Source organism: Phenylobacterium sp. (assembly GCF_035539035.1).
Classification (GTDB): Bacteria; Pseudomonadota; Alphaproteobacteria; order Caulobacterales; family Caulobacteraceae; genus Phenylobacterium.
In genome coordinates this window covers 328,776-386,446 of sequence record NZ_DATLJI010000014.1, presented here as the reverse complement: position 1 = coordinate 386,446, position 57,671 = coordinate 328,776, and the positions used below count along the sequence as shown (strand labels likewise).

Annotated in this window: 41 protein-coding genes and 1 tRNA gene (2 of these 42 cut by a window edge); 16 read left to right on the top strand and 26 right to left on the bottom strand. The window is 72.0% G+C overall.

All coding sequences use genetic code 11. From position 1 onward, the window contains the following. Positions 1–1,190 carry the 5' portion of a dicarboxylate/amino acid:cation symporter gene (locus VM685_RS11460; RefSeq protein ID WP_325460382.1) on the bottom strand. It extends 97 nt beyond the left edge of the window, so 1,190 of the gene's 1,287 nt are visible here — the first part of the coding sequence; the start codon lies at positions 1,188–1,190; its stop codon lies off the left edge, out of view. A gap of 81 nt (positions 1,191–1,271) precedes the next feature. Between VM685_RS11460 and VM685_RS11455 the strand changes: the two genes are divergently transcribed. After that, positions 1,272–1,348: transfer RNA gene (locus VM685_RS11455), tRNA-Arg, on the top strand. 100 nt (positions 1,349–1,448) lie between these two features. Here VM685_RS11455 and VM685_RS11450 read toward each other — a convergent pair. The 5 genes from VM685_RS11450 to VM685_RS11430 form a co-directional block, all read right to left on the bottom strand. Next, positions 1,449–2,891 carry a tannase/feruloyl esterase family alpha/beta hydrolase gene (locus VM685_RS11450; RefSeq protein WP_325460280.1) on the bottom strand — a complete coding sequence of 481 codons (1,443 nt, stop codon included), beginning with the start codon at positions 2,889–2,891 and terminating at the stop codon, positions 1,449–1,451. A gap of 277 nt (positions 2,892–3,168) precedes the next feature. Further along, positions 3,169–5,193 carry an acetoacetate--CoA ligase gene (locus VM685_RS11445; protein WP_325460279.1) on the bottom strand — a complete coding sequence of 675 codons (2,025 nt, stop codon included), beginning with the start codon at positions 5,191–5,193 and terminating at the stop codon, positions 3,169–3,171. A gap of 129 nt (positions 5,194–5,322) precedes the next feature. Next, a complete protein-coding gene (locus tag VM685_RS11440) occupies positions 5,323–7,572 on the bottom strand; it encodes a TonB-dependent receptor (protein ID WP_325460278.1) in 2,250 nt (749 codons plus the stop codon). Positions 7,573–7,714: 142 nt separating this feature from the next. Further along, positions 7,715–8,806, bottom strand: a complete 1,092-nt coding sequence (locus tag VM685_RS11435; RefSeq protein ID WP_325460277.1) for an AraC family transcriptional regulator — start codon at positions 8,804–8,806, stop codon at positions 7,715–7,717. Positions 8,807–8,834: 28 nt separating this feature from the next. Beyond that, positions 8,835–10,172, bottom strand: a complete 1,338-nt coding sequence (locus VM685_RS11430) for an MFS transporter (protein ID WP_325460276.1) — start codon at positions 10,170–10,172, stop codon at positions 8,835–8,837. 223 nt (positions 10,173–10,395) lie between these two features. Between VM685_RS11430 and VM685_RS11425 the strand changes: the two genes are divergently transcribed. Beyond that, positions 10,396–11,391 (top strand): AraC family transcriptional regulator, encoded by a 996-nt coding sequence (locus tag VM685_RS11425; RefSeq protein ID WP_325460275.1) that lies wholly within the window; start codon positions 10,396–10,398, stop codon positions 11,389–11,391. 84 nt (positions 11,392–11,475) lie between these two features. Here the strand turns inward: VM685_RS11425 and VM685_RS11420 are convergent, their stop codons facing one another. From VM685_RS11420 to VM685_RS11370, 11 genes are all read right to left on the bottom strand, one after another. Continuing rightward, the gene (locus VM685_RS11420; RefSeq protein ID WP_325460274.1) at positions 11,476–11,805 is read right to left on the bottom strand and encodes a hypothetical protein; all 330 of its coding nucleotides are present in this window, start codon (positions 11,803–11,805) and stop codon (positions 11,476–11,478) included. 110 nt (positions 11,806–11,915) lie between these two features. Continuing rightward, positions 11,916–13,001: a ribosome small subunit-dependent GTPase A gene (rsgA, locus tag VM685_RS11415; RefSeq protein WP_325460273.1), complete on the bottom strand. Its 1,086-nt coding sequence runs from the start codon at positions 12,999–13,001 to the stop codon at positions 11,916–11,918. A 130-nt stretch (positions 13,002–13,131) separates the two neighbouring features. Continuing rightward, on the bottom strand, positions 13,132–14,085 hold the full coding sequence (locus VM685_RS11410; RefSeq protein ID WP_325460272.1) for an alpha/beta hydrolase: 954 nt from the start codon (positions 14,083–14,085) through the stop codon (positions 13,132–13,134). Between the two features lie 123 nt (positions 14,086–14,208). Then, a complete protein-coding gene (locus VM685_RS11405) occupies positions 14,209–15,102 on the bottom strand; it encodes an SDR family NAD(P)-dependent oxidoreductase (RefSeq protein ID WP_325460271.1) in 894 nt (297 codons plus the stop codon). Positions 15,103–15,174: 72 nt separating this feature from the next. Then, the gene (locus VM685_RS11400; RefSeq protein WP_325460270.1) at positions 15,175–15,870 is read right to left on the bottom strand and encodes a TetR/AcrR family transcriptional regulator; all 696 of its coding nucleotides are present in this window, start codon (positions 15,868–15,870) and stop codon (positions 15,175–15,177) included. 33 nt (positions 15,871–15,903) lie between these two features. Next, entirely contained in the window at positions 15,904–17,505 is a 1,602-nt protein-coding gene (locus VM685_RS11395; protein ID WP_325460269.1) for a long-chain-fatty-acid--CoA ligase, read from the bottom strand. After that, entirely contained in the window at positions 17,502–19,133 is a 1,632-nt protein-coding gene (locus tag VM685_RS11390) for a carboxylesterase/lipase family protein (RefSeq protein WP_325460268.1), read from the bottom strand. The genes VM685_RS11395 and VM685_RS11390 overlap by 4 nt, the downstream gene beginning before the upstream one ends. Continuing rightward, positions 19,130–20,437 carry an MFS transporter gene (locus VM685_RS11385; protein ID WP_325460267.1) on the bottom strand — a complete coding sequence of 436 codons (1,308 nt, stop codon included), beginning with the start codon at positions 20,435–20,437 and terminating at the stop codon, positions 19,130–19,132. Before VM685_RS11385 ends, VM685_RS11390 begins: the two co-directional genes overlap by 4 nt. Positions 20,438–20,440: 3 nt before the next feature. Then, complete coding sequence (locus tag VM685_RS11380; protein WP_325460266.1) at positions 20,441–22,696, bottom strand: TonB-dependent receptor; 2,256 nt, start codon at positions 22,694–22,696, stop codon at positions 20,441–20,443. 152 nt (positions 22,697–22,848) lie between these two features. Beyond that, positions 22,849–24,051 carry a DUF1343 domain-containing protein gene (locus VM685_RS11375; protein WP_325460265.1) on the bottom strand — a complete coding sequence of 401 codons (1,203 nt, stop codon included), beginning with the start codon at positions 24,049–24,051 and terminating at the stop codon, positions 22,849–22,851. Further along, the gene (locus tag VM685_RS11370) at positions 24,048–24,599 is read right to left on the bottom strand and encodes a DOMON-like domain-containing protein (RefSeq protein WP_325460264.1); all 552 of its coding nucleotides are present in this window, start codon (positions 24,597–24,599) and stop codon (positions 24,048–24,050) included. The genes VM685_RS11375 and VM685_RS11370 overlap by 4 nt, the downstream gene beginning before the upstream one ends. A gap of 103 nt (positions 24,600–24,702) precedes the next feature. Between VM685_RS11370 and VM685_RS11365 the strand changes: the two genes are divergently transcribed. Continuing rightward, positions 24,703–25,932, top strand: a complete 1,230-nt coding sequence (locus VM685_RS11365; protein WP_325460263.1) for an MgtC/SapB family protein — start codon at positions 24,703–24,705, stop codon at positions 25,930–25,932. A gap of 10 nt (positions 25,933–25,942) precedes the next feature. Here the strand turns inward: VM685_RS11365 and VM685_RS11360 are convergent, their stop codons facing one another. Together VM685_RS11360 and VM685_RS11355 are read right to left on the bottom strand one after the other, a co-directional pair. After that, positions 25,943–26,194 (bottom strand): hypothetical protein, encoded by a 252-nt coding sequence (locus VM685_RS11360; RefSeq protein WP_325460262.1) that lies wholly within the window; start codon positions 26,192–26,194, stop codon positions 25,943–25,945. Between the two features lie 74 nt (positions 26,195–26,268). Further along, positions 26,269–27,363 (bottom strand): lysozyme inhibitor LprI family protein, encoded by a 1,095-nt coding sequence (locus VM685_RS11355; protein WP_325460261.1) that lies wholly within the window; start codon positions 27,361–27,363, stop codon positions 26,269–26,271. A 205-nt stretch (positions 27,364–27,568) separates the two neighbouring features. Between VM685_RS11355 and VM685_RS11350 the strand changes: the two genes are divergently transcribed. Next, positions 27,569–27,961: a helix-turn-helix transcriptional regulator gene (locus VM685_RS11350; protein ID WP_325460260.1), complete on the top strand. Its 393-nt coding sequence runs from the start codon at positions 27,569–27,571 to the stop codon at positions 27,959–27,961. A gap of 17 nt (positions 27,962–27,978) precedes the next feature. Here the strand turns inward: VM685_RS11350 and VM685_RS11345 are convergent, their stop codons facing one another. Next, positions 27,979–28,614, bottom strand: a complete 636-nt coding sequence (locus VM685_RS11345) for a TlpA disulfide reductase family protein (protein WP_325460259.1) — start codon at positions 28,612–28,614, stop codon at positions 27,979–27,981. Here VM685_RS11345 and argH point away from each other — a divergent pair, their 5' ends adjacent. From argH to VM685_RS11325, 4 genes are read left to right on the top strand one after another with little or no spacing between them, the layout of a single operon-like run. Further along, positions 28,615–30,045 (top strand): argininosuccinate lyase, encoded by a 1,431-nt coding sequence (gene argH, locus VM685_RS11340; RefSeq protein WP_325460258.1) that lies wholly within the window; start codon positions 28,615–28,617, stop codon positions 30,043–30,045. Then, the gene (locus VM685_RS11335) at positions 30,042–30,356 is read left to right on the top strand and encodes a hypothetical protein (RefSeq protein ID WP_325460257.1); all 315 of its coding nucleotides are present in this window, start codon (positions 30,042–30,044) and stop codon (positions 30,354–30,356) included. The genes argH and VM685_RS11335 overlap by 4 nt, the downstream gene beginning before the upstream one ends. Beyond that, positions 30,353–31,627, top strand: a complete 1,275-nt coding sequence (gene lysA / locus VM685_RS11330) for a diaminopimelate decarboxylase (protein WP_325460256.1) — start codon at positions 30,353–30,355, stop codon at positions 31,625–31,627. The genes VM685_RS11335 and lysA overlap by 4 nt, the downstream gene beginning before the upstream one ends. Before the next feature lie 53 nt (positions 31,628–31,680). Further along, positions 31,681–33,117, top strand: coding sequence for a serine hydrolase domain-containing protein (locus VM685_RS11325; protein WP_325460255.1), 1,437 nt, complete (start codon positions 31,681–31,683; stop codon positions 33,115–33,117). Positions 33,118–33,120: 3 nt separating this feature from the next. On the opposite strand, the gene VM685_RS11320 is transcribed toward VM685_RS11325, so the two are convergent. Genes VM685_RS11320 through VM685_RS11310 form a run of 3 tightly spaced genes read right to left on the bottom strand, consistent with a single transcriptional unit; the run spans position 33,121 to position 35,480 of the window. Beyond that, positions 33,121–34,065 carry an alpha/beta hydrolase gene (locus tag VM685_RS11320; protein WP_325460254.1) on the bottom strand — a complete coding sequence of 315 codons (945 nt, stop codon included), beginning with the start codon at positions 34,063–34,065 and terminating at the stop codon, positions 33,121–33,123. A gap of 34 nt (positions 34,066–34,099) precedes the next feature. Then, positions 34,100–34,627, bottom strand: coding sequence for a phosphoribosyltransferase (locus VM685_RS11315; RefSeq protein WP_325460253.1), 528 nt, complete (start codon positions 34,625–34,627; stop codon positions 34,100–34,102). Continuing rightward, on the bottom strand, positions 34,620–35,480 hold the full coding sequence (locus VM685_RS11310) for a DUF3426 domain-containing protein (RefSeq protein WP_325460252.1): 861 nt from the start codon (positions 35,478–35,480) through the stop codon (positions 34,620–34,622). Before VM685_RS11310 ends, VM685_RS11315 begins: the two co-directional genes overlap by 8 nt. A 57-nt stretch (positions 35,481–35,537) precedes the next feature. Here VM685_RS11310 and ftsE point away from each other — a divergent pair, with 57 nt between their 5' ends. From ftsE to VM685_RS11290, 4 genes are read left to right on the top strand one after another with little or no spacing between them, the layout of a single operon-like run. Then, positions 35,538–36,269 (top strand): cell division ATP-binding protein FtsE, encoded by a 732-nt coding sequence (ftsE, locus tag VM685_RS11305; RefSeq protein WP_325460251.1) that lies wholly within the window; start codon positions 35,538–35,540, stop codon positions 36,267–36,269. Then, on the top strand, positions 36,266–37,159 hold the full coding sequence (locus VM685_RS11300; protein ID WP_325460250.1) for an FtsX-like permease family protein: 894 nt from the start codon (positions 36,266–36,268) through the stop codon (positions 37,157–37,159). The genes ftsE and VM685_RS11300 overlap by 4 nt, the downstream gene beginning before the upstream one ends. After that, positions 37,156–37,779, top strand: a complete 624-nt coding sequence (locus VM685_RS11295) for a YdcF family protein (protein WP_325460249.1) — start codon at positions 37,156–37,158, stop codon at positions 37,777–37,779. Before VM685_RS11300 ends, VM685_RS11295 begins: the two co-directional genes overlap by 4 nt. Positions 37,780–37,781: 2 nt before the next feature. Further along, positions 37,782–38,486 carry a lysophospholipid acyltransferase family protein gene (locus VM685_RS11290; protein WP_325460248.1) on the top strand — a complete coding sequence of 235 codons (705 nt, stop codon included), beginning with the start codon at positions 37,782–37,784 and terminating at the stop codon, positions 38,484–38,486. Here VM685_RS11290 and VM685_RS11285 read toward each other — a convergent pair. Further along, positions 38,483–39,022 (bottom strand): gamma-glutamylcyclotransferase, encoded by a 540-nt coding sequence (locus VM685_RS11285; protein WP_325460247.1) that lies wholly within the window; start codon positions 39,020–39,022, stop codon positions 38,483–38,485. The genes VM685_RS11290 and VM685_RS11285 overlap by 4 nt on opposite strands. A gap of 25 nt (positions 39,023–39,047) precedes the next feature. On the opposite strand from VM685_RS11285, the gene VM685_RS11280 reads away from it, so the two are divergent. Together VM685_RS11280 and VM685_RS11275 are read left to right on the top strand one after the other, a co-directional pair. After that, positions 39,048–40,091 carry a DUF2125 domain-containing protein gene (locus VM685_RS11280; RefSeq protein WP_325460246.1) on the top strand — a complete coding sequence of 348 codons (1,044 nt, stop codon included), beginning with the start codon at positions 39,048–39,050 and terminating at the stop codon, positions 40,089–40,091. A 67-nt stretch (positions 40,092–40,158) separates the two neighbouring features. Continuing rightward, positions 40,159–40,782: a class I SAM-dependent methyltransferase gene (locus VM685_RS11275; protein WP_325460245.1), complete on the top strand. Its 624-nt coding sequence runs from the start codon at positions 40,159–40,161 to the stop codon at positions 40,780–40,782. Between the two features lie 6 nt (positions 40,783–40,788). Here VM685_RS11275 and VM685_RS11270 read toward each other — a convergent pair whose 3' ends face one another. Next, a complete protein-coding gene (locus VM685_RS11270) occupies positions 40,789–41,442 on the bottom strand; it encodes a 2-hydroxychromene-2-carboxylate isomerase (RefSeq protein WP_325460244.1) in 654 nt (217 codons plus the stop codon). Between the two features lie 78 nt (positions 41,443–41,520). Here VM685_RS11270 and VM685_RS11265 point away from each other — a divergent pair, with 78 nt between their 5' ends. Together VM685_RS11265 and VM685_RS11260 are read left to right on the top strand one after the other, a co-directional pair. Continuing rightward, positions 41,521–42,153 carry a helix-turn-helix domain-containing protein gene (locus VM685_RS11265; protein ID WP_325460243.1) on the top strand — a complete coding sequence of 211 codons (633 nt, stop codon included), beginning with the start codon at positions 41,521–41,523 and terminating at the stop codon, positions 42,151–42,153. Positions 42,154–42,166: 13 nt separating this feature from the next. Next, the gene (locus VM685_RS11260) at positions 42,167–43,642 is read left to right on the top strand and encodes an MBL fold metallo-hydrolase (protein WP_325460242.1); all 1,476 of its coding nucleotides are present in this window, start codon (positions 42,167–42,169) and stop codon (positions 43,640–43,642) included. Positions 43,643–43,719: 77 nt separating this feature from the next. Here VM685_RS11260 and VM685_RS11255 read toward each other — a convergent pair whose 3' ends face one another. Then, positions 43,720–57,671, bottom strand: the 3' portion of a protein-coding gene (locus tag VM685_RS11255) for a type I secretion C-terminal target domain-containing protein (RefSeq protein WP_325460241.1). The gene runs 1,315 nt beyond the window's last position; the window shows 13,952 of its 15,267 coding nt (coding positions 1,316–15,267); the start codon falls outside the window, past its right edge; it ends in the stop codon at positions 43,720–43,722.

Genomic DNA, 57,671 nt, shown 5'->3' with positions numbered 1-57,671 from the left:
CAGCGGGCGATGACCAGGGTGGCCACCCCGTTGCCCACCAGGTTGGTCAGAGCCCGGCACTCGCTCATGAACCGGTCCACGCCCACCAGCAGGGCGAGCGCGGCGATCGGCAGGTCGGGGATCACCGCGAGCGTGGCGGCCAGCGTGATGAAGCCCGCCCCGGTGACCCCGCTCGCGCCCTTCGACGTCAGCATGGCCACGCCCAGCAGGGTCAGCTCCTGGGTGAGCGTCAGCGGCGTGTTCGTGGCCTGGGCCAGGAACAGCGTGGCCAGCGTCATGTAGATGTTGGTGCCGTCGAGGTTGAAGCTGTAGCCGGTGGGGATGACGAGGCCCACGGTGCCCTTCCCCGCCCCCAGCCGCTGGAGCTTCAGCATCATCTGCGGCAGCACCGACTCCGAGGAGGAGGTGCCGAGCACTATCAGCAGCTCCTCGCGGATGTAGCGGATGAACTTCAGGATCGAGAAGCCGGCCAGGGCGGCGATGGCGCCCAGCACCACCAGCACGAAGATCAGGCTGGTGGCGTAGAAGGTGGCGATCAGGGCGCCGAGGTTCACCAGCGCGTCCAGGCCGTAGCGGCCGATGGTGAAGGCCATGGCCCCGAAGGCTCCGATCGGCGCCAGGCGGACCACCACCCCGATGATGCCGAAGAAGACCTTGGAGATGTCCTCCAGGACGTTGGCGACCTTGTCGCCGAACTCCCCCATACGGTTGCAGGCGAAGCCGGTGAGGATGGCGATGACCAGAACCTGCAGCAGGTTGCCGCTGGCGAAGGCGCCCACGAAGGCGTCGGGGATCAGGTGCAGCAGATAGTCGACGAGCCCCTCGCCCTCGGCGGCCTTCTGGGCGTAGCCGGCGGCCACGCTCGGGTCGAGGGTGGCGGGGTCGACGTTGAAGCCGCGCCCGGGCTGCAGCGCCCGGCCGACCACCAGGCCCACCACGAGCGCGAAGGTGGAGACGACCTCGAAATAGATCAGGGTCCGGGCGCCCAGCCGGCCGAAGGCCTTCATGTCGCCCATGCGGGTGATCCCGGCCGCCACGGTGCAGAAGATCACCGGCGCCACGGCCATCTTGATCAGCTTGATGAAGGCGTCGCCCAGGGGCTTGAGCGAGGCGCCGAAGGTGGGCCACAGCGCGCCGACGGCCATGCCGAGGACGACGGCGATCAGCACCTGGACGTAGAGCACGCGCAGGTGACGCAGGAACCCCAAAGCGCCGCTCCCCCTTCTCGGCGTTTGCACGCCCGCAGGCTTAGGCTATCACGCCCCTCGCGTGGCCCGGTAGCTCAGCCGGATAGAGCAGGGCTTTCCTAAAGCCAAGGTCGGGGGTTCGAGTCCCTCCCGGGCCGCCACGCGGATGGTCTCGCGCCCGACGAAGGGCCGATCAGAGCCATCCAAACCGTCGGCGGGTTGTGGTCACAGGAAGCTGTGGCGTCGGACGGGCAGGTCGACCTACTGCGGCGGCCGCGAAACCGAGCAGACGAAATTGGCCGCCTTGTTCGGATCGCCGGCGCCGCGCTTCCAGGCCTTCGCCGGATAGGCGCACAGCGGACGCTGCATCGCCACGCCGCGCGCCGGCGATCCTCCGACGTAGCGGGTGGCGATCACCTGACGCGGCGCCTCACCCCCTTCGACCCATTCGGTGAGCGCGGCGAAGAGGTCGTGCTGCGGGGTGAGCGAGGGCGGCGGGATGGCCGCGCCCGTCGCCGAGTTGAAGACGTCCGGTCCGGGCCCGCCGGCGCAATGAGAGAAGCCCGGCGCCATGAAGAGCCGCGCGAACTCCTGGGCCCGGTCCTGCCCGCCCGCCTCACGCGCGGCCCGATCGTAGAAGGCGACGCTCTGGTCGGGCGGCACCAGGCTGTCGGCCCAGCCGTGGTAGATGATCAGCTTGCCGCCCCGGGCGCGGAAGTCGCGCAGGCTGCCGCGGGTGGCGTCATTGACGATGGGGCCGAGCGCCCGGTCGACCCTGGCCATGTCCCGTTCCACCCGGAACCGTGACCAGTCCCAGTTGGGACCGAAGACCCACTTGAAGAGGCTGACGAACGGCGGCTGCCCGTTCGGCCGGGACTGCAGGAACTTCCAGTCGAAGAAGCCGGTCGCCTCGCTCCCCGGCAGCCAGCCGTAGAAGAGCGGCCGCCCGCGTCCGTCGGTGGGGCCCGAATAGAAGGCCCGGGCGGTCCGGACCTCGGCGGCGGTCAGGCAGTCGGCGCGGTCGCCGTCGCGGCAGGCCAGGACCGCGGGGTCGAACCGGCAGGCCTTCGGGTCGCCGATGAACGGGTCGCCGGCCAGGCCGCTTCCCGCGGCGCCGCAGCGCTGGACGGCGGTGTCGCTGAGGAGGCGGAGCTTGGCGTCGGAGAGCCGGTGGCCCGGCTTCAGGTTCGCGGCGAGATCGTTCCAGAGCACCGCGGCGTGGCCCCAGGTGCGGTTGATGACCGGCGCGCCCACGAGGATGCCGTCGTAGTCCTCCGGATAGTAGAGCGCCTCGATCAGGCCTTCCTGGCCCCCCGTCGAACAGCCGGTGTAGTAGGCGCGCCGCGCGGGCGCGCCGTAGAACGCCTGGGCGACGGCCTTGCCGGTGACGGTCATGGCGTGGGTCGAGCGCCGGCCCCAGTCCCGCCACTTCACCGGCTGGCCGATCAGGGCGTCGCCGTCCAGGGGCGTCGCCGGCGCCGTGCCGGTGTCGGTGACCGCCGTGGCGTAGCCGCGCCGCAGTCCCGCGGTCATGGGCCCGTAGCCGCCCGCCAGGACGCCGCCGAAGCCGCCGTTGCCGTTGCCGTGGAAGACGCCCTGCCATCCCGCCGCCGGCAGCCAGATCTCGACGCCGACATCGGAGCCGGGCTCCGTCCGGACCGACGCCACCACCCGGCAGAACGGCGGCAGGTCCGGCGACCTCATGGCCCCCATGGCGGCGAACCCGCCGGCCGGAATCGACTCGGCGCTCCTGATCACCGTGTCCGGCAGCCTCAGGTCGCGGAGCGACTCGCAGGACGCCGCCGCGCTCGGACCGGCGCACCCAAGCGCAAGCAGACCTGCCGCCGAAGCGAGACGGCGACGGATCGAAACCCGGCCACGGGTCCCTGGACGGTGCGGCCAGATCATCGGCTTGCCCCTCTGCTTGATGCTGCACCACGCCCGCGGCCATCGCGCCAGCTTCCCGGGTCCTTGCGTCGCATCATGCGGGGCTCGCGCTCCGGGACCTGGCCAGCCACGCCTCCGCCTGCGCCTGGTACCAGGCGACGACGCCAGGGTTCTCGATGCCGTCGAGGTTGATCACCTTGGCCACCGGCCAGCCCTGGAACAGGCGCTTCACGGGAAGCTCCTGCTTCTTGCCGGACAGGGTGCGGGGGATTCCCGGCGCCTCGATGAAGGCGTCGGGCACGAACCTGGGCGAAAGCGCGTCGCGGATCGCCGCCGCCATCTTCGCCTCCAGCTCGGCGTCGAGTCCGCGCCCGGCGGCGGGCGCGACGAACATCAGGAGGCGACTGCCGCCCTCGCCGTCCTCGAGGTCGATCACCAGGCTGTCGGCCACGTCGGGGAGGCGCTCGACCGCGGCGTAGAGCTCTGCCGTGCCCATGCGAAGACCGTTGCGGTTGATGGTGGCGTCGCTGCGGCCGCTGATCGCGCAGCTGCCGTCCGGCTCGATCTGCAGCCAGTCCCCGTGGCGCCAGACGCCGGGCCATTCGCTGAAGTAGGAGTTGCGGTAGCGCTCACCGTCCGTGTCGCCCCAGAAGAACAGCGGCATGCTCGGGAAGGGCCGCGTGCACACGAGTTCGCCGACGCGGCCGATCACCGGCTTCCCCTCCTCGTCCCAGGCTTCGACGGCTGCGCCGAGGTGCCGGCACTGCAGCCGGCCCGGCGTCGGCGGCAGCTCGCGGTTGCCCGAGAGGAAGGCGGCGGCGATGTCGGTGCCGCCGGAGATGTTGCACCACCAGATGCCGGGCCGGCCCATCGCCGCGAACGCGGCGGAGCCCCAGGCCTCCACCTCCGCCGGCAGCGGCGAGCCGGTGCTGCCGAGCGCGCGGACGGCGCCGAGGTCGCCCATCTCGCCGAGGACGAGGCCGGCCTTGCGGCAGCTTGCGAAGAAGGCCGCGCCCGCGCCGAACCAGGTCACGCGGTGGCGGGCCGAGAACCGCCAGAGCCGGCCCCAGTCGGCCCGGTCGCGGGAGCCTCCCGGCGCGCCGTCGAACAGGCAGATGGTGGTCCCGCTGAGCAGGCCGCCGACCTGGACGTTCCACATCACCCAGCCCGTGGCGCTGTACCAGTGGAAGCGCTCGGCGAAGGTGTTCGGCGCATAGCTCGGCCCGATGTCCAGGTGCATGTTGCCGACAAGGCTGGCGAGCACCACCCCGCCGTGTCCGTGGACGATGGCCTTCGGCAGGCCCGTGGTGCCGCTGGAGTAGAGGATCCACAGCGGATGGCTGAACGGCAGCCATTCCGGCTCGAACGCCGCCACCGCCTCGTCGTCCCGCGCCTGGGCCGCCGCGAAGTCGTCCGCGCCCTGGATCTCCGCCTCGGCATGGCCGGTGCGGTTGACGAAGACGGCCTGCAGGCTGGGAAGCCCGCGGCGGATCTCCTCCACCACGGCGCTGCGGTCGCGCGCCCGCCCGGCGTAGCGGACGCCGTCGACGGCAATCAGGGCCTTCGGGGTCACCTGCCGGAAGCGGTCGAGGACGGCAGGCGTGCCCATGTCGGGCGAACAGAGGGTCCAGACCGCGCCCAGGCTGGCGCAGGCCAGCATGGCGACGACCGCCTCGGGCGCATTCGGCAGGTAGGCCGCCACCCGGTCGCCGCGCCCGACGCCCGCACGCCGGAGCTCGAGGGCGAGCGACGCGGTCCGCCGCCGCAGCTCGGCCCAGCCCACCTCGACGACGCGGCCGGTCTCGTCCTCGGCGATGATCGCCGGCTGGCCGGCGGCCTCGGCGGCGTCCGCGTGGCGGAACACCTGCCGGACGTAGTTGACCTCGGCGCCCTCGAACCAGATGGCTTCCGGCATCTCGCCGCGGAGCACCGCCCGCCAGGGCGTCGGCGACTCCAGCTCGCCGTAGACCCAGACGCTCTCCCAGAAGGCGGCGAGTTCGGTGGTCGACCACGTCCACATCGCCTCGTAGTCGCGGAACTGCAGGCCGTTGGTGCGATGAAGCCACGCCCGGTAGAGCGCGAGCTGCGGCGTTGGATCGGCCCGGTCGGGGCGTGGCATGGCAAGGTCCCGTGGAAGCGGACGGATCACGGCGTACGACGAGCTGCGGGTGCGGGCCGCCGCCCGCACCAGGCAGGACCGATCCTGCGAGGGTCGGCCAGAGCCCGGCGGGGAGGCGCCCGGGCTGTCCTAGAACTGATGGGTGACCGTGACCCCGTACATCCGGGGAAGCCCCATCGAGCCGGTGACCGCAGGCGTCGCCCCCGACCCCGCCGAGCCCTGGCTGATGTAGCGCTCGTCGGCGGCGTTGCGGATCCACGCCAGCAGCGCCCAGGCCCGGTCCCGGGAGGCCAGCTCAAGCGACCCATTCAGGAGGCCGTAGGCGGCCTGGGAGTTCTGCGGGTTGTTGTAGATGTCGAAGTAGGTCCGGCTCTGCCACTTGTAGTCCGCCCGGGCTGTGAGGTTCAGGTTGTCGGACACCGGGAAGGTGTACTGGGCCGAGACGTTGTACTGCCAGCGCGGCGCCTGGGTGAGCGTATTGCCCTCAAGCTGAACCGCGCCGGGAGGCAGCGGCTGCCCGTCCCGCGTCGCGCCGACGCACGACGGCGAGGTCGGCGCGGTCGGGTACAGCGGGTCGTTGTTGCAGAAGAAGCCGAACTCGGCGTCCAGGTAGGTCACCGCCCCGGTGAACCGCAGCCCGTTGATCGGGTTGGCCTCACCCTCGAACTCCACCCCCTTGATGGTCGCCGAGGTGGAGTTCTCGACGCGGGGGAAGCGCACCTGGGTCGCGTCGTTCAGGCGGAACACGGTCTGCTGCAGGTTGGTGTAGTCGGCGTAGAAGCCGGTGAGGCCCAGCCGCACCCTGCGGTCGAACAGCATGGCCTTGAGGCCCGCCTCGTAGTTCCAGACGTACTCCGGGTTGAACCGGTTCACCGGCATGGACACGTCGCCCAGCGTGTTGAACCCGCCGGATTTGAAGCCGCGCGAGGCGCTGGCGTAGACGAGCGTCTCGTCGTTCGGCGTGTAATCGAGCACGAAGCGCGGCGTGAAGGCGCTGAACTTGCCGGAGTCGGAGCTCAGGCGCGGCGCCCCGCCGACCGCGGAGTCCATCTGGTAGGACTTGTCGTCGGTGGTGTAGCGGCCGCCGACCGTGGCCCGCAGCTTGTCCGTCAGCTGGTAGCGGAACTGGGCGTAGGCGGCGTAGGAGTCCAGCGTCTCCTCGGGCAGGTAGACCAGGTAGTTCCGGAACGTCGCCAGGCTCAGGTAGAGCGGCTCGCTGGACTCGCCGCGCATGTAGAAGGCGCCGGCCACGAGGTCCGCGCGCTCTCCGAGGTTCGCAGTCAGGGTCAGTTCCTGCGTGAACTGCTTCGCGTTGATGCCGATCAGGTCGAAGCGTGCGGTGTTGTACGGCGTCGCGTCGACATCGAGGTCGGTCAGGTCGATCTCGTGGTCGATGTACCCGGTCGTGGAGGTGAGCGTGATGTCCGGCGTGACCGCCCAGGTGGCGAGGGCGGTGGCCCGGAGGCTCTCCACGTCACGCCGGTTCGGCTCGTTGAAGTAGAAGGTCAGGTCGTCCGGGTCGTTGCGCGGATAGATGTAGGTCGCCAGTTCCGGCACCGTCGGCCGCGCCGGATCGGCCCGGCCGAGGATCTGGGCGAAGCCGGGGTCGCTGCGGTCGCGCGTGTAGTCGACGAGGCCGCGCAGGCTGAAGGTGTCCGTCGGCGTGAACAGCAGCTGGCCGCGCACCTCGGCGATGTCGGTGTTGTCGTTTCGCCGCCCCAGGAAGCCGTTCTTCAGCCAGCCGTCGGCCACTTCGCGCTGAAACGACAGGCGGCCGGCCAGCTGATCGGAAAAGGCCGTGTTGAGGTGTCCGCGCACGCCATGGCGCGACCGGTCGCCGACGGTGACGCTGAGGCTGCCGTCCCGGTCCGGCGTCGGCGCCTTGCTGTGGATGTTGATGGCCCCCCCGGTGGCGTTGCGGCCGGCGATGGTGCCCTGCGGCCCCCGCAGCACTTCCACGCGCTCGAGGTCGAGGAAGGCCGGGTTCATCATGAAGTGGTTGAGCAGCGGCACGCCGTCCAGCGACACGGTGACGCCCGACTGGCTGCCGATGTCCTGGCCCGCCTGGCCGATGCCGCGCATGGCGATGAAGACGTTCGTGGATCGGGTGCCGAACTGCAGGCTGGGCGTGAGCTGGACGAGGTCGCCGACCTCCTTGGCCCCGGCCCTCTGCAGGGTGGCGTCGGAGATCGCCGTGATGGCGATCGGGATGTTCTGCAGGCCTTCGGCCCGCTTCTCGGCGGTGACGACCACCTCTTCCAGCGCGGCTTCGTTCGCCCGCGGCTGGGCCAGGGCCGTGGCCGGCAGGGCCACGCTGCCCAGCAGGGCCGCCGCCCCCAGCGGCAGCGCGCCAGCCCGACGGATCACTTTGCGGTTCATTGCACCCTCCCTCGATCGCAGGATCGCTTCAGCCCGGAGTCTGAAGCTCCGGTCCCCGAGCAATGGCCGCGGACGGGGGCGCAGCTCAATTGCAGGGCTGACAGCGTGATTTGGCGTAAGTGACCAGGCCGGCGGCGCGGGCTCACGAGACCCTCCGCTCGCCCAGGACCGCCGTCGCGCTCGCCAGCCTGGCGGCGTCGGAGACATAGCGGGAGCGGAAGGACGAGGGCGGCATCCCCGCCCAGGCGGAGAACTGCCGCGAGAAGCTGCCGGGGTCGCTGAAGCCCAGCACCAGGCCGATCTCGGTGATCGGGATGTCGCTGGCCAGGAGATAGGCGCCGGCAAGCTCGCCGCGCAGCCGGCTCCGGATCTCCTGGAAGCATTCCCCTTCGCGGTGGAGCTCGCGACGCAGGCGCCGCGCGCCCGTCCTCAGCCGGGCGGCGACGTCCTCCAGGCTCGGGGACCAGTCGCCCGCCTTGTGGAAGTCGAGCAGCGCCTGCTGGGTGCGTTCGCGCCAGCTGGCCCCGCCGCCCGGCGTCTCGAACCAGTCGGGCTCGCCGGCATAGTAGGCCTCGTAGTCGCCCAGCGCCTTGTGGGCCAGGGGCGCCGACAGGTCGTTCCAGTCGTACGACAGGGAGTCCACCTCGGCGTCGAACCGCACCGGGCAGCGGAAGACGGCGAACCGGTCGAAGCCGTTGGCCTGCTCCGGCCGCGGCCCCTGGATGGAGATGCCGCGCAGGGCGAGCGGCCGGCCGATGAGCCAGCTGAAGAAGTGGTAGATCCAGAGGAACCGGATCCAGACCAGGACCTGCCGGTCGACCCCGTCCACGGTGTGGTATTCGCAGGTGTGCTGCAGGCCGGCGCCGTGGTCCTCGGTGACCGCCGGCCCGGCGTCGGCCGACATGGCGTTCGTGAACCGGATGCTGACCCGAAGCGCCTCGCCGAACGTGGCGCAGCTCATCAGCGAGATCATCCGCTCGGCCTCGAGCGCCAGCCGGGACGGGGTGGCGAAGAAGCCCAGGAAGACGTCGTCCAGCGCGAACTGTGTCTGGCGGACCAACCGGACCAGGGACCGGCCATCGATGGCCCGCGTGCGGCTGCCGTAGACGGCGGGGTCGATCCCCGCCTTCCGCAGGATCTCCGCCGGATCCTTGCCACGCCGGACGGCGCCCTGCAGCAGGGCGCCGACCGCTGCGCCGTCCAGCCCCGGGGCCCGTGATGTCGAACCGTGCATCGGCCTGAGACCTCACCTGCCCCGCGGCTCAAGGCGCCGGGGCGGCCGCCAGCGCCTCGCCCGCCTTGCGGTGGACGTGGAGCCACGAGACGCAGACGAGGGAGATGAAACAGGTCGCCGCCATGTACGCGGCCACCGTCATGCTGCTGCCGGATGCGGCGAAGAGGGCCGTGGCGATCATCGGGGCGAACCCGCCGCCCAGCAGCACGCCGACCTGGTAGCCCAGGGACGCGCCGGAATACCGGACCTCGGTGGAAAACAGCTCCGCGAACAGGGCGGCCTGCGGGCCGTACATCATGGCCACGCAGCACAGGCCGACCGCGATCGCCGCGCCCACGCCGGCGGGCGCGCCCGTCTCCAGCAGCGGGAAAAAGGCGAAGGACCACAGACCGGTGGTGATGCAGCCCAGCCGGAAGAGGCCGTAGCGGCCGAACCGGTCGGAGGCGGACGCCACGAGGATCAGCGCCGGGATCATGCAGAGGCTGCCGAACATCACGCCGCCCAGCATCAGCTCCCGCGACAGCCAGAGTTCCGTCGTCCCGTAGGAGATCACCCAGGTGATGATCACGTAGAAGCAGGCGTTGCTGGCGATGAAGGCCCCGCCGGCCAGCAGGATGCGGCGCCAGCTCGAGGCGATCACCTGCAGGATCGGCGAACGTCGCGGCGCCTGCGATGGCGCAGCCGCCTTTCGCTTCGCCGCCGCGGCCACGAATTCCCGCGACTCCTGGATGCGCGTGTGGACGAAGAGCGCCAGCCCGACCACGACGATGCTGAGCAGGAAGGGGATGCGCCAGCCCCAGGCCTCGAAGGCGGCCCGGTCCATCAGGCCGTTGGAGAGGATGAAGGCGACATTGGCCAGGATCACCCCGCACGGAACTCCGATCTGCACGAAGCTGCCGAACAGGCCGCGCCGGCCCTCGGGCGCGTTCTCGATGGCGATCAGCGCGGCCGCGCCCCACTGCCCGCCCACCGCGAACCCTTGGGCGAACCGCAGGACGATCAGCATCAGAGGCGCCCACATGCCGACGCTTTCGTAGGTGGGCAACAGGCCGACGAGCAGGGTCGAGACGCCCATGATCATCAGCGCCGCCACCAGCGTCGCCTTCCGGCCGTAGAGATCGCCGAAGTGTCCGAACACCACCCCGCCCAGCGGACGGGCGATGAAGCCCACCGCGAAGGTGCTGAAGGCGGCGAGCTGCGCCACCAAGGGCGAAAGCTCCGGCGAGAAGAAGATGTGCGGGAACACCAGCGCCGCGGCCGTGCCGTAGACGAAGAAGTCGTACCACTCGACCCCCGCCGCGACGGCCGAGGTCATGGCGAGCCGGGCGGTCGAACCGCGCGCCGGCGTGGCGTTGGGAGATGTCATGCCTGGTGCGTCCCTCTCTCGCCGATCTGCGCCGGCTGGTCGGGATCATAGGAAGAAGCGGCCAGGCAATTTGAGGTCTCTGCCGGACACATATATGTCTTTAGCGGACAAACGGAGGCGCAGCTTGGCCCAGGCGAAACCAGTGGGACGACGGACGGGGGCGGCGGCCGGAGATCTTCCGCCGGCCGGGCGGCCGCTTCGCCGGCCGCTGCCGAACCAGAGGATGTTCGCGCCCTACAAGATCGCCACGCTCATCGATGTGGTCGCCGGGCACGGCCTGGCGGCGGAGACCGTGCTGACCGGGACGGGCCTCAGCCCGGCGGACGTGGCCGATCCGCACACCCTGACCTCGATCCGCCAGTACCTGACGGCCTGCGAGAACGTGGTGACCGCAGGCGTCGACCTGAGCGTCGCCTACGACGTCGGCGCCCACCTGCACCTGTCGGCCTACGGCATGTACGGCTACGCCCTGATGTGCTCGCCGACCATGCGGGACTTCTTCGAGTTCGCCGTCCGCTACCACCCGCTGGCGACCCCGATCCAGCAGCTCGGGTGGCGCCAGGACGGCGACCTGGCGATCTGGTCGTTCACCGAGATCTACGGCGATCTCATGAGCCACGACCTGCGCAACTTCCTGCTTCGCCAGCAGATGATGATGACCTCCACCCATATGCGCGACGTGATGGGGGTTCACGCCCATCCGATCCGGGCGTCCTTCGGCCTGCCGGATATCGGCCGGACGGCGGCGGACGAAGCCACGCTCGGCTGTCCCTGCCTCTTCGGCCAGCCCGCCCACGAGCTGCATTACAGCGCGAGCGTGCTGGACCAGGCGCCGGAGCTCGCCAACCGCCTGACCCGCGCCATGCTGGAAGACACCTGCGACCGGCTTGTGGGCCAGGCCAAGATGACCACAGGGGTCGCGGGCGACGTCTACCAGCTGCTGATGCTGGCCCCGAACGGCTTCCCCTCGATGCAGGCCGTGGCGCAGCGGCTGGGCATGACCGAGCGGACCCTGCGCCGCCGGCTCGATGAGGCGGGGCAGACCTACGCCACCATCGTCGATGACGTGCGCCGCACGCTGACGCTCGAGTACCTGACGACGACCCGCATCAGCGCCGACGACATCGCCTGGAAGGTCGGCTTCAGCGACAGCTCCAACCTCAGGCGCGCGGTCAAGCGGTGGACCGGAAGAACCTTCGCGGAGGTTCGCCGCGGGTGAAGCTGTCGCCAGCTTGCATGCCCGGATGGCGGCACGGCGCAGACGCCACGAGGGAGGGATCGCCGCGAAAGGTCCTCGCGCGCCCTACTGCGGGGCGGGCTCTAGCGTGGCGTTCTCACGGAACTCTTCGGCGTTGATGAAGGCGGCGCCCGCCTCGTCCAGGACCCACATGCCGATGAACGAGGCATCCAACGGATCGAGCTCCTCGTCGATCAGATCGCCATCGTACAGCGCGACGTTGCTGTAGTCGAAGTCCAGCGACAGCTGCTCTGCCAGGCCGAGCATCTCCTCGGCCATCCGGCGCGCGTACCCCACGGCCTCGCTCTCGTTGGCGAAGTCGTCGGCCAGCGTGTTGACCTCGGCCGCCTCGCTGCCTTGCGTCGCGCTGGTGGTGACGATGGTGAATGCGGGCATGGTCGTCTCTCTGCGTTCGGGAGGCCCCACCTAGCCCGTTCGCGGGCAAGAGCGCGCGGACATTCTGCAATACCGTCGTTCTCGGGTCGCCCCCCAACATCGGGCGGTCCTCACTCCCCGGCGCCGCCCCGATGGTCCCGTTTGGTGGCGCGGTAGGTCTTCTGGAGCGCAGCGAGCCGGCGGCGCTCGGCGTCCCGGGCGACGCGGTCGGCCTTCTCCTCCACGGCCGCCAGTTCGACCCCCAGCTTCTGGAAGTTCGCCCACCGGGCGGGGTCGAGCGCTCCGCTGTCCAGCGCGGCGCGGACCGCGCAGCCCGGCTCGCTCCCGTGGGTGCAGTCGTTGAACCGGCAGTCCCGGGCCAGCTGCTCGATGTCGTCGAACGCCTCGCTCACGCCCTCGTCGGCGTCGACCAGTCCCACCTCGCGCATGCCCGGGGTGTCGAGGATCAGGGCACCGCCGGGGAGCAGGACCAGTTCGCGGTGGCTGGTGGTGTGGCGGCCCTGGTCGTCAGCCTCGCGGATCGCATCGACGGCCATTCGCGTCCGGCCCAGGAAGGCGTTGACCAGGGTCGACTTGCCCACGCCGGAGGACCCGATCAGCACGCAGGTCTCACCCGCCTTCACCTGGGCGAGCAGGGCCTCGAGGCCGACGACTTCCCGCGCCGAGACCACCAGCACGGGGCAGCCGGCCGCCAGGGCGGCGACCTCGGCCGCCTCGGCCTGCGGATCGGCCGAGAGGTCGGACTTGGTGAGCACGACCACGGGGCGGGCGCCGCTCTGCCAGGCGGCTGCGAGATAGCGCTCGATCCGGCGATGGTTCAGATCTGCGTTGAGCGAGGTCACCACGAAGACGACGTCGATGTTCGCGGCGACGACCTGCAGCTTGCGCACGCTGTCGGCGGCCCTTCGCGTGAAGGCCGTCCGGCGCGGCAGCACGGCATGGATGGTCGCGGTGGGGTCGGCCGGGTCGGGCGTGAGCGCAACCCAGTCGCCGACCGCCGGATAGCCCCCTTCTCCGGCGTCCTGAAGCAGGCGACCCGACGCCTTGCCACGCAGCTCTCCGGCCTCGGTGACGAGCACATAGCCGTCGCGGTGCTGGACGACGACGCGGCCGGGCATGCGCCCGGCGCGCGCGTGGGGCGCAAAGGCCCGGGCCAGCTCCTCGGACCATCCGTACTGGTCGATCACGTCAGGCATCCACAATCGTCGCGCAATCGATCGCCTGGGGGCGGGGGCGCCATCCTATGGGCCTAACCGCCCGCGGCCGCCAGCGCGCTGATCTGCGAAGCGATCCTGAACGCCGCGACCCGGCGCGGAAGCCTCCGCATTAGGGCGTGAACTGAGTGGCGCTCGCTGTCGGCCGGTCGAGGTAGGCCTCGATCACGCGGGCGACGTCCGGTCCTTGCCCGAAGTTGTAGTGGGTGTAGCCCGGCACGATGGCCAGCCGGGCGCGGGAGAACTGCGGCTCGCCGCTCCAGCCGGGGTCGCGCACGCCGCCGCCGAACAGGGCGAAGAACTCGGCGATGTGGCGCATGGAGACCGCGTCGTGGTCGGCGAACAGCAGCAGGGTCGGGACCCGCATGGCGGCGATCTCGGCGCGCCAGTCGTAGTCCTTGCGCATCAGCTCGCCCATCCGGTCGAGTAGCAGACCGAACTGTTCCGGATGCGGCGCCACGGCGACGTAGCGGGCGTAGAACGGCGTCTGCTTGAACATCTCGAGCTGGGCCGAACTCACCGAGCCCATCGCCTGCAGGTTCTCGGGATACCAGCCGTCGCGCTCGGCGGCGGTGGAAATGACGATCAGGTTTCGGACCATCTCGGGGTGCTGGATCGCCATGCGGATCGCCGCATCGCCACCATGTGAATAGCCGGCGACGTCGGCGCGGGCGATCTTCAGGTGGCGCAGGACCGCGGCCACGTCGTCCCCGAGCTTCTCGTGGGTCATGGGCGTGTCGCGCAGGGCGGTGCGGCCATGGCCTTCCAGGTCGATGGCGATCACCTGGCGCTCGCGGGACAGGGGGCCGATCACCTGGGTCATGGAGCTGGCGTCGCCGAAGCCGCCGGCCATCACCACGATCGGCTCCCCCTGCCCGTAGATCTCGTAATGGACGCGCAGTCCCTCCGAAGCTTCGGCGTAGCCGCTGGACCTGGGTCGGAGCGCCTGCATGGTCGATCGCCCTTCGCTCTGCGGTTGCTGCGGGGGCGGCGAACACGCCACGAGCGCCGTGAGCGAGGCGCCGAGCGCGGCCGCGCGGAACAGTCGGGAGAACTCTGACGGCATGACGGCCTCCGGTCCATGGGTCCGCCCGAAGGACGTCCTGGATGGCGCGGAGCTGACAAGCGGGCCCGCTCCGTCATCGCCGATCGCTGGGGCTGGGCCGGCGATGACAGTCCGGCGGGCGGCTCAGCGCTGCGTGACCGCCACGTCGGTGGAGAGGCCGGCGCTGGCGAGCTCGCGTTCGGCCTGGGTGAATCCGTAGGCCGGGACGATATCGCCCGAGCGGTCGGATATCTCGGGCCAGTGGGCGACGACCTGCTCGCCAGCGTCGGCCCGCGCGCCGACGTAGCGGCCCGCCGACAGGGTGACATGGGCGGTGGCGAAGTGGCCGGCGCCCGCGCAGAGGATCGCCCGGGTGGGGGCGTCCTCGCCCACCAGCGCCAGGAGGCCGGGGCTGACCAGCGCGGGGTCGAGATGCGCCAGGCTCTCCTCGGAGAGCACGCCGTGTGTCATCTGGGTGGCGGCGGTGGGCGCCAGGCAGTTCACCCGCACATCGTACTTCGCCCCCTCGATGGCCAGCGTCTGCATGAGGCCCACCAGCGCCATCTTGGCCGCGCCGTAGTTCGCCTGGCCGAAGTTTCCGTAGAGGCCCGACGAGGAGGTGGTCATCACGATGCGGCCGTAGCCCTGCCCGCGCATGATCTCCCACACCGCCTTGGAGCAGACCGCCGCGCCCATCAGGTGGACGTCGACCACCAGGCGGAAGTCGTCGAGGCTCATCTTGGCGAAGGTCTTGTCGCGCAGGATGCCCGCGTTGTTCACCAGGATGTCCACGCGGCCCCAGACGTCCATCACGCGGGCCACCATGGCCGCCACGCCGGTCTCGTCTGTCACGGACGCGGCGATGGGGAGCGCCTTGCCGCCGGCCGCCACGATCTCCTGCGCCACCCGCTCGGCGGCCTCCTGGGCGATGTCGTTGACCACCACCTTCGCCCCGTGGGCGGCGAGATAGAGCGCGTGCGCGCGGCCCAGCCCGCCCCCGGCGCCCGTGACGATTGCGACCCGACCTTCAAGCGACAATGCGACCTCCCCTCGCTGATTGAAGCGGGTATATTCACTAACTCGATAGTGAAGATCAACGATAAGGTGGAGCTAGGTGTCGGCCCCCTTGGTCCGGGCGTTGCAGATCTCGAGGAAGCCGGCGGCCATGAAGCGGGCCATGCGCTGCTTGATGGCCACGAAGTCCTCGGACTTGCACACCCCGCCCGACAGCTTGTCGATCCGGCCCGTGCGGGCCAGCGTCACCATCAGCGCCCCGGTGACGAAGTGGTAGCCCCAGAAGATGTCCTCTTCCGCACAGTCCGGCAGCGCCTTCTTCAGCAGGCCGATCAGACGCAGCACGACCGGATCGAAGTGCTCGTCCATCAGCTCGGCCCCCCACTCCGGGGTGTTGGAGACCAGCGCGCCCAGCGCGCCGTAGTTCTTCCAGCCCGGCCCGCCCTGGATGTAGAGGTCGAGGTCGGTGTCCAGGAAGGCGTGCAGCGCCCCCTCCACCGTCGGCTTGCCCTGGGTGGCGGCGTCATACTCGTCCAGCGCCCGCATCCGCCGCTCCGCGGTCACCACCGCGCGCCTGGCGAACACCGCGTCGAACAGCGTCTTCTTGTCCGCGAAATAGTAGTTCAGCAGCGTGTGGTGCACCCCCACCTGCTGCGCCACGTCCTTCAGCGTCACCCCATACAGGCCGTGCTTCGAGAACAGCTCCTCCGCCGCATCGAGGATCTGCTCCATCGAATAGGCGCGCTGCTCCGCCTTCTTCGTACTGCGACGGGGTTTCACACTCTCAGACACGCGGCACTCTTTCGGCCCAGGCTCGGGGGGGCGTCAAGCCGAGGAGCCGGCCGCCTCGCCCCCATACTCAGCGCGCAGACGCAGCTTGTCGATCTTGCCCGTGGCCGCCAGCGGCATCTGCTCGAGCCGGACCACCTCGTCAGGCACCCACCAGGGGGCGACCTTCGCCCGGAGCGGCGCCAGCAGGGCCTCGTCGCTCAGCGCCGCCCGCTCGCGCATTTCCACCAGCAGCACCGGGCGCTCGCCCCACTTCGGATCGGAGCGGCCGATGACCGCCGCCAGCGAGACCTCCGGCAGGGCGCTGACCACGGCCTCGATCTCGGCGGGGTTGATCCATTCGCCGCCCGATTTGATCAGGTCCTTGGCGCGCCCGGTGATGCTGAGGTTGCCGTCCTCGTCGAGGCTGGCGAGGTCACCGGTGGCGAACCAGCCGTCGGCGTCAGTGGCCAGCTCGGTCTCGCCGAAGTAGCGCTCGACGACGGCCGCACCGCGGACGCGCAGGTGCCCCTCGACGCCGCGCTGCTCGGGCAGCGGCCGGCCGTCGGCGTCGGTAATCAGCAGGTCGATGCCCACGGCCGGGCGGCCGGACTGGCTGGCCCGGCGCACCGGGTCGCTGGCCGGCGTCACCGTGCCGGACGGCGAGAGCTCGGTCATGCCCCAGGTGGTCTGCACGACCACCCCGAGGCGGCGCTCGAGACGGTCCATCAAGGCCGGCGGCATGGGCGCGCCGCCCACCATGATCCGCTTCAGGGACGGCAGCTCGGCGCCCTCCGCCTCCACGTGCTCCAGGAGGCCCAGCCAGACCGTCGGGACGCCGACCGCCACCGTCACGCCCTCGGACCTGATCAGCCGCGCGAGGCTCGCCCCGTCGGCCTGACGGCCGGGCAGGACCAGCTTGGCGCCCACCGCGGGCGCGGCGAAGGGCAGGCCCCAGGCGCTGGCGTGGAACATCGGCACGACCGTGAGCACCACGTCGGCGCCGGCGATGGCCATGCCGTCCGCCTGCAGGGCGCGAAGGGTGTGCAGGAAGCTCCCCCGGTGGGTGTAGGTGACGCCCTTGGGCAGGCCGGTCGTACCGGAGGTGAAGCAGAGGCCCGAGGGCGCGTTCTCGTCGAAGCCGCCCCAGGGCAGGCGCGCCTCGGCGGCGGCGACCAGGGGCTCGAGGGCGGAGGCGGGCGGCCCCCCCCCGGCCTCGGTCGCGTCCCCGTCGATGACCAGCAGCTGGTCGACCAGCGGCGCGGCGGACGCGATCTCGCGCGCCAGCCGGAGGAGGTCGGCGCTGGCGATCAGGACGCGTGCGCCCGAGCGCTCCACCATCCAAGCAAGCTGGGCGGCGGTCAGGCGCGGGTTCAGCGTGTGGCACACCGCCCCCATGCCCATGATCGCGTACCAGGCCTCCACGTGGGCCTGGGTGTTCCAGGCCAGGGTGGCGACGCGGTCGCCGCCGCGCACGCCCAGCTCGTGGAGGACGGCCGACACCCGGAGGCTGCGGTCCCGTAGGGCCGCATAGCCGATCCGGTCCACGCGGTCACCATCGCGGGCGGTCACCACCTCCGCGCGGGGATGCCATTTGGCGGCGTGCTCAAGGAACTTGTCGAGCGTCAGCGCGAAGGGCTGCATGGCTCCGTCGATCATCGGCGCTCCGGACTCTCAGGCGGCAGCGGCGGCGAGACGATGCCCACATTCCAGTTCCAGGGCGTCTGGCCCTGGGCGCGGCGGCGCTGCACCACCGCCTCGTTGAATTCGTACATGCCGGGCATCAGCCCCCGTCGCGGGCGGGGCGCGTCCTCGAACGCCATGTAGGCGCGCGCCGCGTCATAGGACTCCCACGCCGGCTGGCCCGGCGCAGCCGGCGTCCCGGTCTTCACGAAGGCCGCCCAGTAGCCCTGGATGGCGTCGCCGAGCCGCGTCTCGGCCCGGGTTTCCGGCGGCTTCGGCCAGCCGGCCGGCGTGCGGTCACGCGTGCCGAAGACATAGGGGATCTCGGCGGCGTGGAAGGCGTGGAGGTCCTTCTCGTCGGCGGCCGGATAGCCGTGGTCGAACAGGTAGAGGAAGGCCGGCTTGCCGATCTCGGTCTGCTTGCGCGCCAGGCGCTCGGCGGTCCAGCCATAGAGGGCGTCGCGGGTCGTGGCGATCACGCTCTCGCCGAGGTCGTTCGCGGGATAGAGCCGCAGGAAGCCGTCGGCGAGGTCGCCGTAGCGGGCGCGGATCTCGCGCTCGTAGGCCTCGGCGCTCGCAGGCGCCGGCGGGGCGAGGCGGCGGAGCGAGCGGATCTCGCCCTGGTTGAAGCCGGCCAGCACCGGGACGGGCGCCTGCTCGCCGCGGTCGAAGGTCTCCACCAGCTGGCGGGTCAGGACCTTGCCGTCCACGGCGCCGAAGGCCGCGAAGCCCGCCTTTGGAGCCCTATCGATGAGGGCGACGGCGTCCATGGCGCGAAGGGCGGCGAGGTCGGCGGCGCCGAGCTGCGCGGCCAGCCGCGCGCCGGCCGCCTCGGCCGGCTCCATGCCGAACCGCTTCTCCCGCAGCTCCGGGGTGGAGATCATGTAGGCGCTCTGCAGGACCGCCTTGGAGAAGAGGCCCCGGGCCAGGGGTGAGGCCATCAGGTACATGACGCTCAGGCCCCCCGCGGACTCCCCGGCGATGGTCACCTGGGCGGGGTCTCCGCCGAACAAGGCGATGTTGCGCTTCACCCAGGTGAGCGCGGCGATCTGGTCCAGCAGGCCGTAGTTGCCCGAAACGCCGTCGGGGCTCTCCGCGCTGAGCGCGGGATGGGCCAGGTAGCCCAGGACACCAAGGCGATAGTTGATCGACACCACCACGATGCCGCGCCGGGCCAGCCCCGCCCCGTCGTACATGCTCTCGCGGCTGGAGCCGGTGGTGAGCGAACCGCCGTGGATCCACACCATCACCGGGGCGCCGCGCGCGTCGGCGGGCGCCCAGACGTTCAGCGTCAGGCAGTCCTCGCTGAGCTGCGGCAGCTCGCTGGCGTAGATGCCGCTGGGCGGCATGCGCGGCTGAAGGCAGGCCGGCCCGAAGTCCTTCGCCTCGCGCACGCCGCTCCAGGGGGCGAGCGGCGCCGGCGGCCGCCAGCGTCGCTGGCCGGTGGGCGGCGCGGCGTAGGGGATGGCCTTGAAGACGTGCAGGCCGGCCAGCGCCTCGCCCTTCACCGCCCCCGCAGGCGCCCGGACCACGGGCGCCGGCCGGGCGGCGGCCGAACCCGCGCCGAGGACGAGCGCGAAGACGAGCGCCAGCCCTGCCCTCATGCCCTCGCCCCTTCCCGGCTCAGGACGCGGGCCAGGGCGACGAACAGGCCGACGGCCACGGCGTACATCGGCGCCAGGGCGTAGAAGGCGATCTGCAGCGAGTTCTCCGGATAGCTGCCCTTCACCGCATCGCTGACCATGCCCACGAAGGTCGGGCCCACGCCCATGCCGACAAGGTTCATCACCAGGAGCAGGAGCGCCCCGGAGAGCACGCGCTGCTCGGGCGCGACCTCCTCCTGCACCAGGGCCACGGCCGAGGAGAGGTAGAAGTAGTTGAGGAAGGTCGGCCCCAGCAGGAAGACCAAGGCCAGCGGCCAGGTCGGCGCCCAGACGAAGGCGAGGAACGGCAGGATGGCGAGCGCCAGCGAGGCGGCCGGGACCGCGGCGTACGCCACCCGCGAGCGGCGGGTGAACCGGTCGATCACCCGGCCCGAGACGAAGATCCCGCCGCCCATCCCGACGGCGACCACCAGGGCGTACCAGAGGGAGACGTCCTGCAGCGTCATCCCCTTCTCGCGCATCAGGAACAGGGTCGTGAAGTTACCGGCCCCGTAGGTGATGATCTGGGTCGCGGCGCTGGCCAGGGCGACCAGCAGCAGGGACGGCGTGGAGAAGAACATCCGCACCGTCGGCCAGAAGGCCGCCGGGCCGGGCTGGACCTTCGGCGCCTGGCCCGCGGCGCGGTCGAGGCCGCCCCGCTCCGGTTCGCGAACCCGCAGCAGCACGACGAGCGCGGTGACGATGCCCACCGACCCCAGCAGGATGAAGGCCGCCCGCCAGCTGTAGGCGGCGGCGATCGCCGCCCCGAAGGCGACGCCCAGCGCCTGGCCGATCGGCGGGCCGAGATTGAAGAGCCCCAGCGCCGTGCCGCGCCGGCCGGGCGGGAAGTAATCGGTGATGATGGCGTAGGACGGCGGCACGCCGCCCGCCTCGCCGACGCCGACCGTCATCCGGGCCAGCACGAGCTGCGGATAGTTGGCCGAAAGGCCACAGGCGACGGTGGCCGCGCTCCACAGGCCGCAGGCGAGCGCCAGCACCCGGACCCGGTTGGTCCGGTCGGCCAGCCAGCCGACCGGGATCGAGATCAGGCAGTAGAACAGCGCGAAGTAGAGCCCGCTGATCAGGCCGAGCTGGCCGTCGGTGACGCCCAGGTCGTCCTGGATCGGCTTGGCCAGGATCGATAGGAGCTGCCGGTCCAGGAAGTTCAGCACATAGACGAAGCAGAGGATGGCGAGCGTCGGCCACGCGCCCTTGAGGGGGCGCGCGCCGCGGTCGGCCTGGAGGGAGTCCACGGCGGCGCCCATCGCCTAGAAGTCGTAGCTGGCGCGGACGCCGATGGTGCGCGGACGCTGCACCCCGAACCGGCTGGCGAGGAAGGCCTCCGGGTGGACGTAGTTGATCTTGCGGCTGTCGAGGAGGTTCTCGGCATAGACGCCGATGGTCAGCTTCTCGAAGGCCACGGCGAAGGCCGCGTTCACGTTGTTGTACGCCTGGGTGTAGCCGTAGGTGGGGCTGATCACCCCCGGCCGGCCCGGCACATAAGGGAACATGCCCGGATAGCTGCCCACATGCGAGGCCACCACCGACAGGTTGGCCCGCGCCTCCGGCGACAGATCGAAACCGTAGTTGACGTAGGCCGCCCCCTGGAACTTCGGCGCGGCGAGGCGCACGCCCTCCGCGGCGCCGGAGATCGCCGCCTCGGTGGGGGTCAGCTTGGTCACCTGGGCGTCGATGAAGGTCCCGTTGACGCCCAGCGTCAGGCCCTCGGCCGGCGCGAGCGCGATCTCGAACTCCAGGCCGCGGGAGACCGCCTTGCCGATGTTGGTGGCGAACTGCACCGAGTCGGAGACCCGGTTGGCCTGCACCTGGATGTTCTCCCAGTCGATCCAGTAGGCGGCGAGGTTGGCGCTGAGCCGGCCGTCGAACCAGCGGCCCTTCACGCCAATCTCGTAGTTGGTCAGGTCGTCGGAGTCGGCGCCGAACGGGATGATGATGTCGGCGGGGTTCACCACGCTCGCGCGGCCGGCGAAGCCGTTCACCACCGGGGTGCGGAAGCCGGTCGAGAGCGTCGCGTAGGTCGTGACCTGCGGCACGGGCTTGTAGGAGATGCTGACCTTGTAGGACGGGCCGGTCTCCTTGGCCTTCACCCCGGTGACCGGGGCGACCTGGGTGATGGTCAGAGGACCGCGGAAGGTCGGGGTGAGCGCGGCGGCCAGGTAGTTGCTGGTGTAGCCGCCCTCCACGAAGCTCTGCGCCTCGAAGCCGCCGTAGCGCAGGCCGCCGGTGACCCAGAACTCATCGGTGAAGCGGTAGGTCACCTCGCCGAAGCCGGCGAGCTCCTGCGACTTCGTGTGGTTGTACTGGCGCTGGTAGTACTCGTCCGCGAGGCCGGTGAAGCCGCGCCGCGTCAGATAGGCCGGCGAGGAGCGGTAGTTGTAGTCGACGTCCAGGCGGCGATCGAGGAAGAAGCCGCCGACCACCCAGTCCCACTTGCCGCCCGGATCGGAGGCCAGCCGCGCCTCCTCCACGAAGGTATCCATGTAGGCGGTGGCGTCCAGGGCGAAGGCGATGCCGCCGCCGAAGGTGCCGGCCAGGTCGACGAAGAACTTCTGGTCGAAGCCCGACAGGCTGGACGAGCTGGTGAAGGTCGCGCCGTCGAAGCGGTAGTCGATGGTGGCGTTGTAGATCGCCTGCTGGCCCTGGAAGAGGTCCGGGCGGTCGGAGATGCGCTTGTACTTGCCGAGCGACGGGCTGACGAGCGAGGAGTCCTCGGGCTTGTTGTTCTCGTAGGAGGCCATGAGCTTCAGCGTCAGCCGCTCGGTGGGCTCCCACTGCACGGCCATCCGGCCGCCCCAGCTGACCAGGGTGTTGGCGTTGCGGATTCCCGTGCCGACGTTGTCGATGTAGCCTTCCTCGTCGCGGTAGAAGCCCACCGCCCGCACGGCCAGGGTCTCGGAGAGGGGCACATTGACCATGCCGTTGTAGCGCTGGCGTAGCGAGCCGTTGCCGACGATGCCGTAGTCCACCAGCACCGAGGCGTCGAAGCCGCTGGGATCGGGCCGCTTGGTCAGGATCCGCAGCGCGCCCGACAGCGAGCCCGACCCGAACAGGGTGCCCTGCGGCCCCCGCAGGAACTCGACCCGCTCGATGTCGTAGAGGTTGGTGTCGAGGACGGTCGTGTTGCCGATCGTCGAGATCGGCAGCTCGTCGATGTAGACCGCCACCGTCGACTGCAGGTTCGCGCCATAGCCGTTGGTGGCGATCCCGCGGGCGGTGAAGTTGTTGAAGTTGGCGCTGGCGCGGTTCAGCACGACGCCAGGCGTCTCCTGCGCCAGACCCTCGTAGCCCACGATCCCCTTGGCCTCGAGCGTCTCCTGCGTATAGGCGGTGATGCTGAGCGGCACGTCCTGCAGGCGCTCGTTGCGCCGCGTGGCGGTGACGATGATCTCGCCCACCGCAGTCCCCTCGGCGGCCCCTTCGGACGCGGCGGTCTGGCCCAGCGCGGGCGACGCGGCGGCGATCAGGCTCATGGCGCAGGCCGAGCCGAGTAGAAGCGCCTTCATAGCTTTCCCTTCCCCAATCAGCCGGTCTTCGAGCCGGGCTGTCTGGCGGAAGATGCGTCGCGCCGAGCGGCGCTGTCAACACTCACTATCGCGTGTGTGAATATCTGAGAACGGTGAAATGGCGGCCGCGGAGAAGGCGACCGCGCAGGGGGCTAGTAGAGGAGGATGTCGCGCCGCTCGGCGTCCCAGGCGGTCTCGTCGGGGACCGTCAGGGCGTCGAGGTCGGCCGGCGTGGCGGCGGAGTCGTCCACCCATTCCCGGAGCGCCGGGCCGCCGTTGATCACGTCGATGGCCAGCTTGCCGAGTTCGTACTCGTACGGGAAGTCGCGCCACAGGTCGTAGCCCGGCTGCAGCCGGCGGATCGCCTTGAAGGCCAGGGCCTGGAGCCGCCAGGGCCGGAACGCTTCGTGGCCGTAGCCGGGGCCTTCGGTGTGGATCTGCACGCCGTTGCAGAGCTTGCCCACATGCTTGTGGAAGGTGGGCTCGAACCAGCAGTCGCGGAGCTGACAGCCCTCCAGCCACTGCGGGGCCAGCGCCCGCATCTCGGCGATCACCGCGCGCGCGTCGATGTCGGGCGCGCCGAACAGTTCCAGCGGACGCGTGGTGCCGCGGCCCTCCGACAGCGTCGTCCCCTCCAGCATCACCGTGCCGGCGTAGGCCCGGGCCATCCAGAGGTTGGGCGCGTTGGGGCTGGGATTGACCCAGACCCGCTCGCCGAGCGGCCAGCCGTGGCCGGGCGCGGCCTCGGGCGCCCAGCCCTCCATGGCGATGACCTTGTACTCCACGTCCAGGCGGAACTGGCGGATGAACCAGTGGCCGATCTCGCCGAGCGTCAGGCCGTGGCGCATCGGCATCGGCCCCGCGCCCACGAAGCTCTCCCAGCCGGGCCGGAGCGTCAGGCCCTCGACCGGCCGGCCGGCGGGGTTCGGCCGGTCCAGCACCCACACCGCCTTGCCGTGCCTGGCGGCTGCCTCCAGCACATAGAGCAGGGTGGTGATGAAGGTGTAGATCCGGCAGCCGAGGTCCTGCAGGTCGACGAGCAGGACGTCGAAGGTCTCCATGGAGGCGTCGGTGGGCCGGCGCACCTCGCCGTAGAGACTGAACACCGGCACGCCGTGGACCGGATCGCTGAAGTCCGGGCTCTCCACCATGTTGTCCTGCTTGTCGCCGCGCAGGCCGTGCTGCGGCCCGAAGGCGGCGGTGAGCTTCAGGTCCGGGCAGGCGGCGAGCGCGTCCAGCGAGTGGACGAGGTCGGCGGTGACGGAGGCCGGGTGGGCCAGGAGCGCGAGGCGGCGGCCGGCCAGCGGGGCGCGCAGTTCCGGCTCGGCGAGGAGACGATCGATCCCGAATTTCATGTCCGCCCCGTTGCGGGAATTTCCAGCGCAAAGCAATCGGCGTGGTGGAAGTCCGGCCGACCGGGCGGATGGGCCAGCGCCCAGTAGGAGACGCCGCCCTTCCCGGCGATCACCGCCGACAACCCGAGCCGCCAGGCGCCGCCCGGCGCGAGCCCCTCCAGGCCACTGAGGTCGAGGGTCACGGCCAGCGCGAACAGGCCCCGGTCCCCCGCGACCTCCACCACCGGCGGGGCGATCCGCTCGGCGGGACGCATGCCGGCCCGGTAACCGTCGAAGGCGTAGGCCGCCCACTGCGTCGACGGCGCGAAGTTGAACTCCCAGTAGGCTTCGCCCCCGGCCGGTCGCAGGAAGGCCTCGAAGCAGGTGCTGCGCCAGAGCTCGTCCGCCCGCTCGGCGGCGGCCGGCGGCGGCAGGCTCACCGCGGCCATGTCGCCCGCGGCGCTGTAGGCGAGGCGCAGCAGGCCCGGTGCGTCGCGGTCGACGGTCACGGCGATGGAGCTCACCGGCGAGGCCGGGGACTCGGGATGGGGCTCCAGGAGGCGTCGCATGGGGCCATGGTAGCCGCGGCGCGGCCCGGCGCCACTGTCGCAGCCCACGGCCAAGGCGCTAAAAAGGGCCATGAGGGGGACGGCGCACTTGGACGCACTCTTGTTGAACCTGGCTGTCGCGCTGGGCCTGGGCCTGCTGATCGGGGCGGAGCGCGAGCGGCGCAACCGCGAGCGGGCGGCGCCGTCGGCCGCCGGGATCCGAACCTTCACGCTGGCCGCCCTGGGCGGCGCGGCGAGCCTGCTGGCCGGCGGGCCGGTGCTGCTGGCGATCACCGCGGTGGCGGTGAGCGCCTTCGCGGCCCTGAGCTACTGGCGCACCCGCGGCGACGCCGACCCGGGCCTCACCACCGAGATCGCGCTGGTCCTGACCGTCCTGCTCGGCGCCCTCGCCGTCCGCCAGCCCGGCCTCGCCGCGGCGCTGGGCGTCACGGTGGCGATCCTGCTCGCCGCACGCAGTCCCCTGCACCGGTTCGTGGGCGTGGTGCTGACCGAGAAGGAACTGCGCGGCGCCCTGATCCTGGCGGCCGCCACCCTGGTCGTGCTGCCGATGCTGCCGGACCATCCCGTGGGCCCGTTCGGGGCGATCAATCCGCGCTCCGCCTGGATGGTGGTGATCCTGGTGCTGGCCATCGGCGCGGCCGGCCACGTGGCGGTGCGCGCCCTGGGCGCGCGCTTCGGCCTGCCCGCCGCCGGCCTCGCCTCCGGATTCGTGTCGAGCGCCGCCACCATCGGCGCCATGGGCGCGCGGGCGGCCAAGACCCCGGCCCTGATGGCCCCCGCGGTCGCGGGCGCGGTGCTCTCCACCGTGGCCACCGTCCTGCAGATGGCCGCCGTGGTCGGCGCGACCGATCCGGCGACCCTGTGGGTCCTGGCCCCCGCCCTCGCCTGCGCGGGGATCGCGGCGGTGGGCTACGGCGCGGTCTTCACCCTGCGCGCCCTGCGCCAGCCCGCGCCGGAGGACGCGGACGCCGGCGAGGCCTTCAGCCTCACCACGGCGCTGTTGTTCGGCCTGACCCTGGCGGTGGTTCTGGTGGGCTCGGCGGCGCTCAGGGCCTGGTTCGGGGACGCCGGGGCGCTGGCGGCGGCGGCGCTGGCCGGCCTCGTGGACACCCATGCGGCGGCCATCTCCATGGCCAACCTTGCGGCGCAGGGCGAGATGGCGCCCCGCGCGGCGGTGATCCCGATCCTCGCGGCCTTCACCACCAACACCATGACCAAGGTGGTGTTCGCGTTCGCCGCGGGCGGTCGCGCGTTCGCCGCGAGAGTGGTGCCGGGCCTGCTCCTGGTGGCCGGCGCCGCCTGGGCCGGAGGACTCCTGGCGCTCGGCGCCTAGGTGCTCGCCCCTAGGCGTCGTGGCCGCGCGCGGTGTGCGCCACGTGGAAGGAGCCGGAGTGGCTGAGCACGATCCAGTCGCCGCAGTGGGCCACGACCGGGCCGTCGGGGGTGCGCACCTGCACGGCGGCGCCTTCGGCCACGGCGCGGGCCTCGTCGCCCAGCCAGCTCCAGAGCATCCGCCAGCTCTTCGAGTCGTGCGGCGGCGGCACGCGCAGGGCGGCGCCGTGATCGAACGGGGGATGAAGCTGAACGACTCGCATGGGTCCTGACGCTGGCCGAACGAAGAACGGTCAGTTCCGCGCTGCTTCGGTCACCAGAACCTTAATCGGCAAAGTTAAAACGGCGGGTCCTCGGTCCGAGCGGTGAGCTGCTCGATCCGCTGGTCGTAGAGCTTGGCCACCGCGTCCTTGCTGTGGGCGGCCATGTTGCGGGCGGTGCGCCACTCGGCCTGCTCCCGGTCGAGCGCCTGGCGGTCGGCGCCGGCGGCCAAGGCCTTGTCGTAGGCCTCCCTCATACGCTGGTCGGCCGTGCGCAGGTCGGGGTTCAGGCAGAGCGCGCGCTCGGCAGGGGTCGGCTCGGCGAGGCAGCGGCCGAGCGCGGGTCCGCCGATCGGAGCCAGCGCCTTGCGGGCCGGCCGGGCCTTGCGCGCCGGCGCGGAGGCCTTCTGGAGCTTTGGACGCTCGGCCGGCGCGGCGCGAGCCACGACGCGCTCCACGCGGGCGGGGGCGGCGGCAGGCGTGCGCGCCGGGGCTGCGGCCCGAAGCGGTGGCGGCGGCGAGGGCCGGGCCGGGACCGTCGCGGGCTCCGTGCGCGCGACAGCCGGCGGGGGAACGGGGGCCTGGGCCACGACGATCGGCGGAGCGTCGGGCGCCTTGGCGATCACCACCGGCTCGGGCGCGCCGGTGGCGGTCCGCGTCAGATGGCGGACTTGGACGAGCCGCTGGGCGGGATCTGCGCCGCTGGGCAGGGCCTGGCGGGCGAGGTCGAGGTGCCGCAGCTCCGCGTTGCCGAACCACGGGCTGTCGGCCGCGACCGCGCGGGCGAAGGTGTCGAAGGCCAGGCAGTAGTCGAGGATGCGGGGATCTTGCGCCAACGCCCCTGCGCAATCCTGGGAGAACCGCTCCAGCCCGTCGGGCCCGAGATCGGCGTAGATCACCTGAAACTGCTCGTAGGCCCGGCGGACCTGGGTCTCGTCGGCGCCGGCGTCGGCCAGGATCGGCGCGGCGGGTCCCCCTTCACGCGCCTTGGCCGCGTGCTGGACACTCACGTTCGCCGGGGCGTCCGCATGGTCGGAGGCCAGCCACCAGGCGAGCCCGCCGGAGGCGGTCAGGGCGATCAGGACGCCGGCCGCCAGGCCAGGGCCTAGCCGGCGGCGGGGCGGCTCCTCGAGGCGGTCCAGCAGCGAAGGGTCATGGGGCGCGTCGGACATGAACCCTCCAACTCCCAAGGCAGAGCTCGGTTGCGCCGCCGGCGCTTCACCGAACAATGCTTTTCAAATCTGAAATAAAATCATTTACTCGCTCCGGAGCCGAGGCGCGCGACCGATCGTTCAAAAATGAGTCGCGAACAGAGACCTCGGCGGGGCTCGGGAGGTAGAGAACTTGGCAGATCCGTCCACGAAGGCGCCGGATCCGATGGACATCGCGCTCGGCGCCGCCGTCAGAATAAGGCGGCGCACCATCGGCATCTCGCAGGAAGCGCTGGCTGAGCAGTGCGGGGTGAGTTTCCAGCAAATTCAGAAGTACGAGAACGGCGCGAACCGCATTTCCTTCTCACGCCTGGTGCAGATCGCGCGCGCTCTGCAGTGCCGCGTGGTCGACCTGATGGACGTGCTCGACGGGGCCGACCGGGAGGCTCCGACCGACCTCGACATGCTGGGCCGCATGCGCACGCCCGGCGCGCTCGAACTGCTGACCGCTTATGAGAAGCTGCCGCCGGAATCGCGGAGCGCCCTGGTCGGCTTCCTGAGGACGCTTACGGCCGACCGGCCGGCCGAGGCCCAGGGCCGGACCCGCGAGGTGGCCTGACGCGGCCGGCCGGGGGCTCAGCCCTCCGCGAGGATCCGGTCGATCACCGCCTTGGCGTCGGGGGCGCCCCAGTCGGCCTCCCCGGCCACCCGGCCGCGCTCGAAGCCGTCCTTGCCGTAGACGATGGTGGTCGGCATGCCGGCCACCGCCGGCTTCACCTGCCACGGCAGCTTCGCGTCGGGGTCGCTGTAGAACTTCAGCGGCGCGTGCTGGCCGATGAAGGCGCGCGCCTCGGCGACGTCCGGCTCCTTGTCGATGCTGATGGCGACCACCTCGACCGGCTTGCCGGCGTAGTCGGCCTGCAGCTTGGCGAGCGTCGGCATCTCGATCTTGCAGGGCGCGCACCAGGTGGCCCACAGGTTCATGACCACCACCTTGCCCTTCAGGTCGGCGATCTTCATCGCCTTGCCGTCGGCGTCGCGGAACACATAGTCCGGGGGCGGCCCGGCGCCCTGCGGGCGGCTGAACTTCTCGAGCACGCTGCCGGCGGCGGCCTCCGCAGCGGGCTTCGGCCCGGTGTTCACCTCCGGCCTCGGCTTGGTGGACGCCTTCGCCATGATGTAGAGAACCGCCGCGACGCCGACGAGGGCGGCGCCCCAGAGGGCCCACTTCAGGATCCCACCCCTGGGCTTCGCCGCGGACTGATCGCTCATATGACTGACTCTTCCTCTGACGCCCCCAAGCCCGCCGCCGGGCAGGCTCCTGGCGGACAAGCTATGTGGGGCGGCCGCTTCTCGGACAAGCCCGCCGAACTGATGCAGGCGATCAACGTCTCCATCGGCTTCGACCGCAGGCTGGCGGCGCAGGACCTTGCCGGGTCCCGGGCGCACGCGGCGATGTTGCGCAAGGCCGGGGTGATTTCAAGCGAGGACGAGGCCGCCATCCAGGAGGGGCTCGCGACCATCCTCGCCGAGATAGAGGCCGGGACCTTCCCGTTCCGGGAGGAGTACGAGGACATCCACATGAACGTGGAGGCCCGGCTGCGCGAACTGATCGGGCCCGCCGCCGGCCGGCTGCACACCGCGCGCTCGCGCAACGACCAGGTGGCGCTCGACTTCCGCATGTGGGTCCGCGAGGCCTGCGACCGGACCATCGACCAGGTGCGCGCCCTGCAGAAGGCGCTGGTGGCCAAGGCCGAGCCGCACGCCGGCGCGATCATGCCGGGGTTCACCCACCTGCAGCCGGCCCAGCCGGTGACCTTCGGCCATCACCTCATGGCCTATGTGGAGATGTTCGGCCGCGACGCCTCGCGCTTCGCCGACGCCCGGGCGCGGATGAACGAGAGCCCGCTGGGCGCGGCGGCCCTGGCCGGCTCCCCCTTCCCCATCGACCGGCAGATGACGGCCCGGGCCCTGGGTTTCGACCGGCCGACCGCCAACTCCCTGGACAGCGTCGCCGACCGCGATTTCGCCCTGGAGGCGCTGGCGGCGGCGACCATCTGCGCCACCCACCTCTCCCGGCTCGCCGAGGAGATCGTGATCTGGATGACGCCGCAGTTCGGCTTCATCCGGCTCTCGGACGCCTTCACCACCGGCTCGTCGATCATGCCGCAGAAGAAGAACCCGGACGCGGCCGAGCTGGTGCGGGCCAAGGCCGGCCGCCTGCTGGGCTCATTCACCCAGCTGGCCGTGGTGATGAAGGGCCTGCCGCTGACCTATTCGAAGGACATGCAGGAGGACAAGGTCCCGACCTTCGAGGCGTTCGACGCCCTGGAGCTCTCCCTGCGGGCCATGGCCGGCATGGTCGCCGACCTGGAGCCCAACGTGGAGCGGATGGCCGCCGCGGCGGGCGCCGGCTTCTCCACCGCCACCGATCTCGCCGACTGGCTGGTGCGCGAGCTGAACCTGCCGTTCCGCGACGCCCACCACGTGACGGGCGCGGCCGTGAAGCGCGCCGAGGAACTCGGCTGCGATCTGCCCGGCCTGCCGCTTTCCGAGCTGCAGGCGCTGCACCAACGGATCACCGCAGGCGTTTATGAGGTGCTCACGCCGCAAGCCTCCGCGGCCAGCCGCAAGAGCTATGGCGGAACCGCGCCCGACCAGGTGCGGGCCCAGATCCAGCGTTGGAAGGAAAGCCTCGCATGACGACCCTCCGCATCCCGGCGCTGATCGCGCTCCTCGGCACGGCCGCCCTCGTCTCGGGCTGCGGCAAGATGGGGGCGCTGGAGCGGCCCGGGCCCCTGTTCGGCAACGAGAGCGCCACGACCCGCGAAGCCGACGAGGCCCAGCGCCAGGCGCAGGACCCGACGCGGCCGGTGGACACCGTCGACCCGCGCGACCGCACCACCGATCCGGCCCCTTCGCGCAGCATCCCGATCCAGGGCCAGAGCCCGAACCCGACCGAGCCCGCGCCGCAGGGCGCCCTGCCCGACCCGTACGCCAACCCGCGCCGATGAATCATTTCGAGCTCCGCGGGGGCGAGCTCCACTGCGAGGACGTGCCGCTCGCCCGCATCGCGGCCGAGGTTGGCACGCCGGTCTATGTCTATTCCTCCGCGACGCTCGAGCGGCACTACACGGTGCTGCGCGACGCCCTGCTGGCGGCCGGCCTGCGCGATCCGCTGATCGCGTTTGCGGTGAAGGCCAATTCCAACGTCGCGGTGCTCCGCACCCTGGGGCGGCTGGGGGCCGGCGCCGACGTGGTCTCCGAGGGCGAGATCCGCCGCGCGCTGGCCGCCGGCATCCCCGCCGAGCGGATCGTCTTCTCCGGCGTGGGCAAGACCGAGGCCGAGGTGGCCTTCGCCCTGGAAGCCGGCGTCGCCGAGATCAATGTGGAGTCCGAGCCCGAGCTGCACCTCGTCAACGCCGTGGCCCAGGGGATGGGCAAGAGAGCCGAGGTGGCCATCCGGGTGAACCCGGACGTGGAGGCCGGCGGCCACGCCAAGATCTCCACCGGCAAGGCCGAGAACAAGTTCGGCGTCTCCTTCGCCGAGGCCGAGCGGCTGTACGCCAACGCCTCGAACATGGCCGGCGTCCGGCCGGTCGGCGTCGCCTGCCACATCGGCAGCCAGATCAGCGACCTGGCCCCCATGGACGCCGCCTTCCGCAAGATGCGCGGCCTCGTCGAGCGCCTGCGGGCCGAAGGGCTGTCGGTCGAGCGGCTGGACCTCGGCGGCGGCCTGGGCGTGCCCTACTTCAACCAGCCGGAGCCGCCCTCGCCCGAGGCCTATGCGCAGATGATCGCCCGCGCCATGGAGGGCCTGGACATCCAATTCGCCTTCGAGCCTGGCCGGATGATCGCCGCCAACGCCGGCGTCCTGGTGGCCCAGGTCCTGCACGTGAACCGCCGGCCGGAGGGCCGCAACTTCCTGGTCCTCGACGCGGCCATGAACGACCTGCTGCGGCCGGCGATGTACGACGCCTACCACGACATCCGGCCGATGAAGCCGCGCGAGGGCGAACCGGTGGTGTACGACGTGGTGGGCCCGGTCTGCGAGACCGGCGACACCTTCACCCGCGACCGCGCCCTGCCGCCGATCGAGGGCGGCGACCTGATCGCCTTCATGAGCGCCGGGGCCTACGGCGCGGCCATGGCCAGCGAGTACAATTCCCGCCTGCTGGCCCCCGAGGTTCTGGTGCGCGGCGCGGAGTACGCCGTCGTCCGCCCCCGCCCCACCTACGACGACATGCTGGAGCGGGAGCGCCCGGCGCCCTGGCTCACAGCTTAATTGACATATGTAAAATCTACTGCGCAGCATGCCCGCGTCACGGGAGGGCCCGCATGCATCGCACCCTGGGGATTCTGGCGCTTCTCGCCGCGCTCGTCGCCTCGCCGGCGACCGCGCAGGACCTGACGGCGGAGCCGGGGTCCGTCGTCGCGCGCCGGATCGCGGCCTATCTCGCGGCGGTGGACTCGCCTGAGGCTGCGGCGGAATTCGAGGCGCGCGACCTCACCCCCGAGTACCCGGCGTCCGCGCCGCCGGGCGCCATCGCCGTCTACTTCTCTGGCCAGCAGCGGGTCCTCGGCGGGTTCGAGCTGCTGGGCGTGCGGATGGTTTCGCCGCGGCGCGCCGAGGCCCTGCTCCGCGACCGGATCTACGGCGCCCGCCACGGGCTGACCGTGGATTTCGAGGACGACCCGCAGCGGCGCATCGTCGAGTTCGATCCCGGCCCCGCGCCGCTCTGGGCCCCGCCCCTGCCCCGGTCCCTGAGCCCCGCGCAGGTTGGCGAAGCGGCCCGCCGCCAGGCGGAGCGCGGATGTGAGGCGGGCGTCTTCGCCGGCGCGGTGCTGGTCGCCCGGCGCGAGGAGGTGCTGGTCAGCCATGCCTGCGGCCTGGCGAGCCGCCGCTACGGAGTCCCGAACAATCTGGAGACCCGCTTCAACCTGGGCTCGATCAACAAGATGTTCACCGCCGTGGCGGTGATGCAGCTCGTCGAGGCCGGCAAGGTGTCCCTCGACGATCCGCTCAGCAAGTTCGCCGACGAGACCTGGCTGCCGCTTGAGGTCAGCCGGACGATCACCGTGCGCCAGCTCCTCACCCACACCAGCGGCTTGGGCAGCTTCATCGGGGCGGAATGGGACGGCCTTTCGCGCCGCCGATTCCGCGAGCTCGCCGACTACAAGCCGCTGGTCCGCGGCGAGCGGCCGGCCTTCCCGCCCGGAACAGGCTGGAGCTACAGCAACACCGGTCCGCTGCTGGCCGGGGTCGTGATCGAGAAGGCCTCCGGCCAGTCCTATTTCGACTACGTCCGCACCCACATCCATGAGCCGGCCGGCATGCGCGACACCGACTGCTGGGCCCTGGACGAGCCGGTCGCGAACCTCGCCATGGGGTACTATCCCGACCGCGCGGGCGTCTGGCGCGAGAACACCGTGCAGACGATGTTCCGGGGCGGCCCCGCCGGCGGCGGCTATTCCACGGTCGGCGACCTGCTGCGCTTCGCCGAGGCCCTGCAGGACGGCCGGCTGGTTTCCAAGGACTCGCTGGACATCCTCTGGACCGACCAGCCGCCGAACAACTACGGCGCGGGCTTCACCATCGAGACGACCGCGGCCGGCAAGGCCTTCGGCCACGACGGCATCATGGCCGGCGTCAGCAGCCGGTTCCACATCTACCCGGAGACCGGCTACGTGGTGGCGATCCTGTCGAACCAGGATTATGGCGCTCCGGGGCTCGACGAGGCCCTGGTCGAGGTGCTCGGCCAGACCCGCCCCTGAGACCTAGCGCGCGGCCACCGCCTGCAGGAACACACGGAGGTCGCGGGCGCTCTGCTCCGGTATCTGCTCCATGGGCACATGTCCCGCTTCGGGGTAGGTGACCAGCCGCGCGCCGGGGATGGCGGAGGCGAAGGCCTGCGACCGCGCCGCCGGGATGACCTGGTCCTTCAGCCCGACCATGACGAGCGTCGGCGTCCGGATGCCCGCGAAGGTCTCGGGCGTCACCTGGGCCCCGCCGCCGGCGCGCCGGGTCAGGATCGCGCGGTGACCGGGCGCACGCGCCAGCTCGACGTAGCGGTCCACCAGCGCCGGGGTGACCAGGGTCTCGTCCTGGTAGGCCTGCTTCAGCCCGCGCGCCGCCAGCGGTCGCGGGTCGAGATTGCGGAGCAGCACCCGCCCCGCTGGGTTCGACAGCAGCTTGAAGACCGCCGGTCCGCCCTCCGATCGCTCCGCCGACGGCCAGCCGGCGGCGTTGACCAGCACCAGCCCGTTCAGCCGCTCCGGATGGGCGAGCGCATAGGACCAGGCCACCGCGCCGCCCATGGAGTTGCCGGCCAGCACGAACCGCTCGACGCCAAGGCGGCGGGTCAGCTCGTCGACAGCGGCGACATTGGCCGCGGAGGAGCTCCGGTAGTCCGACGGCGCCTGCGTCAGGCCATGTCCCGGCAGATCAAGGGTCACCACCCGGCAGTCGCCCTTCAGCGCCTGCGCCCAGGGCTCCCAGGCATGCAGGGAGGCGGCGAAGCCGTGAACCAGCACGACGGCCGGCGCGCCGGGCGGACCTTCATCGCGGTAGTGCATGCGTACGCCGCTCGAGAGCGTCACATACTGCGAAGCCGCGTCGCCGTACTTCGCCTCGAGCTGCGAATAGGGGATGTCGGGGGCGAGGCAGCCCGCCAGCCAGGCGCTGGCGAGCACGACAGACACGAGCCGGAGGAGGTTGCGCATGCGGCCAAGCTACCATGCGGGCCGGCGGGGGTGGCTAGTCCATCGCTCCGACGTAGGGCAGGCCGCGGTACTGACCGGCGACGTCCATGCCGTAGCCCGCCAGGAACCGCGCCGGAGCCTCCCAAGCCACGAAGTCGGGCTCCAGCCCGCGTGGCTGCGGCCAGGGCTTGCGGGCGAAGACGGTGGTCAGGACCTCGCTGGCGCCGGCGTCGCGCACCAGGCGCACGGCCTCCGAGAGCGAGAGGCCGGTGTCGAAGACGTCGTCGACGATCAGCGCCTTCTGGCCCACCAGCGGCCGCTGCAGGTCGGCGCGCACCTCGCACCGGCCGGTGGAGACCCGCTGGTCCTTGTAGGAGGCGAGCCACAGGGCGTCGAAACGCACGTGCCGGCCGTTGCGGGCCAGGGCCCGCATCAGGTCCGCGCAGTACCAGAGGCCGCCGGTGAGCAGGCACACGGCGACGGTGTCGTCGTCCAGGCGCGGGGCCATGGCGCGGGCGACGGCCTCCACCCGCTCGGCCACCTGGGCTTCGGTGAGGAGGACTTCGGTGATCGGGTCAGCCATGGTGCTCCGATAGCGCGTCCGGGGCGTCGGCGGGAAGCGGCTGGGCCTCCACCGGCTCGGGCGCGTGCGTCGCCTGGGGCGCAGCGGCCTCGGCCCGCACCGCGGCCGGCCGGGCGTGGCCGGCGCCCGTCTCGAAGGCGAGCTCGAGGTTCTGCAGGCTCGACGGCGGATCGGCGATGGAGACGGCGAAGTGGCGCTTGGCCCCGGCCGGGATGTGCGGGTCGATCGGCCGGACGATCTTCGCCGCCAGCGGCTTGCCCGACCGGCTCAGCATCTCGATCCGGATGGCCGGCGCCTCGGCCGCCTCGTCGCGCAGGTTGCGGATCGTGCCGGACACCGCCAGCACTGGACGACCGGCCTGGAAGGTGGGCTCGACCTTCACCTGCTCGATGGCCAGACCCAGGCTGTTCACGGAAAGACCCAGGCCCGCATAGGCGCCGGAGGTCTGCGGCGCCAGCCGCACCACCTCGTCCCGGAACAGCACCGCGCCCACCACGAAGGCCACGACCAGGGCCGCCATCAGGCCCCAGGCGAGGATCGGCCCCGTAGGGGCCTTGCTCGCCGTCGGCGGAGTCACCCGCGGCGGCCGCGTCCCCGGCGCGGGTCCGCTGACCACGAGGTCGTCGGCGGCGGTGACCGGCTCCGGCCCAGCCTGCTCGTCGGCCGGCTCGGGCGCGGGTTCGGCGGCCGCCGTGTCCTCGAAGAGTTCGCTGTCAGGCTCGGACGTCGCCGCGTTCTGAGACGTATGCCAGCGCGCGCCGCAGCTGGTGCACTTCACGGTGCGGCCGCCGGCAGGAATGCGCGAGTCGTCGACGAAATAGCTGGTGGCGCACTCTGGACAGGTCAGTATCATGACGGCCGAATCGCGACGCTCCAGCAACCCCCTTCGAGGTCGCCGATTTCGGCCTCCATGTCCAGAAACCCGAACGCCGCTGCGGCGATAGACCCCGCCGCCGACGAGGTGGTCCGCTTCGACGACGTGTCCATGCGCTATGGCCGCGGACCGGAGATCCTGAGCGACCTCAACTTCTCCCTCGCGCCGGGCAGCTTCCACTTCATCACCGGCCCCTCCGGCGCGGGGAAGAGCTCGCTCCTGAAGCTGATCTACCTGGCGGCGCGGCCGTCGAAGGGGCTGATCCACCTGTTCGGCCACGACGTCTCGCGGCTCACCGCCAAGACCCGGCCGCACCTGCGCCGACGGATAGGGGTGGTGTTCCAGGACCTGCTGCTGCTGGAGCACCTGTCGGCTTTCGACAACGCCGCCATCCCGCTGCGGATCGCCGGCGCCAAGCCCGCGGACTACCGCAACGACGTGGCCGAGCTCCTCTCCTGGGTCGGGCTCGGCAACCGGATGCACGCCATGCCGGCGACGCTGGCGGGCGGGGAGAAGCAGCGGCTGGCGATCGCGCGCGCCGTGGTCAACCGGCCCGAGATCCTGCTGGCCGACGAGCCGACGGCCAATGTCGACCACGAGATGGCGCTGCGCATCTTCCGGCTCTTCGTGGAGCTCAACCGGCTGGGCACCACCGTGGTCATCGCCACCCACGACCAGGACCTCGTGGCCCGCTCCAGCCGGCCCGTTCTGCATCTGGAGGGCGGCCGGCTGACGCCGCGCGGGCCGCTGGGGCCGGGCGGCGCATGAGCCAGCTGTTCGATCCCGCCCGCTGGCGGCCCGCGCCGTTCCTGCCGGAGGCCGAGGCGCGCGACGGCGCCCTGATCTTCGTCGTGGCCGTGCTCTGCTTCCTGGCCTGCCTGACGGCGCTCGGCGTGCTCGCCGCCGACCGCGCGGCGCGCGGCTGGAGCGGCCAGCTCGTCGGCGAGGCCACGGTCATCGTCCGCGCCCGGGGCGGCGAGACCCCGGACGCGGCCGCCGCGCGGGCGACTGAGGTGCTCGCCGGCGTCGCAGGCGTGGCCGAGGCCCGCGCCCTGGAGCCAGAGAAGGCCTACGACCTGATCCGCCCCTGGCTGGGCGACGTGGCCGACCTGGAGGACCTGCCGGTGCCGCGCCTGGTGGCCGTGACCCTGGACGACGAGCAGCCCGCCAGCGGAGCGGCCCTCGATCGGGCGCTGAAGGCCCAGGGCCTGGACGCGGTGGTGGACGACCACAGCGTCTGGATCGACGACATCCGACGGGCCGCCGGCGTCGTGCGCTGGGCCGGCGCCGGGGTCTTCCTGCTGATCGCCGGCGCCGCGGCCGCCGTGGTCGCCTTCGCCACCCGGGCGGGGCTGGCGGCGCGCAAGGATGTGGTGGAGGTGCTGCACCTCTCCGGCGCCGAGGACGCCTTCATCGCCCGGCTCTTCCAACTCAGGTTCGCGCGGATCGCGGGGCTGGCAGGCCTGTTGGGCGCGGCGGGCGCGGCCGCCGTGGGGGCGCTCGCCCGGCTGGCCGGCGGCGGCGAGGGGCTGACCCCGGCCCTGCCGATCGCCTGGAACGACCTCCTGGCGGTGCTACCCTGCCCGGTGCTGGCGGCGCTGGTCGCGGCGGTGGCCGCGCGCCTGACGGCCTCGGCGCTGATCCGGGAGATGGAATGAAGTCCGTCGCGGCCTTCCTCGTCCTGCTGCTGATCTGGACGGCCGGCCTCTTCGCCTTCGCCGCGCGGGTGCGCGACTCGACGCCTGCGCCGCTCCCCGCGGCCGCGGACGGCATCGTGACCCTGACCGGAGCGAACTCGAACCAGCGGATCTCCGCGGCCGTCAACCTCCTGGAGCGCGGCCTGGGACAGCGAGTGCTGGTCTCCGGCGTGAACCGCGAGGCCAGCCGGGAGGACATCCGCACGGTCAGCCGCGCAGTACGGCGGCTCTACGACTGCTGCGTCGACCTGGGCTTCACCGCCGCCGACACGGTCGGCAACGCGCGCGAAACCGCCGAGTGGGCGAGCGCCATGCGGTACGATACCCTGATCGTGGTCACGGCCGACTATCATATGCCCCGCGCCATGCTGGAGTTGCGCGCCGTGCTGCGCGAGCCGCAGATGCGCCTGCAGGCCTATCCGGTGGCGACGCCCGCGCTGAAGGCCCGCGGCTGGTGGCGCAACCCCGCCGCCGCCCGCTTGATGGTGGTGGAGTACAGCAAGTATCTGGCGATCCTCGGCCGCGAGGCGGTGCTGGGGCTCGGCCCCCGCGAGCCCTCTCCGGCGCAACAGAAGGGCTGACCGTGATCGCCGTCCGATCCCTGCTCTACGTGGCGCTGTTCTATCTCTGGACCGCGGTGGTCGCGATCGGGGCGACGCCGATCCTGCTGGGCCCCACGAGCTGGACCCTGGCCATGTTCCATTTCTGGGGCCGGGGCGTCGTGGCCCTGCTCGCGATCTGTGGCATCCGCGTTGAGGTTCGCGGGCGCGAGCACATCCCGCAGGGGCCGGCGCTGGTGGCCCCCAAGCACCAGTGCATGCTGGACGTCTTCGCCCAGTTCACCTGGCTGCCGGCGTCGGTCTTCGTGATGAAGAAGGAGCTGAGGCGCATCCCCTGGTTCGGCTGGTACGCGGCCAAGGTCGGCACGATCGACATCGACCGCTCCGGCCATTCCGCGGCGCTGAAGAACATGGTCCGTCGCGCCAAGGCCCAGTTCGCCAGGAACCGGCAGGTGGTGATCTTCCCTGAAGGGACCCGCGGCGAGCCGGGCGTGAAGGGCGACTACAAGCCCGGGATCGCCGCCCTCTACCGGGAGCTGGACGTGCCGGTCTATCCGGTGGCCACCAACTCCGGCGTCCACTGGCCGGCGCACGGCTTCCTCCGCCGGCCGGGGACCATCGTGTTCGAATACCTGGAGCCGATCCCGCCGGGGCTGAAGCGCGCGGAATTCATGCGCACGCTCGAGGAGCGGATCGAGACCGCCTCGGCGAAGCTGCTGGCGCTCTAGCCGCCGGCCAGCTCGCGCTGCTCCACGAGGGACAGCAGGGTCTCCATGCCCTGATCGCGCACGCCCTCCTCGCGCAGGTGCTCCACGAGGTCGCGCAGGTAATCGACGTTACGCCCGGACAGGCCCGTAGCCCCGGCGATCAGCTCGGCCTGCCGCTCGGGCCCGAGCGCCCCGGCCCACTGCGGGTGGCGAACGTCCGAGAGGAAGACCAGGGCCTCCACGCGCCGGCCGTCGGCGAGGCGCACGGCGCGGCGCGCCTCCACATAGGTCTCGGTCGGCTGCTCGCGCTCCACCAGGTAGGCGTAGACGTCGGGCCAGGCCGCCTCGTCGACGCGGTAAGCCATGCCGCGTGTCGCTCCGCCCGGCGCGAGACCCAGAACCAGGCCCGGGCGTTCATAGGTGCCGCGATGATGGACGGAATAGATGCAGAAGGCGCGCTTGCGCCCGTGTAGGGTGGCGGGCTTCCGCTCGACGAAATCGAACCCCGGCCGCCACATCAGCGAACCGTAGCCGAAGACCCAATGCTCGTCCGACATCCCGCCCCGCGCTAAACGAAGGCCCATGTCTCTGCACGATCTCCCGCCGCCTCGCAAACACAGCCGGCTTGGCCTCTACATCCCGTTCGGCATCGCCCTCCTGGTGGTCATCGGCTGGACGGTCCTGTGGCTCTGGGCGCGCGGCGAGGCCCGGGTGCGGATGGACGCCGCCGTCGAGGACCTGAAGCGCGCCGGATACGAGATCAGCTGGCAGGATCGCGGTATCGGCGGCTATCCGTTCCGCCTGAACGTCACCCTGACCGATGCGCGCGTGCGCGAGCCGTCCGGCTGGGGCCTGCAGGCGCCCGTGCTGGAGGGGCAAGCCTACATGCACGCGCCCGGCCACTGGATGCTGGCCGCCCCGGACGGCCTGACCTTCGTGCGCCCGCTCGGCGGCCCGGTGGCGGTGAAGGGCGAGGTGATCCGCGCCAGCCTGAAGGACCTCGACAAGCGGCCGCCCAGCTTCTCGCTGCAGGCTTCCAAGCTCACCTTCCAGCCGGCCGCCGGCGCCCAGCCGTTCGGCCTCACCGCCGCCGACCTCGTGGAATTCCACCTGCGGCCCGGTCCTGACGACGAGGGGCTGGTGGCGGCCGAGGTGAAGAACGGCCAAGCGCGGCTCTCCGGCCTGTTCGGCCGGATCGCCGGCGACAAGCCGGTGTCGATCACCTGGAACTCGCGACTCACCAAGATGAGCGCCTTCGCCGGCGCGGACTGGCCGTCGGCGGTGCGCAACTGGTCGGACGCGGGTGGCCAGATGCGGGTGGTGCAGGGCGGCGTCACGGCCGGCGAGGCGGTGCTGGGCTCCAACGCCGGGACCCTGACCGTCGGGACGGACGGGCGCTTGCGCGGCATGCTCGACGTGACCCTGCGCCAGGCGCCGATGGCGCTCGGGGCCATGGGTCAGGCCGGGGTGATCCAGCCGGAGGCCGCCGGCGCCGCCGCGGCGGTGGCCGAGGCGCGCCAGGGCCAGGGCGAGGCGGCCCGGGCGACCATCAACTTCCAGGCCGGCCAAACGACCCTCGGGCCCGTCGCCGTGGGACCGGCCCCGAAGGTCTACGAGCGCCGCTGACCGAGGCTTGGCCGTAGCGTGCGGCCCCCGCTTCGGCCATGCTGCCGAAAACGGGGGGAAAACGACGATGGCCTCGCTCTACGACCGGTGGCTGCTGCCCAAGCTGCTCACCTGCGCCTGCTCCTCGCCGCCGATGATGAAGCAGCGGGCGAAGATCGTGCCCAAGGCCGAAGGCCGGGTGCTGGAGCTCGGCATCGGCATGGGGCTGAACCTCGCCTACTATGATCCGGCCAAGGTGACGGAGGTGAAGGGGGTCGATCCCTCGCCCGAGCTTCGGGCGCGCGCCGAGGCCGCGACGCACGATCCGGCGCTGAAGGTCTCCGTCGTGGACGGGACCGCCGAGGCCCTGCCCTTCCCGGACAGGAGCTTCGACTGCGTGGTCTGCACCTTCACCCTGTGCTCCGTGCACACGCCGCCGGCGGCGCTGGCCGAAGCGCGCCGCGTGCTGAAGCCCGGCGGCAGATTCCTGTTCTGCGAACACGGCCTCGCCCCCGACCCCGGCGTCGCCAACTGGCAGCGGCGGATCGAGCCCGTCTGGAAGCGCCTCGCGGGCGGCTGCCACCTGACCCGGCCCGTTTCCAGCAGCATCGCGGCGGGCGGCTTCAGGCTGGAGAGGGTGGACCGGATGTATCTGCCGAAGACCCCTCGCTTCGCCGGCTGGAACGAGTGGGGCGTCGCCACCCCGGCCTGAGGACCGTCAGCTCCGCGCGGCGAGGCCGTGCTGGCGCATCCGCCAGAGCAGGGTCTCGATGCGGTCCTGGCCGAAGAACGGCTCGTCCTGGAAGACCATGGTCGGCACGCCCCAGTGGCCGACATCCTCCATTCGGGCGTGGCTCTCCTGGATGGCGGTTTCCAGCCGGTCGGCGTCCGTCGCGATCCTGCGCTCGAGCGTGGCGAGGTCCAGGCCCGCGCGGGCCGTGGCCTGGGCGAGATGGTCCCCCTGGTCCCAGCCCTGGACCTCCCCGCCCCAGATCAGCCGGCTGACCTCGACGATGAACGGCAAGCCGTGGCCAGCCTCCACGGCGGCCTGACCCAGACGGGTGAGACGGCCGATGTAAGGCTGGTCCTTCGCCACCTCGCCCGTCGAGAAGTCCATGACGATGGGGTCCGGCCGCGGCGGCCCGAACGGCAGGCCCAGCATCTGCGCAGTCCGGAAGGCGTCGCGCGCCACGTACATGGGCCAGCGCCGGTCCTGGCGCTTGAAGAAGCCCTCCACCCGCACCGCCAGCGGATAGACCGGCCGCACCCGCATCTCGACGTCGTAGTCCCGGGCGATCTCCGCCAGCCGCGGGGCGGCCAGGTAGGAGTAGGGACTGCGGAACGACCAGAAGACCTCCACCTCGAGCGTCACGGCGTCTCCTCCTCCTAGCTTGGCAATTATGACCGGTTAGTCTAATAATGACCAAATAGTCAATTCAGGAGCGACGGCATGGCGCTGGCGGAGCGGGTGGACAGGCGCAGGGTGCGGACCCGCGCGGCGCTCCTGCGGGCCGGCCACGCGCTGTTCGCAGAGCGGTCGGTGGACGGGGTCAGCATCGACGACATCGTGGCCTGCGCCGACGTGGCGAAGGGCAGCTTCTACAACCACTTCCCGGACAAGGACGCGCTCGCGCGCGAGGTCGCCGCCGAGGTGCGCGGGGCGGTGGAGGCCCGGGTCGCGGCCCTCAACGCCGACGTCGGCGATCCGGCCGAGCAGGTGGCCCGCGCGGTCTGCTTCTTCGCCCGCCAGGCCGCCGAGCATCCGGAGCCGGCCGGCGTCATGCTGCGGCTGTTCCCCGGCGCCGGCGTGCCCGACGCCCCAATGAACCGCGGGGTCCGCGCGGCCGTGCAGGCGGGCCTCGCCGCCGGCCGCTTCCAGGGCCTGCCGCTGGAGGCGGCCGTGCTGATGGCCGTGGGCGTGGTCCAGATCGCCGTCTCGCGCGGCCTGCAGAAGCCGGCGGGGGTCCAGGCGCTCGCCCGCGACCTCGCCTTCGGCCTTCTGCGCGGCCTCGGAACCGCCGAGGAGCAGGCGCGCGAGATCGCCGCCCGGGCCGCCGCCGAGGTCTTCGCCCCACATTCCTGAACCGGAGGCCGCCATGCGGGTCACCGCCGTCCTCGTCGCCATGTACGCCCTGCTGTTCGCCGTCCTGGCCCTCGGATTCTGGGCCGCGCCCGAGGTCGCCGCCCAGCGCCTGCACCTGGAGGCGGTGGGCGCGCCCGGCCTCTCCACCCTCCGCGGGGACCTGGGCGGGCTGTTCCTGGCGCTGACGGGGCTCTGCGCCCTCGGGCTGCTCCGCAGGCAGGGCCTGCTGCTGCTGGCCGCCGCTGCGGTCCTCGCGGGGATCGTCGCCGGGCGCCTGATCGGCTTCCTCCTGGCCGGCGTGTCGCCCGAGGTCTTCGGACCCCTGGCGGTGGAGGTCGCGGGCGCGACCGTGCTGGTCCTCCATGCCCGCGCGCTCGGGAGCGTGGAGCCAAGCGGCCGACGGGGCTGGATCACCGCCGGCGTCCTGCTGGCGGTCGCGATCGGCGGGGCCGCGGCGCTGGCCGCGCCGCCGGTGCAGAGCGCGCTGATGACGCGCGTCGCCCAGCGCAACCTCAGCGCCGACAACTCCGCCCTGCTCGCGCCGGACGCCCTGCGGGTGGCGGTCTGCGGCAGCTCGGCCCCCCTGCCCAGCGACACGCGCGCCAAGGCCTGCGTGGCGGTGATGGCCGGCGGCCGGTTCTATGTGGTGGACGTGGGCCCGGAGTCGGTCGAGCGGCTGATGCAGTGGGGCCTGCCGCTGTCGCGCATAGGCGGGGTCCTCGTCACCCACTTCCATTCCGACCACATCGGCGACCTGGGGGAGCTCAACCTGCAGACCTGGGCCCAGGGCCGTCCGGCGCCCCTGCCGGTCTACGGCGGCCCGGGGGTGGAGCAGGTGGTCGCCGGCTTCAACGAGGCCTACCGCCTGGACCAGGGCTATCGCACCGCCCACCACGGGGCGCAGGTGATGCCGGCCGCGACCTGGCCGCTGGTCGCCCACCCCGTGGCGCTCGCCGGGGCCCCGACGCCGGCGCGCGACCGCACCGCCCTCGTGCTCGACGACGGGACGCTGCGCATCACCGCCATCGAGCTCGATCACGGTCCGATCCAGCCGGCCTACGCCTACCGCTTCGACTATCGCGGCCGCTCGGTGGTGGTCAGCGGCGACACCAAGGCCCATCCCCCGCTGGCCCGGGCGGCGAAGGGCGCCGACCTGATGCTGTCGGAAGCGATCGCCCGGCCGATGATCCGGATCCTCGAGACGACCGCGCGCGACACCGGCCGCGACCGGGTGGCCGCGATCATGCACGACGTGCAGGACTACCACGTCTCCCCCGAGGAGGCGGCGGACCTGGCCAACCAGGCGGACGTGAAGCTGCTGGCCTTCTACCACCTGCTGCCGGCGGCCGATAACCTCGTGGCCCGGCGGATGTTCGTCCGCGGCGTCGATCAGGCGCGCGAGGGCGACTGGACGGTGGCCGACGACGGGAGCCTCTACACGCTGCCGGTGGGCTCGCAGGACATCCGCATCGGCCGGATCGGCCGGTGACCGCCGCCCCCTGAACGGCTGGGGCGGCCGCGCCTTCCGGTCCGACCGCCCCGACACGCCCTTGGGGGAGGGTCGCGTCAGTCGCCGAAGATCCAGCCGGACGGCAGGCTCGAGAGCTGTACGCCCACCAGCACCATCTGGGCGCCGCCGCCCATGTCGATGACCGTATCGTCGCCGACCTGGCTGAGCGCATAGACGGTGTCGGGATCCAGCTGGACCCGGTCGCCCTCGGCGAAGTTGAAGTCGAGCACGCGGTCGATCCCCGCCTCCGAGAAGGTATGGAAGATGTCCGCCCCCGCCCCGCCGGTCAGGGTGTCGTCGCCGCGGTCCCCGGAGAGCCAGTCGTCGCCGTCCTGGCCCAGCACCACGTCGTTCGACTGGCCGCCGCGGACGACGTCCGCCCCCGCCCCGCCTTCGCAGGTGTCATCGCCCATGTTGCCGTAGACGATGTCCCCGCCTTCGTCGCCGAACAGCCGGTCCTGGTCCCTCCCACCGACCACCCAGTCGTCGCCGCCGCCGCCGCGCACGGTGTCGTCGCCCTCGTTGCCGTGGGCGTCATCGAAGCCCGCGCCGCCGGAGACGGTGTCGTTGCCGGCCCCGCCGCGGAGGTAGTTGGCGCCTGCGTCGTCGGAGACAACGTCGTCGCCGTCGCCGCCGAAGGCCCGGTCGTCGCCGGCGCCGCCCGAGAGCGTGTCGGCGCCCACGTCGCCCGACAGGTAGTCGTTGCCCTCGTCGCCGGCGACGTTGTCGTTGTCCTGGCCGCCGTAGAGGGTGTCGTCGCCGGCGCCGCCGTTCAGGCTGTCCTGCCCGGCGTTGCCGTGCACCCAGTCATTGCCGAGGCCGGAGGACACCGTGTCGGCGCCAAAGCCGGCCGAGAAGGTGTCGGAGAGTCCGCCGAGCGTGACCAGGTCCGGCCCCGTGGTGCCGTACGTGCCCGTGGTGATCACGACGGGCCCGCCGCCGCCACCGCCGCCTCCACCACCACCGCCGCCGCCGCCGCCGCCGCCCGACGGGGCCGAGACGTTGAGCGTGAGGGTGTTGGCCGAGGCGTCGGCGTTGGCGCCCCAGGTGGTCAGGCCGTCGTCCTTCACCGTGAAGCTCAGGGTGACGGCGCCGGCCGCGGCCGGCGTGAACAGCAGGTCCCCCAGCTGGATGTCGGCGGCCGAGATCACGTCGCCCGCCTGCACGTCCAGGCCGGCCAGGGTGAGGCTGCCGCTCGCCGGCACTGCCGTGATGGTCACGGACAGCATCCCGTCGCCGTCCGGGTCCGAGAACCCGAAGTCGGCGAGGGTGATCACCCGCGTGCCCGTGGTGAGCAGGCTGGCCGAGCCGTCCGAGCCGGACGGCGCGGTGTTCTTGCCGAACGCCCCGTCGTCGAACTGCAGCCGCTCGATGGCCTCCAGGCGATCGGCGCCGTCCGGCCCGCTCACCTCCAGGACGCCGGGGCTGATCTCGGTGATGGTGTAGTCGGAGCTCTGCCCCGAGAACACGGCCACGTCGTTGCCCGCGCCGCCGACCATGGTGTCGTTCCCCGCGCCGCCCTCGAGCACGTCGGGTCCGCCGTTGGCCACCAGGCTGTCGTTCCCGTCCTCGCCCCACAGGGTGTCGTCGTCGCCGGCCCCCACCAGGGTGTCGTTGCCGTCGAGGCCGTGGATGCGGACCGATTCCAGCGAGGTCATGCCGCCCGCGTCGAGCAGGTCGTCCCCGGTGGTGCCGTTCAGGTAGATGGTGTTGGGCGCGAGGCCGGTGCGCGACAGGTCGCCGGTGATGACCACCCGCTCACCGTTGAGCTCCACCTCCTCGACGTTGTCGAGCGTGATGTCGGTGGTGCCGTCGCCGTCGAGGTCCATCAGCAGGACCTGCTTGCCGGTGATAGGATCCGGATCGCTCGGCTTGATGGTGGCCGCCTTGCCCGGGTCGAGCTGCGGAGCCTCGATCTGCAGCAGGTCGGTGCCGCCGCCGCCGTCCACCTGGAAGACGATCTTGTCGCCGTTGTCGTCCACCGCGTTCGGGTCGAACACCGTGGTGTCGAAGACGAAGGTGTCCCCGGTGGAGCCGCCGACCACGCGCGGCAGGGGCGTGAAGCCGAGGTTCTCCTGCTTGAACAGCAGCGAACTGGTGTTCTCCAGCGTGACGAGCGTGGTGAAGTCGTCGCCCTGCCCGTCCACGTTGATCTGCAGCAGCGTCGCCGAGCCCGACTGCACGAGCTGCAGGAACCCCTTCTCGAACGGGTTCTCCGAGGGAACCCAGGTGGGCGCCCGGGCCTCCAGCAGCGCCCGGATGTCGAGGAAGTCGCCGCCGGCGCCGGTCTGGAAGTCGGTGACCGTCAGCGAACCCGCGATGGCAGGGCTGACGACGAGCCGGTCGGCGCCGCCGCCCAGCCCCACGGTGACGGAGTCGCCCGCGCCGGCCTGGGCCGAGACGGTGTCGTCGCCGGCCCCGCCGAACAGGGTGTCCGAGCCGCCGCCGCCGGTGACCGAGTCCGCGCCCGCGCCCCCGTCGAGGTAGTTGGCGCCCGAGGTGCCGGTCAGGGTGTCGGCGAAGCCGGAGCCGGTGATCCCCTCGATGCTGACGAGGTTGTCCTGACCGAGGCCCCCGCCGACGTTCTGCGACCCATTCGCGGTCGCGAGGTCGATGGTGAGACCGCTCGACGCCTGGGTGAAGGCCGCCACGTCGATGCCGTCGCCGCCGTCGATCACGTCATCGCCGAAGCCGCCCTCGAGGATGTCGTCGCCGCCCCCGCCGCGCACCGTGTCGTCGCCGGCGCCGCCGAACAGGAAGTTGGACGCGCCGTCGCCCGTGAGGGCGTCGCCATGGGCGCTGCCCCACAGGTTCTCGATCTCCACCAGGGTGTCGAGGCCCAGGCCGCCGCCGACGTTCTGACCTCCCGTGGCCGCCAGGCTGACGGTCACCCCGCCCGAAGCGTCCGAGTAGCGCGCCGTGTCGCCGCCGAAGCCGCCGCGAACCGAGAGCACGCCGTTGTTGGCGCCGCCCTCCAGCCGGTCGTCGCCGGCCCCGCCCTGCAGCATGTCGTCGCCGGTCCCGCCGCCGAGGGTGTTGGCCACGCCGTCGCCCGTCAGGGCGTCGTCGAAGGCGGAGCCCACGACGCGCTCGACCCCGGTCAGGACGTCCGCACCGGCCGCGCCCGAGCTCACGCCGGTGGCGAGGTTGACGGTCACCGAGGCCGTGGCCGCGGCGTAGCTGGCTGTGTCGAGACCCGCGCCGCCGTCCAGGGTGTCCGCGCCCAGGCCGCCGAAAAGCAGGTCCTCGCCGCCGCCGCCCTTGAGGATGTCGTCCCCGAGCCCGCCATCCAGGGTGTCGGCCGCGCCCGCGCCCTGCGCCTCGACGGTCACGGTCGCGCCGCCGAAGCCGAGACCGGCGGCGTCGACATGGACGAGGCCGTCGCCGAGCAGGGTGTCCCCGCCCGCGCCGCCCGAGAGCGAGTCGGCGCCGTCGAAGCCCGCCAGCAGGTTCGCCCCGGCGTCGCCGCCCAGCGAGTCCCCGAAGGCCGAACCCGAGACGTTCTCGAAGCCGCTGGCGCGGACCGTGCCCTGGCCGGTGACCTGGGCCACCCCTTGCGAGGCCAGCGAGAAGCTGACGCCCGCCGAGGAGATGTCCGAGCCGTTGCCGTGGAAGGAGAGGGTGTCGAGATCCGCGCCGCCGTCGACGCGGTGGGTGCCCGCACCGATCTGGACGAGGTCGTCGCCGCCCCGGCCGTCGAGCATGTCGTTGCCGGTGACGCCCGAGCCGTTCGAGCCGCCCCAGATCCAGTTGGCGCCCGCGTCGCCGGAGAGGGTGTCGCTGAAGGCGGTCCCGGACACCGCCTCGATGTTCACCAGGGTGTCGAGGCCCTGGCTGGTGTTCTGGGCCTGGCCCTGCAGCGCGAGATCCACCCGCACCCCGGCCGTGGCGTTGGACGAATAGGCCGCCCGGTCCACGCCCGCACCGCCGTCGAGGCGGTCGGCGCCCAGGCCGCCCACCAGGAAGTCGTGGCTGTCGCCGCCCTGGACGGTGTCGTCGCCGTCCTGGCCGAACAGGGAGTCGGGATCGGCCCCGCCGTCGAGGCGATCGTTGCCGCCGCCGCCCAGCAGGGTGTCCGACCCGCCGGCGCCGCTCAGGGTGTCCTCGGCGCCGCCGGAGGAGATCAGCTCGCCGGACGCGCTGCCGACGATATTGACCCCCACCTGGACGGTGACGTCGGAGAACCTCAGCGCCTCGACCGTGGTCAGGGTGTCGATCCCGTCCGGCGCGCCGTCGCGCAGGTCGGTGACCGTCGTCGTCCCGTCAGGGTTGACGACGATGTCGTAGTCCGCGCGCGCCCCGGAGAAGACCGCCACGTCGGCGCCCGCGCCGCCCTCCAGCACGTCCGCTCCGCCGGCGCCGACCAGGGTGTCGTCGCCCTGGCCGCCCCGCAGGGTGTCGGCCCCCATCGCCCCGGAGGGCGCCGATGCCGACGGCGTGTTGAGGATCAGGAACGCGCCATTGGCGAAGGTGATCTCGCCGTCGCCCAACAGGAGGTCGGAACCCTCGCCGCCGGAGAGGCTGTCGGCCCCCTTCATGCCGGCGAGCACGTTGGATCCGGCGTCGCCCGCCAGCGTGTCGGCGAAGACCGTGCCGGAGAGGTTCTCGATGCCGGTGAAGGTCATCGCGCCGACGTTGGTGGCCTGGGCCACGCCCGGCTGGGCGAGGCTGATGGTCACGCCGGAGCCCCCGGTGATGTTGTAGCTCATCACCATCGCATCGACGCCCGCGCCGCCGTCCAGCACGTGGTCGCCGTTGTAGACCAGCAGCACGTCGTCGCCGCCGCGGCCGGACAGGGCGTCATTGCCGCCGTTGTAGGTCCACAGGAGGTTGGCGCCCGCGTCGCCCGAGAGCGTGTCGCTCCCCGCCGTGCCGTAGAGCCATTCCACCCCGACGATGGTCTTCACGCCCTGGCCGGTGGCCTGGGGCCCGGTGAGCGCAAGGTCGACGTTCACGGCCGGCCCGCCCTGGAACAGCAGGCGGTCGACGCCTGCGCCGCCATCGACCCGGTCCGCCCCGGGTCCCGTGACCAGGACGTCGATACCCGCGCCCCCCTGCAGCGTGTCGTCGCCCTCCGCGCCGATGAGGACGTCGTCCCCCTCGCCGCCGTCCAGCAGGTCATTCCCTTGCGCGCCCGTCAGGCTGTCGGCGCCGCCGAGACCCCCGAACGTATCCGGACCCGCCGTGCCGACGAAGTTGTCGGCGCCGGCCGTGGCCGGCAGGGCGCCGGACAGCAGCACCAGCCCATCGGAGAACTGCAGGTATTCAGCGCCCGAGATGGTGTCCGCGCCGTCGGGCCCGCCGTTGCGGTGGGTCACCCAGAGCTCGCCGCTCGCCTGGCGGACCACGTCGTAGTCGGCGCGCGCGCCGCTGAAGACCACATGGTCGACGCCTGTTCCGCCGTCGATGAGGTCGTTTCCGGCGCCGGCGATCAGGCGGTCGTCGCCCTGGCCGCCCTTGAGGGTGTCGGAGCCCGCGCCCCCGTCGAGGGTGTCGGCGCCTGCGCCCACCTCCTCTTCGACGAAGGGCGACGCCGCCGTCCCGAACTCCGACCGGGCGCCGATCAGGCCGTCGCCCAGCAGAAGGTCCGCGCCCTCGCCGCCGGACAGCGAGTCCGCGCCGTCGAAGCCGGCCAGCTGATTGGCGCCGGTGTCGCCCGTCAGGGTGTCACCGAACGCGGAGCCCGAGAGGTTCTCGAAGCCGGTGAGCTGCATCGAGCCCTGGTTCGTCGTCTGGGCCGCGCCCTGCAGGGCAAGGGAGACGTTGACGCCCGCCGGACTGATGTCGCTGCCGTTGCCGTGGAAGGACAGGGCGTCGGTGTCGGCGCCGCCGTCGAGCACATGGTCGCCAGCCCCCACCTGAACGAGGTCCTCGCCCGCGCCGGCGGAGATCCGGTCGTTGCCGGTGACGCCCGAGCCGTCCGAGCCGCCCCACAGCCAGTTGATCCCGGCGTCCCCGGTCAGGGTGTCGTCGAACCGCGTCCCCGACACCGCCTCGATGCTCACCAGAGTGTCCAGGCCCTGGCCGGTGTCCTGGGCGGCGCCCTGCAGGTTGAGGTCCACCCGCACGCCTGCCGTGGCGCCGGAGGAGAAGGCCGCGCGGTCGAAGCCCGCGCCGCCGTCGATCAGGTCATTGCCGCCGGACCCGACCAGGAAGTCGGCGCCGGCGTCGCCCAGCAGGGTGTCGTCGCCGCCCTCGCCGCGCAGGCCGTCGTCGCCGTCGCCGCCGCTCAGCTTGTCGGCTCCGCCGCCGCCGAAGACCACGTCAGAGGCTCCGAGGGCGGAAAGCGTGTCGCTGCCGGCGCCGCCGGTGAGGGTGTCCGGTCCGGCCGTCCCGGTCGTGTTGGAGCCGACGCTCGTCGACGGCAAGTCGCCGTCGCTGAAGCGCAGGGTCTCCACTCCGCTCAGCGTGTCGGCGCCGTCCGGAGAACCCGACCTCAAGTCGGTGACCGTGATCGTGCCGTCGGCCTGCAAGGCGAGCTGGTAGTCGGCCCGCGCGCCGCTGAACCGGGCGACGTCCTGGCCGTCGGCGCCGTCCAGCCGGTCCGAGCCGCGCCCGCCCAACAGGGTGTCGTCGCCCTGGCCGCCGACGAGGGTGTCCGCGCCGGCCGGAAGGTCGCCGAAGATCCCGTCGTCGAAGGCCGTGATGATGGCGTTGTCGTCGACGCCCAGCGCGCCATCGCCGAGCAGGGTGTCGTTCCCCTGCCCGCCGACCAGCGAGTCCGAGCCGCCCCAGCCGGCCAGGACGTTCGCCCCGTCGTTGCCGGTGAGGGTGTCGCCGCCGTAGCGGGTGCCGCTCAGGTTCTCGATGCCGGTCAGGGTCATCAGGCCCTGGCCGGTGTCCTGGGCGCCCGTCGCCGCCAGCGTGACCTTCACCGGCTGGGTCAGCGTCACCCCGTCGAAGTCGATCCCGTCGGCGCCCTCTCCGCCGGCCAGGGTGTGCGCGCCGGCCCCGACCGTGAACAGGTCGTCGCCGCCGCCGCCCGACATGGAGTCGGTTCCTTCCGTGCCCCACAGCCAGTTGCCCGCGCCGTCGCCCACGAGGGTGTCGTTCCCCGCCGTCCCGGTGAGGTGCTGGATGTTGATCAGGGTGTCGTTGCCGTTGCCGGTGTTCTGGACCTGGTTCTGAAGCAGCAGGCTGACGTTCGCGGATCCCGCGCCGTAGAAGCTGACGCGGTTGGCCCCCGCGCCGCCGTCCAGCACGTCGTCGCCGCCGCCGCCCACGAGGAAGTCAGCCCCGTCCTCGCCCAGCAGGGTGTCGTTGCCCCCCTGGCCGCGCAGGGTGTCCTGGTCCGCGCCGCCGAGCAGCCGATCGCCGCCGCCGCCGCCCTCCAGGACGTCCACGCCGGCCAGGCCGGAGATGGTGTCGGCGTTGGCGCCGCCGACGATCGTGTCGTCGCCCGTCGTGCCGAACAGCGTGCCGCCAACGTCCCCGAGGGAGACGGTCTGGTCGGTGAACCTCAGGAACTCCACGCCGGTGAGCGTGTCGGCGCCGTCCGGCGAGCCCTGGCGCTGGTCGGTGACCTGCACGCTCCCGTCGTTCAGCACATTGATGACGTAGTCGGCCCGGGCGCCGGTGAAGACGGCGGTGTCGGTCCCCGCTTCGCCGGCGAGGACGTCGTCGCCCGCGCCGCCATCGAGGGTGTCGTCGCCGTCGTCGCCCCACAGCTGATCCGCGCCGCCGCGGCCCGCGAGGGAGTCCCCGCCCTCGCCGCCGTCGAGGATGTTGGCCGCCTCGGCGCCGGCCAGGGTGTCACCGTGTTCGGAGCCGGCCAGATTCTCGATGCTGACCAGGGTGTCGGAGCCGAAGTCGGCGCTGACGGCCTGGGGTCCCGCGACGGCGAGGTCGACCTTGACGCCCGCGGTCGCCGCCTCGCCGTAGACGGCCCAGTCCTGGCCCGCGCCGCCGTCGAGCCGGTCGTCGCCCGCGGCGCCTTCCAGGGCGTCGTCCGAGCCCTGACCGGAGAGGCTGTCCGCGCCGCCGCCGCCGTAGATGTAGTTCGAACCGCCGTCGCCGCTGACCACGTCATCGAAGGCGCCCGCGTAGACATTCTCGACGTTCGCGATCGTGTCGACGCCGGCGCCGCCGCCGACCGTCTGGGCCGTGGTGACGGAGAGGTCGATGTTGAGCCCGGACGAGGCGTCCACGTAGGCGGCGACGTCGCCGCCCACTTCGCCACGCAGCCCCAGGACGGCCGTGTTGACGCCGCCGTCCAGTACGTCGTTGCCCGCGCCGCCGGCCAGGTAGTCGTCGCCCTGGCCGCCGGTCAGCGAATCCGCGCCGGCCTGGCCAACCAGGAAGTCGGTCCCGACCGTGCCGCTGATCGTGTCGTCGCCGAAGCTGCCCGAGGCTTGGTACTCGCCGTCCGCGCCCGCCTGCGGGTGGATCGTGGCGAGGTCCAGGACGTCATGACCCGCGGTGCCGATGGTCACCGGCCGGCCGTTCGAGACCAGCTGGCGCACCGACAGCGGCAGGCTGACGAACTGAGCCTGGTTGAACGGCGGCACCAGGAAGTGCAACAGGTCGACGTTGGTGATGGTATCGACGCCCTGCCACGCCTGGTCCCCCAAGCCCTCCACGGTGGCCGCGCCATCGCCGTTCACGGTGACGCGGAAGACTGCGACGCCGAGGTTGTTGTTCACCAGCTCGACGTTGAAGACGTTCGCCTGCGCCGTCTCGACCACGCGCAGGGAGCCCGCCGTGCCCGTGGGCAGCTCGAAGGCCGCAATGTCGTTCGCGCCGGAGCCGCCATCGACCGTGTCTCCACCGCCGCCGCCGACGAGGTAGTCGTCGCCGCCCGCACCGAGCAGCTTGTCGCCGCCCGCGCCGCCCTGGAGGTTGTTGCCGAGGCCGTGCCCGGTGAGGGTGTCGTCGCCCAGGCCGCCGTTGGCGTTGACCTGCCCCGCCAGGTTCACGCCGGCGGTGGCCGCCACGTCGATGACGTCGTTGCCCGGCGTGCCGCCGATGAACCCGGGGCTGACGTTCAGGGTCCGGTCGATGGAGACGAACGGGCCGTTCTCGGTCCCGTCGACGTAGAAGTGCAGGTGCTCGACGCCGCTGACGGTGTCGGAGCCCAGCCCGGCCGCGATCCCGGCGCCGGTGACCACGGCGCCGCCGTTCTCGCCGAGCGTCACCGTGAAGACGTCGCTGGCGACGCCGTTCTGGACCAGCTGGACCTTCAGCTCGCCGGCCTGCGCGCCCTCGACCACGCGCAGCGTCCCCGTCGTGCCGGCCGGGAGCCGGAAGGCGGCGATGTCGTCGCCCGCCCCGCCGTCCAGCTTGTCCGCGCCCGCGCCGCCGATCAGGTAGTCGTCGCCGCCGAGCCCCGAGAGCGTGTCGGAGCCCGCGCCGCCGTCCAGCGCCCAGTCCTTGCCGCCGCCGCGGCCGCTGATCACGTCGTTGCCGGCGCCGCCGTTCACGCCGATCTCGGCCGCATCCGAGTTCGGATAGAGCGCAGCCAGATCGATAGCGTCCGCGCCCGGCGTGCCTTCCACGAACCCACGGCCGTTGCTCACCGGATCGGTCCGAGGAACGAGGGGCACCGAGAGGAACTGGCCAGCCGGCGGCGTCGCGGCGTCGGTGGAGAAATGCAGCTCCTCGACGCTGGTGAGGGTGTCCGTCCCCGCCGAGGTCATGGGCCCCAGGCCCTGGACGGTGGCGCTGCCCGCGCCCGTGATGGTGATCTCGTAGAGGTCGGTGACGTTCCCGCCGTCGACCAGCTGGACCACGAACTTGCCGGAGGATTCCACGAGCCGCAGCGCGCCGACGGCCCCGGTCGGCAGGCGGAAGGCCGCCACGTCGCGGTCGGCGCCGCCGTCGATAAGGTCGCTGCCGCCGCGGCCGATCAGGTAGTCGTCGCCACCGAGACCCTGCAGCTTGTCGTCGCCCACGCCGCCGTCCAGCGCCTGGTCGGGCCCGGCGTGACCCACGACGGTGTCATTGCCGAATCCGCCGTCGACGCCGAGACGGACCGAGCCGTCTGCCCCCGGATAGAGCGTGCCGAGCTGGATGACGTCGCCGTCGGCCGAGCCCTGCACGAAGGCGAAGCCGCCGCTCACCTGGCCGGCGTTCACCGTCAGGTTCAGACCGACGAACTGGCCCGGCGTCGGGTTCTGCGCCGGAATAAAGAAGTGCAGCTCCTCCACGTCGGTGACCGTGTCGGTCCCGAGGTTCGCCACCGGGCCGAGGCCCTCCACCACAGCGTCGCCGTCGGTGACGGTGACGCGGAACACGTCGGTGACGGTGTTCCCGTCGACGAGCTGGACGATGATCTTGCCCAGGTCGGCCCCCGCGCCGGCCACGGCGCGAAGCGAGCCGGCCGTTCCCTGGGGAAGGCCGAAGCCGGCGATGTCGTGGCCGGTGCTGCCGTCGATGCGGTCCGAACCGCCGTTGCCCGTGAGCCGGTCGTCGCCGGCCAGGCCGTCCAGGGTGTCGGCCCCCGGGCCGCCATTGAGGGTGTCGTTCCCCGTCGTGCCCTGCGGCGTCTGGACCGCGCCAAGATCGTTGGCGCTCAGGGTGACGTCGCTGAAGCGGAAGCTTTCCACCCCCTGGACCACATCCACGCCGTCGGGCGCGCCGTTGCGCAGATCGGTGACGGTGATGGAGCCGTCGCCGTTCACGCTGACCGTGTAGTCGGCCCGCGCGCCGGAGAAGACGGCGGTGTCGGCGCCTGCGCCGCCCACCAGGGTGTCGGCGTCGGCGCCGCCGGTGAGGGTGTCGTCGCCCGTGCCGCCCTTCAGGGTGTCGACGCCCGCGCCGCCCTGCAGATCGTCGTTGCCGCCAGGCAGTTCGAACTCCGCCACGTCGTCGAAGGTGGCGATTGCGCCGGAGCCGGTGCCGCCGTCGATGTCGATCGCCCCGTCGCCCAGCAGCAGGTCGTTCCCTGCGTCGCCGGAGAGCTTGTCGTGGCCGCTGAAGCCCGCCAGCACGTTGGCCTGGGTGTCGCCGGTGAGAGTGTCGGCATGGTCCGAGCCCGAGAGATTCTCCACGCCGGTCAGCGTCATCGCGCCGATGCCGGTGGCTTGCTGGCCGCCCTGCGTGGCGAGGCTGATGTTCGCCCCCGCCGTCGCCCATCGCACCGAGACGGAGTCAGCCCCGTCCCCGCCGGTCAGGCTGTGGTCGCCGCCCGCCACCATCAGCAGGTCGTCGCCGCCGCGGCCGTTCAGGACGTCGTTGCCGCCGTTGGAGCCCCAAAGCCAGTTGGCCTGGGCGTCGCCCGACAGGGTGTCGGACTTCTCGCCGCCAGAGACGTGCTCGACGTTGGTCAGCACATCCATACCCATGCCGGTGTCCTGCGGACCCGCGACCTGCAGGTCGGCCTTCACGCCGTCGGTCTCGCTGTAGAGCGAGACCCGATCGAAGCCCGCGCCGCCGTCCATCGAGTCGGCGCCCAGCCCACCCGACAGGTAGTCGTCGTCCGCCCCGCCCGAGAGGGTGTCGTCGCCGTCCGCCCCCCGCAGGCCGTCGTGGCCGGCGCCGCCCGCCAGGGAGTCGTCGCCCGCCCCCCCGCCGATGTCGTCCACGAAGCCCCCGCCCTGGATGGTGTCGTTACCCTGCTGGCCGCCAGCCGCGCGCACCACGTCGGAAGCCAGACCCGAGTATCCCTGGCCGAGGTCGATGACGTCGTTCAGCGGCGTGCCGCCGGCGAAGGCCACGCCGTTCTGCGGCGTGTTGAACCGCGGCGTCAGGTTCAGGGTCGTAAACTGGCTCTGGGTGAACGGCGGCACCATGAAGTGCAGCTGGTCGACGTTGGCGACCGTGTCGGTCCCCTGCCAGGCCTGGTCACCCAGGCCCTCGACAGTGGCCGCGCCCTGGCCTGTCACCGTGACGCGGAAGACCGCCACGCCGACGTTGTTGTTCACCAGCTCGACGTTGAACACGCCCGCCTGGGCCGTCTCCACCACGCGCAGCGACCCCGCCGTGCCCTGCGGCAGCTCGAAGGCGGCGAAGTCGTTCACGCCCGTGCCGCCGTCGAGGACGTCATTGCCGCCGCCGCCCACCAGCCGGTCGTCGCCGGCTTGGCCGAGCAGCTTGTCGGCGCCCGCGCCGCCCTGGAGGTTGTTGCCGAGGTCGTGGCCGGTGACGGTGTCGTCGCCGAAGGCGCCGTTGACGTTCACCGCGCCGCCGAGGTTGACGCCCGGCGTTGTGGAGACGTCGATGACGTCGTCGCCCGCCGTGCCGCCGATGAAGCCCGGGCTGACGTTCAACGTCCGGTCGATGGACACGAACGGGCCGTTCTCGGCCCCGTCGACGTAGAAGTGCAGGTGCTCGACCCCGCTGACGGTGTCCGCGCCGAGGCCGGACGCGATGCCCAAGCCCGTGACCACGGCCCCGCCACTGTCGCTGAGGGTGACGGAGAAGACGTCGCTGGCGACGCCGTTCTGCACGAGCTGGACCTTCAGCTCGCCCGCCTGGGCGCCTTCCACGACGCGCAGGGTCCCGGTCGTGCCGGCCGGTAGCCGGAACGCGGCGATGTCGTCGCCCGCACCGCCTTCCACCTTGTCCGCCCCGCCGGCGCCGACGAGATAGTCGTTGCCCTCGAGGCCCGAGAGAGTGTCGGCGTCGGCCGTTCCGGTCAGGGTGTCCGGACCCGACGTCCCTCCGGCCTGGTCCCCGGTCGTCGGAGCGGGGATGGTCTGGTCGCTGAACTTGAGCGACTCGACTCCCGTGAGCGCATCGACGCCGTCGCCGTTCTGGCGGTTGTCGGTGACGGTGATGGAGCCGTCGCCGTTCACGCTGACCGTGTAGTCGGCGCGCGCGCCGGAGAAGACGGCGGTGTCGGTCCCCGCGCCGCCCAGGAGGGTGTCGGCGTCGGCGCCGCCGGTGAGGGTGTCGTCGCCGGTGCCGCCCTTCAGGGTGTCGGCGCCCGCGCCGCCCTGCAGATCGTCGGCGCCGCCGGCCAACCCAAAGTCGGCCACGTCGTCGAAGGTGGCGATCGGACCCGCGCCCGTGTCGCCGTCGATGTCGATCGCCCCGTCGCCCAGCAGCAGGTCGTTCCCCGCCTCGCCGGCCAGTCTGTCGTGACCGCTGTGGCCCGCCAGCACGTTGTCGTTGGTGTCGCCGGTCAGGGTGTCGGCGTGCGCGGACCCCGACAGGTTCTCGACGCCGGTCAGCGTCATGGCGCCGATGCCGGTGACCTGCGACCCTCCGCCTTGGCTGGCGAGGCTGAGGCTCGCCCCGGCGGTCGCGGCGGTCACCGCCACGGTGTCGGTCCCCTCGCCGCCGGTGAGGCTATGGTCGCCGCCGGCCACCATCAGCAGGTCGTCGCCGCCGCGGCCGTCCAGGACGTCGTTGCCGCCGCCCGAGCCCCACAGCCAGTTGGCCTGATCGTTCCCAGAGAGCGTGTCGGACTTCCCGCCGCCGGAGACGTGCTCGACGTTGGCCAGCACGTCCATGCCGAGGCCGGTGTCCTGCGGACCGGAGATCTGCAGGTCGGCCTTCACGCCATCGGTCTCGCTGAAGAGCGAGACCCGGTCGAAGCCCGCGCCGCCGTCCATCGAGTCGGCGCCCAGGCCACCCGACAGGTAGTCGTCGTCCGCCCCGCCCGAGAGCGTGTCGTCGCCGTCCGCACCGCGCAGGCCGTCGTCGCCCGCATTGCCCACGAGGGAGTCGGCGCCGGCCCCGCCGCCGATGTCGTCGACGAAGCCGCTTCCCTGGATGGTGTCGTCGCCCTGCTGGCCGCCCGCGGCGCGGACCACGTCCGACGCCAGACCCGAGTATCCCTGGCCGAGGTCGATGACGTCGTTCAGCGGCGTGCCGCCGGCGAAGGCCACGCCGTTCTGCGGCGTGTTGAACCGCGGCGTCAGGTTCAGGGTCGTGAACTGGCTTTGGGTGAACGGCGGCACCATGAAGTGCAGCTGGTCGATGTTGGCGACCGTGTCGGTCCCCTGCCAGGCCTGGTCGCCCAGGCCCTCGACCGTCGCCGCGCCCTGGCCGGTCACCGTCACCTTGAAGACCGCGACGCCGACGTTGTTGTTCACCAGCTCGACGTTGAACACGCCCGCCTGGG

Coding starts and splice junctions, on each gene's coding strand:
- VM685_RS11390 (WP_325460268.1), bottom strand. CDS start 19,133: ATGAGGGCAGGGCTGGCGCTCGTCTTCGCGCTCGTCCTCGGCGCGGGT.
- VM685_RS11350 (WP_325460260.1), top strand. CDS start 27,569: ATGGACATCGCGCTCGGCGCCGCCGTCAGAATAAGGCGGCGCACCATC.
- VM685_RS11345 (WP_325460259.1), bottom strand. CDS start 28,614: ATGAGCGATCAGTCCGCGGCGAAGCCCAGGGGTGGGATCCTGAAGTGG.
- VM685_RS11310 (WP_325460252.1), bottom strand. CDS start 35,480: ATGATACTGACCTGTCCAGAGTGCGCCACCAGCTATTTCGTCGACGAC.
- VM685_RS11295 (WP_325460249.1), top strand. CDS start 37,156: ATGAAGTCCGTCGCGGCCTTCCTCGTCCTGCTGCTGATCTGGACGGCC.
- VM685_RS11395 (WP_325460269.1), bottom strand. CDS start 17,505: ATGATCGACGGAGCCATGCAGCCCTTCGCGCTGACGCTCGACAAGTTC.
- VM685_RS11370 (WP_325460264.1), bottom strand. CDS start 24,599: ATGCGACGCCTCCTGGAGCCCCATCCCGAGTCCCCGGCCTCGCCGGTG.
- VM685_RS11360 (WP_325460262.1), bottom strand. CDS start 26,194: ATGCGAGTCGTTCAGCTTCATCCCCCGTTCGATCACGGCGCCGCCCTG.
- VM685_RS11325 (WP_325460255.1), top strand. CDS start 31,681: ATGCATCGCACCCTGGGGATTCTGGCGCTTCTCGCCGCGCTCGTCGCC.
- VM685_RS11380 (WP_325460266.1), bottom strand. CDS start 22,696: ATGAAGGCGCTTCTACTCGGCTCGGCCTGCGCCATGAGCCTGATCGCC.
- VM685_RS11300 (WP_325460250.1), top strand. CDS start 36,266: ATGAGCCAGCTGTTCGATCCCGCCCGCTGGCGGCCCGCGCCGTTCCTG.
- VM685_RS11335 (WP_325460257.1), top strand. CDS start 30,042: ATGACGACCCTCCGCATCCCGGCGCTGATCGCGCTCCTCGGCACGGCC.
- VM685_RS11280 (WP_325460246.1), top strand. CDS start 39,048: ATGTCTCTGCACGATCTCCCGCCGCCTCGCAAACACAGCCGGCTTGGC.
- VM685_RS11435 (WP_325460277.1), bottom strand. CDS start 8,806: ATGCACGGTTCGACATCACGGGCCCCGGGGCTGGACGGCGCAGCGGTC.
- VM685_RS11285 (WP_325460247.1), bottom strand. CDS start 39,022: ATGTCGGACGAGCATTGGGTCTTCGGCTACGGTTCGCTGATGTGGCGG.
- VM685_RS11385 (WP_325460267.1), bottom strand. CDS start 20,437: ATGGGCGCCGCCGTGGACTCCCTCCAGGCCGACCGCGGCGCGCGCCCC.
- VM685_RS11420 (WP_325460274.1), bottom strand. CDS start 11,805: ATGCCCGCATTCACCATCGTCACCACCAGCGCGACGCAAGGCAGCGAG.
- ftsE (WP_325460251.1), top strand. CDS start 35,538: ATGTCCAGAAACCCGAACGCCGCTGCGGCGATAGACCCCGCCGCCGAC.
- VM685_RS11375 (WP_325460265.1), bottom strand. CDS start 24,051: ATGAAATTCGGGATCGATCGTCTCCTCGCCGAGCCGGAACTGCGCGCC.
- VM685_RS11430 (WP_325460276.1), bottom strand. CDS start 10,172: ATGACATCTCCCAACGCCACGCCGGCGCGCGGTTCGACCGCCCGGCTC.
- VM685_RS11315 (WP_325460253.1), bottom strand. CDS start 34,627: ATGGCTGACCCGATCACCGAAGTCCTCCTCACCGAAGCCCAGGTGGCC.
- VM685_RS11355 (WP_325460261.1), bottom strand. CDS start 27,363: ATGTCCGACGCGCCCCATGACCCTTCGCTGCTGGACCGCCTCGAGGAG.
- VM685_RS11450 (WP_325460280.1), bottom strand. CDS start 2,891: ATGAGGTCGCCGGACCTGCCGCCGTTCTGCCGGGTGGTGGCGTCGGTC.
- VM685_RS11265 (WP_325460243.1), top strand. CDS start 41,521: ATGGCGCTGGCGGAGCGGGTGGACAGGCGCAGGGTGCGGACCCGCGCG.
- VM685_RS11445 (WP_325460279.1), bottom strand. CDS start 5,193: ATGCCACGCCCCGACCGGGCCGATCCAACGCCGCAGCTCGCGCTCTAC.
- VM685_RS11320 (WP_325460254.1), bottom strand. CDS start 34,065: ATGCGCAACCTCCTCCGGCTCGTGTCTGTCGTGCTCGCCAGCGCCTGG.
- argH (WP_325460258.1), top strand. CDS start 28,615: ATGACTGACTCTTCCTCTGACGCCCCCAAGCCCGCCGCCGGGCAGGCT.
- VM685_RS11275 (WP_325460245.1), top strand. CDS start 40,159: ATGGCCTCGCTCTACGACCGGTGGCTGCTGCCCAAGCTGCTCACCTGC.
- lysA (WP_325460256.1), top strand. CDS start 30,353: ATGAATCATTTCGAGCTCCGCGGGGGCGAGCTCCACTGCGAGGACGTG.
- VM685_RS11425 (WP_325460275.1), top strand. CDS start 10,396: ATGTTCGCGCCCTACAAGATCGCCACGCTCATCGATGTGGTCGCCGGG.
- VM685_RS11260 (WP_325460242.1), top strand. CDS start 42,167: ATGCGGGTCACCGCCGTCCTCGTCGCCATGTACGCCCTGCTGTTCGCC.
- rsgA (WP_325460273.1), bottom strand. CDS start 13,001: ATGCCTGACGTGATCGACCAGTACGGATGGTCCGAGGAGCTGGCCCGG.
- VM685_RS11410 (WP_325460272.1), bottom strand. CDS start 14,085: ATGCCGTCAGAGTTCTCCCGACTGTTCCGCGCGGCCGCGCTCGGCGCC.
- VM685_RS11440 (WP_325460278.1), bottom strand. CDS start 7,572: ATGAACCGCAAAGTGATCCGTCGGGCTGGCGCGCTGCCGCTGGGGGCG.